Below are 47,608 nucleotides of genomic sequence, written 5' to 3'. Positions count from 1 at the left end.
AGCCTACAGTTCGTTCGACAAGCTCTGTGAAGCGGTCAAAAACGTATGTGATAATTACGGAAAAAGTAACTCGATAACTTTTGCATAACCACTTAGAACCCCAGTACCGAGAAGAAACAAAGCACTTGTTGAAAGTATAAACTCACGGCGATTTAGATCAATAGATATCAAAGCCTGTAACGCCGGAAAACCATAAAAAGAAGTTAGTCCACCAATAAAACCACTAGTTATTCCAGCTACAACAAGTACAGGTGATTGCCAGCGCTCTGCAATTTTAGGTGGTCTTGGAAAAAATTGACTCGAAACAAAAAAAAGAATTAAAAAGCCAACTAACATAGTTATAACATTAGAATGAAAGCTCTTTAGAAGTTGCACAGATAAAATCAAAGACACACTCAAACAAGCGAGCAAAGGCCAAACTCTCTTAAAAACAACACTGCCACCTCGACACTCGTAAGCCTGTAACAAATTTGAAAATATAATTGGAAGAAGAGACCATCCGACTGCAGTAGGAATATCGTGAATCATACCAATAAACGGAACTGTAATTAAAGGAGTTCCAAATCCAACCACGCCCTTAACTAACCCTGCTATAACAAATATTAGTACATATGATACCACAGCGATTATTTCAAAAATGCTAAAGCAATAAGTCATTCGGACAACCTCAAAAATGGGAAATTAAAAAAACCATGCTCGGCAATCTCAATGACCAAGTGCTACACCCAACCTATCAGCTAGGGTATTGCCACGTCTCATTGTTATGGTCACATTATCTACTGAAGATCGAGCCGCCATCATGCTGGTGCGGGCTCACCTCTCGATTCGTGCTATCACGCCTCAGTTGGGCCGTGCGCTAGTTTTATTTCACGAGAACTGGCACGCCAAACAATAAGCCCTGATATAGCGTATGAAGCAAGTCTCGCTTGATACCGTGTCCGACTGTCCCCCTCTGTCGGCCTAGCAGTTGCACGAAGCTGCATCTCGATGGTTAACTTTTAGAACTGGCTGTTACCTGCTGCGCTAATAACCGCTCTGTCGTCGGTACATTGCTGGAGAGCACTACGCGTTTAGAGATCCTGACAAAAGTAGATAGCACCACAGCCACGGCCGTCGGTTTCAGTGACAAACTCAATGAGTTACCGCGCTCCCTACGCCTGTCCATGACCTATGACGAGGGAAAGATATGGTGAAACATACCGAGATTACTCAGAAGACCGGTAAAGCGATTTACTTTGCTGACCCGTATAACCCATGACAGCGGGGCTGCAAGCGTATGACCGCCCCCACAACACCAACGGGCTGTTGAGGCAGTAACTGCAAAAGTGCACGAACATGTAGGGCTACAGTCAAGAAGAGCTCGACGATACCCCCGACTCACTCAATACACTGCCACGCAAGACACTGGACTGGTGGACACCGCTAGATATCAACGCAAAGATACTTAAAAAATCCGTCGTCAGTCCGAGCACTCTTCGATAGCGTTGCACTTGGAACTTGAGGCCGCCCACTTTATTAGCCTGCTTAAAAAGCACACTACAAAGACTTCAACTTATTCAATATAACAAAGCATACTTTACTGATACATAAAGCAAACAAAAAACATATAAACTAAGTGACTTCGCATAAATTATCGCGTATAAATAACAAAGATCCATCAGAGTAAAATACGGAACCATGTCTCGGCGCTTACGTTTTGTTTCTTTAACACCTGACCAGCAACGACTCTTAAATGAAGCCTACCAGTACGGCGAAAAGAGAGCGCTACGTCGTCGGGCTCACGCCATTCTGCTCAACCACAAGGGCCATACGATTAACCAGATTCGCGATATTATCGGGGTCAAGCGCGATACGGTATCGACGTGGTTATCCCAATGGGAAGCAGGCGGTATTGAAGGGCTTCAAGACAAGCCTCGCGAAGGACGCCCCCACCTTCTCAGCGAGAGTGATCTTGCTGTGTTAGAGCAACTGGTTGAAGAATATCCCCATCAATTGCCTGTCCTCCATGCCAAGTTTCAGGAGCAGACAGGCAACGTCGTCAGCCAGGACACGTTGCGGCGCGCGTTAAAAAAAAGGCTATAGCTGTAAGCGGATACGCCGCTCATTGAGGGCACAGCGTGACGAAACAGATTTCCGCCATACGCAAGAGATGATCAATGTATTGAAGGAGTGGGAAGGTGAGGGTGAGTGCGATCTCTATTTCTTTGATGAAGCCGGTTTCTCGCAATCATCGTCACTTCCTTATGCATGGAGCCCGATAGGCAAGCCCTGGGAAGTCACGGCCTACCCACACAGCAAACGATTGAATGTACTGGGCTTTCTCACCAGAAAAGACGAGTTTTTTCACCACATGACCACCGAGTCAGTGACCACTGAGACCGTTATAGAAGCCTTTGATCAGTTTGCGGCACATAAAGACCCTAACGCCTTCGCCGTCGTGATACTGGATAATGCCAAAATGCACCGTTCCAAGGCATTCCAGCGCAAACGTATTGATTGGATGGCACATCGCATTCATCTGGTCTATTTGTCGCCGTATTCGCCGGAGCTGAACCTGATCGAAATCCTTTGGCGCGAAATCAAATACCGGTGGCTACCGTTAACAGCCTACAGTTCGTTCGATAAGCTTTGTGAAGCGGTCAAAAACGTATGCAATGGTTACGGCACTAATTACTCTATAACTTATGCATAACCACTTATAACAAATGAACGTATGTATAAAATTTAAAGAAAAAAAATATAAGATTAATATTAATTCCTCATGGGTAACAAACTACGAATATTGTCTACTTCACTTAATGTCTCAGCATCTAAGCAAATCTCTTCCTTTAGCAAAGCCTTAGCAATCATGAACGTAGATGGCTCATTTATTGCGTCCACTGCTAACAAACGTTTGTCATCAAAGTACCAAACAGACGCAGCATCATTTCGTTTAGTCGACGGTCGAAAAACACTTTTTGTATACCCGGTATTAAGTCCTGCAGTCTGTAACTTAGTATCATACTGATCCGACCAAAACCATGGCAGTGGTCGGTATTTAAAACCTGGATTGACAATAGACTGTGCTACCGAATCTGCCTGATCTACAGCGTTCTGAATAGACTCTAGCCTTATCGATAGCCCGCGAAACTCAAAGCTAGCACAGTCGCCAGCGGAATAGATTGCTGGGTCTGAAGTGCGCCCCGCTTCATCTACCTCAATTCCAAGTCCTGTTTCCAATCCTGCTCGCAGAGCAAGTGAAGTATTCACAGTTACACCAATACCTGCGACAATAAAATCAACATCAATGTGAACACCATTACTCAATTCAGCGGAAACCACCTTACCCTCCTGCCGAGTAACTGATACTATTGAGGTATTCTCATGAATAACAACACCCTCTCGACAATGTAATGACTTGAAAAAATGTGCTGTCTTGGCGCTAGCAACACGATTCAGAATACGGTCTGATAATTCTATTAAAGTCACGTTGAGCCCAAGACTGCGTGCTACCGCAGCCATTTCCAAACCGATATACCCACCGCCAACTACCAGCAATGAACTTGCTTTTTTAAGAAAAGGACGTAGCCGATCGGCATCATCGAGTGTTCGCAGAGTTAAGACATTAGATGCCCCACCACCTTGAGCCTCAGGTAGCTCGCGCGCCTTCGCTCCTGTAGCTAAAACCAATGTTTGATATGTAAATCTTCTCCCACCATTCACAACAACTTGACGTTTGTCCCTATCAATCTCTGTTACAGTTGTTCCTAAGAGCACATCAATACGTTGGCTCTGATATAAAAACTCAGACTTAATTTCCAAATCGTTGCGTTCTACACTTCCTAGAAGATACTTTTTAGAAAGTGGAGGACGATGATAAGGCTTCGAAAGCTCAGATGATATTATCAAAACTTGGCCATCGTAGCCCAGTTCACGCAATTTGAAAGCGCATGAACAGGCTGCCTGCCCTCCGCCAACGATAATTACAGTTTTTTTCATTTTCATCTCACTTACTTAGTTATTGTAAAGCAGAATCAGTAAAGAAAGCATCATCGAACTCACCAACAGTAACCTTAATGGGGGTCTCATCAAGTATTCCATTTTCCAGAATCACTGACCCTGAAAGCTCATTACGTGAAACAAAACCTATTAGATCAGAGGCATGATTCGCTGCCATCTCTTTAGTCAAATACCAATGTAAAGCATCATCCACTTCGGCGAATAAGCCTTCACACTCAACTACCTGTATCACTAACGCAGCTGTCTTTACTTCATTTGACCCAACCAAAGCTTCGGTAGACTTACCATCGGCTAGGCTGTCTAAAATTTTAGCAAGCTCAGTCACTCCTACAAGATCGGCGTGTATTAACACTAATGGGTGAAAGTCTGACGGCATATGTGCAACGCTTAACATATAGTCTCCTTCATCAGAAGCTCTCCAGGTTCTTAACCTTGGCTATATCTTGGCTGTGTACTAGGTCAATGTCCTTATCGATCTTTACCTCAATCCATTGACCATCCTCCATATTCTGTGTACAAATGCCACTACGACCATCTTTTAGTGTTACTAAATCACCTTTAGCAACTGAATAAAGATCAATCATTACGTATCTCCAATTAGAAAAATGTAGTGAGATTTTTTGCCAACAGTACATTCTGATCTAAAATTATTTCGCGAGAAATAACACTCCACTTACCTCCATCGCGAACTAAACGGTCATATCTCTTACCTACAAATGTATACGTTTCATATTCTACACGGTTAAGATAGACCATAAATCTACAGCTAGTGCTCACTTCAGTTGGCGACCTTAGATTTGGCTTAACTTCGGTCAGTTGTATATTAGTAACTAAGTGAGAAACTCGAGATAAAGGTTCTTCTGCATAATGAACACCAGTTAGAATTTGCTCTACACGCTTTCCTAAAGTCCACTTATCTTCATCAAACCAGCTTATCTCCTCTCCACGCCGTGTATTCTCTAAGGCAGCATGCTGTCCAAATTTTACATTCTTTCTCATTGGCATAAAGTAACTAATGTCTTCATGCATAAGCTCTAGCCACTCTTTAAACTGGCGAGTGTCAATTAGCTCAGCCTCATGGTAAAAAAATTGCTCAACCTCCTTTTGTAGATAAAAATAATATATTTTATCCTCAGCAGAATACTGCTCACATAAATTCATTTTGATATACCTTTTTTGAAATTTTAATTAAAGAGGAACTGAAGATCCTTGATGAGCAAAGCATCCTACGTCTAGTACTGTTCCAGAAATCACTTCTGCATCCTCCGATAATAAAAAGGCTACAGCTAGAGCTAAGTCTTTTCCGGTTGTTGCACGCCCAGCGACTGTTCCTACCGCTTTTTCTTTCAATCGGTTAATATCGCCATCAACCCTGCCTAGACTCATGCCAGCCACAATTCCACCACCGCCAGGAATAACGGTATTGACCCTTATTCTTTTATGAAAGAAATCGAGAGCAGTGGCCGCACTGAATGCCAACAGCCCACCTTTCGTGGTCGCGTATGCAGCCATGTTTGGTTTGCCCCATCCTGAGCCCGAGCCTACATTTACGATGCTTCCCCCTCCTTGAGAAATAAAGTGTGGAATTACTGCACGACTTGCAAGATAGGGACCCTTTAAGTTGACGTCGACAATCTGATCCCAAAGTTCTGGAGAAGTATCTAATATTGTTCCTAGGGGGCCTATAGCAGCATTGTTTACTAAAGCATCAATTCGACCGAAGCGTTCAATTGTGGTCGAGATAACACGAGCCACTTCTGATTCTTTACTGACATCTGCCTCTACTGCAAGGATAGACAAGCCATCATTCTCCGCCTCTGCCATCAGATGTGGGATTGCATTCTCCGCTAAGCTAGATGCTTGACGACTCTCCAAGCCAAAAGCCACCACCGACCAACCTCGACGCGCCAAAGTCAGACTAATATCACGACCCAACCCGTAAGTTCCACCGGTAACAATAACTACAGGTTTATCACTCATAATTAATCCTGATTTGGTACGAAGCGGGTATCATTGTGGCCAAGTAATTCTTTCCACGGTTTTCCTGCCATATAATCAGCCCAACGTTTATAAAAGCCACGGGGCATATGCTCAGAAACTTGAGTGCTAACTTCTCCTTTAATAGTCAATCCGTAAACGACGGGGTCTAGTTTGGCCACATTCAAAGACTGTTGGTAATTAAAAGCATATCTGCGAGCAATTGTTCCTTGACTCGCTTGAGTAGCGTAAAGCCAGTTTTCTAAATCGTCTTGCTCGGTCATCCCTGCCGGACCTGAATAGCGCATATAATAATGACGCAGAAATTTCTTCACTTTCTCCGGAGCATCAGCATCAACTAAGAAAAACCGCCATCCCTCTGTTTCAGTCGGGCTATGTGGGTGCCAAGTGCAGAGGCTACGAGGCTGACTGCCGTGAAATGATGTGTTCGGGAAAATGGTTCCAACAAAAGGCCTTAAGCGCGCCTCATCTCCCATAAGCCGAACTCGTTCGTGATAACAGTTTCGGAAATACTCTTCAATCTCAGGGTCGTTTTTAAATTGTTCAACATATTCTTGTCCTTCCGGCTGAACGGCTGAGTGCACCCCATGACCTTGGGCAAAGCTGATCCAGACATGCTGAGCATACTCAAGCTCATTGTCACGACGCCCCTTAACGCCTTCTTCCGCAGAAGGACCAATTCCAATAAGGTCAACGGAGCGATGGCTTGGGTTGTGATAAGTATCCCCTAAAAAGTTTTCAGCCGCATACTTCCAATTTGAAGGGAATACCCATTTGTGAACCCCAACAACTTCAGCCCCCCCCGGTCGACCATCACGGCAGTCAAGCGCCAAATCAAGATGTTGTCTCGCATCACCCAAATACTCAAGAAATTCAGGTGCCTCAGGATCCCAAGTTGCCCATATACTACCTTTATAATTTGTTACTTTTGCCACTTCAATCAATGACCACTCATTCTTATCTAATACTCCTTCATATAATGACTTATAGAGTGGAACACCGCGAAGCTTACCGTCTGTAGCATATGTCCAACTATGGTAAGGACAAGTAAATAGCGATGTATTTCCCGATTCATAGCGACATACTTTCATTCCGCGATGACGACAGGAGTTCAAAAAAACATGTATTTCATGAGCTTTATCTCGCACAAGAATGACTGATTCTTCTCCCATACGAGAGACGAAGAAATCACCTGGATTTTGCACTTGGCTTTCGTGACCTACAAATAGCCATGCACGCGAGAAAACTCTTTCGAGCTCTTGCTGATAAAGCTTATCATTAACAAATATCTCTCGACTTATCTTACCTTCATCGACATCAGCCAACTGTTTTAGATCAATTAGTTCCATAAGGACATTCCTCACAATGTGTTATTTAGCTAACTTAAGTAGCGGATACATCTTTATTATAGTAAACATGTTTACTTTGTCAATGCGCTATTCGACGAATTCATGCTGCTAGTTGATATTCTTTTACCCCATATTAGTATAGGTATAATTATTGGAGATAACATAAGCATCGCATTATCATTCATCCAAAGACTTGCGCTACCGATGCCAAGGGCTAATAGCATCAAGAGAGACGACCAACATAGATCCGGCAACCATCTTACTGGTGAGTGCAATATTGATTCTCGAATTAACACAGCTCCTACGACGCAATGCATAACAACCAAAAACACATCAATAAGAGACCCGTTCATTAATATCGCTGGATTATAAATCCATAAAAAAGGCAACATATACGCCATTATTCCAAGCTTCATCCCATAAAACCCAGTCGACCACATACTAGCCCTACCGATAGACGCAGCAACAATACTACCAATGGCAATAGGTGGCGTGATCATACTCATTAAGCCAAAATAAAAAAGAAACATATGCGCAGCAATAGGTTCGATACCAAGATCAATAACAGTAGGTGCTATCACTGTGATCAAGACTATGTAAACTGCCGCTGTTGGCATTCCCATGCCTAGAACGATAGATACAAGGGCTGTCAATAAGAGCATCGAAAATAACCCATATTGTTCTGCCACGTTTGATAGTAACAATGACAACTGGAAAGCAAAGCCAGTGGAGTTCATAATTCCAACAACTGCGCCAGCCGCTCCGCCTATCAATATTAGCGGAATTGCTTCTGTACCTACACTCCGCAACTCACTTATAAATTTAAATAAATTAAACTCTTTATAATATCGAGCCAAATAACCAATCAAGACCACACCAGCGGCATACAAAGCTGCTATGCCCGGATTAAAGCCTTGCCAGAACATTAAATAGATTAGCACGGCCAAAGGAAAAATAAATATCCAACCCTGACGCAGTGTCTCCCTCATGTTAGGCAACTCAGACTTATCAAGACCTCGGATATTATCCCGAACTGCAATAGCATCAATCTGCATAAATAATACTAAGTAATATAGCAATGCTGGTATTATTGCTGCCGTGACAATAGTGCCATATGAAACATCTAGGAATTCAGCCATTATAAAGGCTGTTGCACCCATTACAGGCGGCATTAATTGTGCGCCATTAGAGGCAACTGCTTCGATTGCTGAGGCATGTGATGGGCTGAATCCCGTTCGCTTCATTAAGGGAATCGTCATAATTCCGGTAGACATTATGTTAGCTACCGTAGATCCTGAAAGAGTACCAAAGGAGCTTGAAGCCACTACTGCTACCTTAGCTGGCCCACCTCGTCGATGCCCCATTAAACTCATCGCAAGATTATTGAAAAAAGTCATTCCTCCAGCAATTTCCATTAATTTACCGAAAATGACAAACGGAACCACTAGCTCAATGATAATACGCACAACTGTACCGGGAACACCGCTACTATCAGCATAAAGGTATAGCACGGTGCGTGTTGGTGCAGAAGTTTCAGCACTCAGCGAACCCGGCAACAAATGACCAACAAATCCATAAGCCACTATAGACGCGATGAAAGTTGCGATCACCAACCCTAATGACTTACGCAGTGCCTCCAAAAGTAGCAATAAGGCAACTATACCAGGCACCCACATATCTGGAGTGCGAAAGGCTAGCATTACCATCCACTGTTCAAAGTTCCAGGCATACCAGAACCAACTAGCAGCCACGAGCAAAGCTAATGTAAAGTCAATAATACCGCCATGGTCACGATAAGGCTTTGTTAAGAAAGCCCCAGCAGCAGCTAGACCAAGCATAATAGCAATGAGTTGCTGGGAAACAAGCGGAATACCTAGTCTCTCAGGAACTGCGAACACCCATAAAATGCTTAACAGCGGCAACAGCAACTTTACCAAGCCTGTTACCCCAGAATAGAGTATAGCCATGACTACTCCACTAGCTTACTGGGCGGTTGACTTCTCGAAACCGGCCCAGTTTCTGTAATTGAAGGGAATGTCGTTTATTGGTTATTCGTTCATTTCTAGCTTGCTGAAGAAACTCTCTGCACCTGAATGATATGGAATGGTAGGCTGATCAACATAGAGCCCTTCTTGAGGTACCGCCCTCAAAGGTGGGTAATCTTTTTGCATCTGTGGCCAGTTTTCATAAACAACTTCAGTTAGACGGTAAGCGTCTTCTTCCGAAAGGTCTTCATTTGCGACAACGTAGATATCATAAGATGTTATTTCGGTTTCACCGACAATATAAGGATGGCGGGAGTTTGGTTCTGCCAAATATTCTGATAAGCCAGGCACTATATTTGAAAAAAACTCTGTTGTTCCCTGTTCTCCATTAGCTATTATACGTAGGCCGCCCGGAGCCGTTCCATGTGACTCCATAAGAACTGGCATAGTTGTAGCGACTGGCGCAGCATCTGCACGACCTTGCAAAACTGCTTCAATCCCATCCATTAATCCCCCAGAACGGGCAAAATCAACGTCTTCTTCTGTCAAGCCACCTGACTGCAAAATGGCTTTGTTAATTCTAGTTAATGCTATATTCGTTGACATATTTCCCATCACTCGTTTACCTCTAAGATCTTCGACAGTATTAATGCCAGAGTCACCAGTTGTAAGGTAAGCGTAGGGTAGGCTCCAAATGCGAGCGAGCACCCTGAGATTATCCATTTTTATGGGAAAGTTAGCTTCACCGTTATAAGCCATACTCGCCTCGATAGAGCTGGATATGCCTAGTGTCATATCTCCAGTACTGATCATCGGCAAATAGACAGAAGAGCCCGCATTAGGTTGAGCGGTACTACGAATACCAAGTTCAGTCTGGTAGAGCCTGGACAGCCCTCCACCAATCAAATAAAAGGTTGAGCCGCTCGGGTTAGTTCCAATTGTCAGTCTATCCAGATCAGCAAAGGCACTCGTTGAAATTACTGCTATCGATGTACAGAAACTGGCTATAACTGCACGGAAGTAAATTTTTTTCATACATAACTCCTTGGAGGGGGTTTACCATTATTCATTATTATTAGCGTTAAAATGATCATTGCTATATTACAGTTTAATTATTAATAGAACTGTATCGCCTTTGATTTAAGTAATGCAATTCTCATCTATACCCAACGTTAGGCTTAGGCTGCGATAAAGTCAACACGTTAACTAATTTCACACCTACACCATTAGTAGTACTTTAAATTTCTTAGCTGGATGGTTGTCGAATCTCACGATCATGTCCATGTGTGCTACGAGCACTGTTTCTTAGAAAGCTTTCAGGCTACAAATATTGACACACCTCTTAACCCCAGAAGACTAGGGCCTGTTGACGTTTCACATGGGCAGCCATAAAAAACCACAAGCTAAGGCCACCATGCTTTCATAGTTTCGCTTGAGCTTGTCGTAACGCGTCGCTATGGCGCGATACGGCTTCAACCGAGCAAAGGCATTCTCTACAAGATGACGATAGCGATATAACCCTCTGTCTAAATTGCTATTCCCCGTCTTTGAGTTGCGCTTGCGTGGGATCACCGAGTCCATCCCCTTGGCGTCGATCTGCTCACGGATACGCCCACTGTCATACCCTTTGCCAGCCACTAATGCCCCGCCTGTTGGCAACGCATCAATCAGCGCCTGTGCCTCGGTGCTGTCATGTACGTCACCTCCGGTGATCCTGAAAGCAATCGGTAGTCCATAAGCGTCAACGGCTAGGTGTATCTTGCTTGTGTTGCCCGCACGGCTTTTGCCAATGGCTTCTACTTCCCCTGAGGCAGCCCCTGTGTAGTCTTGATGCGCCTTGATATAGGAGCCATCAATGAAGAGCCATTCCGTATCTGGATCTTCCACTAACCGATTAAAAACAGCCACCAGTTTGCCCGCCGACGACCAGGCGTTAAAGCGCTTATAGACTGTATTCCAGTGCCCAAAATCGTCGGGGAAATCGCGCCACTGGCAGCCGGTACGGATTCGGTAAAGTCTACCTTCTACCGTCATCCGCAGGTCAGCCTTGTCATAGATACGTTGTTGAAGCAGGATAGGTTTTAGCTTCGACCAGTGTTCATCCGTGAGCATCAGTCGGGGCATGGCAAGCTCGCAGTTTGTTGGTGTCGGAACCTTTATTCTGCGAGTTTGCCCCTATCCTGCCAATGCTATCCCTTAAAACGTCAACAGACCCTAGTACTGCATTTAAAAATAATCATTGAGTGACAAGGAGTTGATGCTTCTTTTTTCCGCTGGCGTCCTACCCAGTGCTAATTCTGTGCGAAACGTTGCTAAAGTCTTCTCCAGCAGAACTAGTGCTGCGTATCTTTTAGCCATCTTTGTCGCTGGGCAAAGGTGGTAAGGTACAGCCATCGCCGCATTTCGGCCAGGGAGAGAACGAGGGGCCTTGCCCCCCCAGGTTCAGCAACAGGCATATTAAGCTGATGTCGGCGCAACGTAACCAAGCGGGTAGGCAGCCATCACTAGCCTGATATGGAGATACCAGCTTAGCCAGACCCGCATCTCATTGATCAAGCCCCTTTGTGTTTTGCTTTCCTGAAAACTGCGCTCAACATTCCACGGGGCCCCAACTAAGTAGCCGAATATAAATTTTCCTCTATACCTATGATCCTGACTATTGAATCAGGAAGATGATCATGAAGTTCCGTTTTGTACTACCTCTGTCCGACACTGACCTTCAGGCACTGATAGCCACCTACAGCATGGAAAAAAGCCAGCCTTGCGTCGCCGTGCCCATGCCATCGTGCTGAGCCATCAAGGACACACCATCAACCAGGTTTGCAAGATCCTGTCTGTCACACGAGAGACGGTCTCGCTCTGGTTTGATGCTTGGGAAGCACAGGGGCTCGAAGGGCTCAGTGATAAGCCTATTGCCGGTCGTCCTTCTATCTACAGTGACGAGGAGCGGGAACGGCTACGGGCACTTGCAGAAGAACAGCCCCACCAGCTAAAAGCTGGTTCAGGCACGACTACAGCAGGAAACTGTAAAATGTTCTAGCACCATGACAATCAAGAGAGCATTAAAAAAACTGGGGTATAGCTTTAAGCGGGCTCGGCGATCTCTGAAAGATCGGCGTGACGAGACGGACTTCCGACATACACAAGGCCTGCTAGCCAAGCTTCAGCGCTGGGAAGATCGAGGCGAAGCTGAACTGTACTACTTCGATGAGTCTGGCTTTTCCCTGTCGTCTGTCTTGCCTTACACCTGGAGTCCCGTCGGTCATCCTCGAATGATGCCAGCTTACTCACACAGCCAGCGTCTGAATTTGCTGGGTTTTCTGAGTCGCCAAGGCAAGCTGATTTACCATTCGACAACTGATACGGTCACCTCCGGGGCCGTTATCGAAGCCTTTGATCACTTTATTACCCAAAAGTCACCCGATACCTTTGCCATCGTGACGATGGACAATGCCATTGTTCATCGCTCGGCCCTGCTTCAGCGCAAGCGACTGGAGTAGCTGAGCCATCGGGTTTATGTGATCTATCTTTCCTCCTATTCGCCAGAATTGAACCTGATCGAGATTCTCTGGCGCAAGGTGAAGTATGAGTGGTTGCCACTAGCGGATTATGAAAGCTTCCAGTCCCTGAAATATCATGTGCAGAAGGAGTTGTCAGGCTATGGCAAGGAATATCGGATTTCTTTTGTATAGGTACTTTATCAGCGCGAGGTCTTCGAGTGACGTAACGCATGGGGCGAAGGTGAAAGACGCCGTCATTTTCTGTTAGCTGTCGAGGAAACGTCCCACACTGCCATCTTTTGAAAGGGCCCGGATTCACCGGCAGATATACCTAGTCATATTGCTGGGCGCCGACTACCCGACCCAGCGCTGAGCTGGATCCTGCCGGTGCTCCTGGGCTGGGCTTCCAGCAGGTCGCCCACTTTATGTTGTTTAGCCCCTGCCAGACATGCACCTTGCGACTGACTACCATCACATTACCTTGAATGCGCTCCTCAAGTGTCCAGCCTAGCTGGAAAGACTCGCTATACACGGCACTTTCCCTCACCCAGCTAGCCTTGACGCCGATATCCAGCGTCCAGATCCGCACCTTCCGGGCTAACACCGACTTGAGCTTCTGACTTACTTCCTCCGGCAGCCAGCCTGGCAACAGCGTTTACGATCTTCTGCCCAATCCTGTGGCAAGAATAGGGCGCGCATCAATCCCTGCCCCCAGCAACTGGCATAGCCGAGGAACACACCTATCCGACAATTCTCGATCCGGCCTGCGGTTCCGCTGTACTGGCTCTTGACACCCACTAAATGGCGGCACTTCTTGCGGAACCCGGTCATCCACCATTAGCACTCCATTGTCGTCGCGCAGTGTCTTGTAGACAGCATCACGTGTTCACCGTCCTCAACCAAGCGGGTTCGGTTGATTAGGTGCTGGAAGCCGTAATTGTGCATCGCCCAATAGGCCCCCGCAGATAGGAACCGAAGCGCTCACGGGTCTCGTTGCGTTTGTCGTAACGCCCAGCTTTGTCAGCTATGAGTACAGCGCCGATACCGAGTCAAGGGTCTGCTTGCGCACGTTCTCAAGGGTCAGGTCATTCAGCATCGGATACCTCGCTCACCCACAGGTCGTGTTCAACGAAGTATGGCGTTTATCTACAGCTGCGGTACTAGTGGCAACACCTCTAATACCGTTTATAAAAAAGATTGGACGCGCATAAAGCCATTCTGGCTACGTTAATTTAGTTTTATTTGATGTTACAATTTTTATTGTTAATATATTAATAAGTGGTAGAGTACCTATTAAGAAACATTGAAACTCTTAATTTTTACAATTACTTAGTATTAATCTATAAGCTTTCAGGAACAATAATATGCCACACCTGCGTATCGAATATTCTCCAAACACTGATGAACATGCCGACATTCTTCGTGTCTGCCAAGCCGCCCATCAAGCTATGAAAGAGAGCAAAGTTTTTCCACTCGCTGGCATTCGTGTACGCGCCTTCGCCGCTACGCATTGTATCGTTGCCGATGACCACCCGGATAACAACTTTATGGCGATGACGCTCTCGGTCGGCACGGGTCGAGAACGGTCCACGCTTAAAGCTGCCGGCGACCTGGTGTTTGCAGGCGTACAGCAAGCTCTGGCCAAGCAGCTCGCCACGCCCCACTTCGCCTTATCGCTGGAAATCCGCGAGATCAGCGCCGATTTGAGTTGGAAAGACACGCCTATTCACTCCCGACTGTCGTCATAACAGGAGCCTTCACCATGAGCACTTTGCAAGACAACATCGCCCGGGCGCAGCAGTATATGCAGCGCTTTAAAGAGCAAGGGGTACTCAACCACATCAACGGTGAGTCGGTACCCGCACAGTCGGGAGCCACCTTCGACACTATTTCTCCCGTTGACCTCAAGCCCTTAGCCAGCGTTGCCCGTGGCGGCAGCGACGATATCGACCGCGCCGTGAAAGCCTCTCAGGAAGCCTTTAAAACCTGGAGTAGAACGCCAGGTAAAGAGCGCCGCGCTATTCTGATCAAGGTGGCCGAAGCCATTGAAGCCCGTGCAGAAGAGATCGCTTTCACGGAGTGCATGGATACCGGCCAAGCGCTGCGTTTTATGTCGAAGGCTGCTATTCGTGGTGCGGCTAATTTTCGCTACTTCGCAGACAAAGCCCCCGAGGCCGAGGATGGCCTGGCCCTGCGTAACGACACCCAAATGAATGTAACCTCCCAGCGCCCGCTTGGCCCGGTGGGAGTGATCACACCGTGGAACACGCCGTTTATGCTATCCACCTGGAAGATAGCGCCCGCCCTGGCGTCCGGCTGCACCGTGGTGCACAAACCCGCCGAATTTTCGCCGATGACAGCAAAGCTGCTGGTTGAGATCGCAGAAGAAGCCGGGCTACCGAAGGGTGTACTCAATCTGGTCAATGGTTTCGGCGAGGACGCTGGTAAAGCGCTAACAGAGCACAAGGGCATCAAGGCAGTGGCCTTTGTGGGTGAAAGTCGCACCGGGCAAATGATCATGGCCCAGGCAGCTCCCACGCTGAAGCGCTTCCATTTCGAGCTCGGCGGTAAAAATCCTGTCATTATTTTTGACGACGCGGATATTGAGCGTGCGATAGAAGCCGCCACCTTCATGATCTACTCGCTAAACGGTGAGCGCTGCACGTCCTCTTCACGCCTGTTGGTGCAAGACACTATCTACGGCGAGGTCACTCGCCGCGTTGCCGACATCGCCAACAACGTCAAGGTCGGCCACCCTCTTGACCCAGACACCGTCGTCGGCCCACTGATTCACCCTGAGCACGAGAAAAAAGTACTGTCCTATTTTGACAAGGCCCGCGCGCAAGGCGCCACCATTGCGGCGGGTGGCGAAAAGGTCGGCGCAGAGGGCTGCTTCGTGCGCCCAACGCTATTTACCCAGGCCAACAATGATATGGCCATCGCCCAGGAAGAGATTTTTGGCCCGGTGCTGACCGCCATTCCGTTCACAGACGAGGATGACGCTCTGCGTATCGCCAACGATACCGAGTACGGCCTGGCTGCCTACCTGTGGACCAATGACCTCAACCGCGCCATGCGTTTAACCGATCAGCTTGAAGCCGGCATGATGTGGGTCAACTCCGAGAACGTGCGCCATTTGCCCGCGCCCTTTGGTGGCGTTAAGTCCTCCGGCATTGGCAGGGACGGCGGGGACTGGTCCTTCGACTTTTATATGGAGACCGTCAACGTTTCCTTCCCGCGCAAGGTGCATCCGGTTCCAAAACTCGGCTAATCAACACCCGAGACGACAACTCTGGCTCACACCGCCTGTTTAGATGGTATATGGAGAAACACAATGCCCACACCAGCCCCTAACTTATATCCTGAATTCAACATTATACGCTTAAGCCATGTTGTATTCGGCGTGACCGATCTGGCCAAGAGCCGCCACTTTTATGTGGATACGCTCGGCCTTCAGGTCACCGACGAAGACGACCAGCGCATCTATCTACGGGCCATGGAAGAGCGCGGCCACCACTGCATGGTGCTCGAAAAAAGCGCTGAAGCTAACGTCCAGGCGCTCTCTTTCAAGGTTTTTGATGAGAGCGAATTAGACAAGGCGTACGCATGGTTTGAGCAGCAGGGTAAGCCCGTCGAGTGGGTAGAACGCCCCTATCAAGGTCGCACGCTGCGCACCGTGGACTGCTTTGACACCCCTATCGAGTTTTATTACATGATGGAACGGCTAGCGCCTATCCATCAACAGTACGCTCTCTACCGGGGTGTCAAACCGCTACGCATCGACCACTTCAATCTGTTTTCTACCAGTGTCGATGACGCCGTGGCGTTCTATAACAGCATGGGATTCCGGGTCACTGAATACACCGAGGATGAAGAGAGCGGCAAGCTATGGGCGGCCTGGATGCATCGTAAGGGCGGTGTCCACGATATCGCCTTCACTAACGGTGAAGGCCCGCGCCTGCACCACACTGCATTCTGGGTGCCCACGCCACTTAATATCATCGATTTGTGCGACCTGATGGCCACCACGGGTTACGTCAGCAATATCGAACGTGGGCCCGGTCGCCACGGCATCTCCAATGCATTTTTCCTGTACATCCTCGACCCGGATGGCCACCGCATCGAAATCTACTGCTCTGATTATCAGACCGTTGACCCGGATCTCGAACCGATCAAGTGGGACTTGAAAGACCCCCAGCGGCAAACGCTATGGGGGGCGCCAGCGCCGCGTTCCTGGTTTGAGCACGGCTCGCTCTTTAAGGGTGTTGAGACCAAAGCATCTCAACTAAAGGCCACGCCGATCATCGCCCCTTAACAGCGCCTGGTTGCATCTTCCAGGTTTCGCACCAAACGGCCCGGCTCAGCCGGGCCCAGGAGAATATGTCATGAGTGCCCCCTTGGCCCCACGGCTGGCCGCTTTTCAAGCTAATGGCGCGGATCGTTACGGCGTTGTTACCGCTGACGGAATCATTGATCTACTGCCAGAGTTTGGTCATCGGTTCAAAGGCCTTAAAGAAGTCATTGAAGCGGGCGCGATCGACGAACTGTTGAATGTCGCAGAAGGTCGCCGCCCAAGCTATCGTGAAGAAGATGTCACTTACCTGATTCCCATCGCCAACCCTGAGAAATTGATCTGTGTCGGCGTTAATTTTCCGTCGCGTAATGAAGAGTATAAAGACGGCCAGGCCGCCCCCAGCAAGCCCTCCTTGTTCATTCGCTTCCCACGCAGTTTTGTCGGCCACCGCCAAAACCTGGTACGCCCCCCCGAAAGCGAGCAGCTCGACTACGAAGGTGAAGTGACCATCGTTATCGGCAAGGGCGGCCGGCGTATTTCAAAAGAGAAGGCTTACGAGCATATTGCCGCGCTTACCCTATGCAACGAAGGCACCATTCGTGATTGGGTACGACATGCCAAATTCAACGTCACCCAGGGGAAGAACTTTGACGCTACCGGCGCTATCGGGCCATGGCTGGTGCCGTTCCATAACGCCTCTCAGTTAGACGATATAGAGCTGACTACCTGGGTCAACGGCGAAGTACGCCAGAACGACCGCACCTCGCGCATGATGTTCGATTTTCGCTATATCGTGAACTACGTCTCCACGTTTACCACCCTAGTGCCCGGCGACGTTATCGTTTGCGGTACGCCTACCGGTGCCGGTGCGCGCTTCGAGCCCCCTATCTGGCTGAAGCCTGGCGATGTCATTGAGGTCGAAGCGGAAGGCATCGGCAAACTGGTCAACGGCGTGGAGGATGAGAAAAATGCCATTAACTGACGCCCAGATATCCGCTGCCGCCGAAGCACTTCTGGCGGCGGAAAAAAACCGCGAGCAGATCGGCCTACTGTCGTGCCAATATCCCGACATGACGCTGGATGATGCCTATGCCATCCAAGCGGCTCAGCTACAAAAAAAGACCGAGCATGACGTCATTGGCTGGAAAATCGGCCTGACTTCCAAGGTAATGCAGGACGCCCTGGGGATTGATACACCTGATAGCGGCGTGCTTTATGACTACATGCGCTTTTCGACAGGGGCCGTGATTGCCAAGGATCACTTTATTCAACCCCGCATCGAAGCTGAAATAGCCTTCGTCATGAAAGCGCCCCTGGAAGGTGAAGTAACCCGGGAGGATGTGCTGGCGGCCACGGATTACGTTGTGCCCTCGCTGGAGATTCTGGATACGCGCATCGTTCGTCAGGATGCTGCTACCGGCCAGACACGCCTGATTGTCGATACGGTATCCGACAATGCGGCCAATGCGGGCATTGTGCTTGGCAACGAACGTCACTCGCCGACGGCTTTTGACCTGCGCTGGGTGGGTGCCATCGTCAAGAAAGATGGCAACGTCGTGGCCACCGGCCTGGGAGCGGGCGTGCTGGATGATCCGGTAACCGGGTTAGTCTGGCTGGCCCGCCGCATGGCCACTTATGGCCAACGTATTGAAGCAGGACAAGTGGTGCTGTCGGGCTCTTTTATCGGCCCGGTGGAATGCCCTTCCGGTAGCGATATTGAAGCCGACTTTGGCCCCCTTGGAACGGTGAAGCTGCGCTTCGATTAAAGCATACCCCGTCAACGCCTGCTCACGACTGGCTAAGCTGATGGTGGCGGTAATTTGAGGGAGTGGTATCGGCATGGCGAGCAAAGAAGCGACAAAAGTAGACGGGATCCTGGAAGCCCAACTGGTAGCCAATCTCGTTGACGGTCATACCGGTAAAGGTCAGCATCCGGCGAGCTTCCTGCATCAGCCGCTCATGCACCAATCGCTTACTGGGCACCCCAACGATACGACGGCACACGCTACTGAGCCGCGCCTAGGTCACGTTAAGGGCCGAAGCGTACGCCGACAGCGTCCAGTGCGCTTTGAAGTGCGCTTCGGTTTCCAGATTGAAGCGGTGAAACAGCATCAGCTCGTCATGCCGCACATGCTGCGCCTTGAGGGAATTGGCCGAAAGCCGAAACTTGCTGATAAACAGCAACAGCGTCAGGGTCGTCAGCGCCACGTCACGCCCTTTACGCTCGGCAGCAAACTCCGCCCCCAGCTCATCGAAAAGCCGCTCAATGCGGGCAACTTCATGGCGGGCCTCCGAGCTGACGTGACCGGTGGCAACGCAAACGGGCGTAATCTGCCCAATACTGCCAAGGTCTGGGCACTCATCAAGCAGCGACCATACCAATTGCTGGCGCACCGTCAGCACATGACCATCGCTGCCCTCTTCGGTGGTATACAAATGGGGAATCCCAGGCGGCGTCAAAAAGAACATCGGCCCTTGCTGATGATACTGCCGATTATCCAGGTAAACCCTGACCATGCCACTGTTGATGTAGTGCACCTGAAAAAATCGGTCATGGTGATGAACCGGCATGTTGCGCCCGAAGAAGTCCGCCATCGGCCTGAGGGCATCGTAATGCACCGCCTCGTCAGCATACCGCTGATCGTACTCCTGACCGATCGTGATATTGGGAATGGGGGTCAACGCCATGTGTCTGCTCCTGGGTGGGCGCGTCTTAACCCTAAACGCTGCTCCTGGTATGGATTGATCCGTCAAGGCTTCAGTTATCTCTTGTTCATCTTTCTGTCTATATCAACAAACTAACGAAGCTACTCTCCATGGCGACAAGCCACCCACCGGAGATAGCCGCTCGTATGTCAAGCGCCACGCCGCACTGAGAGGAATAAAATGGGCGAAATTGTTTTAGCCGCCAAGGTGACCCATGTCCCTTCGATGTACCTATCCGAACAGCCTGGCAAACACCACGGCTGCCGGACTGAGGCCATTGCCGGGCACAAGGAGATCGGCCGTCGCGCCCGCGAATTAGGCGCAGATGTTGCGCTGGTGTTCGATACCCACTGGCTGGTCAACAGTGGGTATCACATTAACTGCAGCAATCACTTTGAAGGTATCTATACCAGCAACGAACTGCCCCACTTTATTCAAGACATGACCTACAACTACGCAGGCTGCCCCGACCTCGGCGAGCTGATCGCCACGGAAGCGAACCGTTCAGACATTCGCACCATGGCGCACAATATCAAAAGCCTGAAGCTTGAGTACGGCACCCTGGTACCTATGCGCTATATGCACATGGGAGTCCCTGAGGAGCAGGCGCTCAAAGTGGTGTCGATTGCGGCCTGGGATGCCTGGCACGACCTGAATGAAAGCATCAAATTTGGCGAAGCCATACGACGCGCTATCAAGACCAGCCATCACAACGTCATGGTGTTGGCCTCAGGGTCTCTTTCCCACCGATTTAGCGATAACAGCGATGCAATGGAAAACATGCACCGCTGGACGCGTGAGTTTGACCGCCAGATGGATATACGCGTGGTTGAGATGTGGCGACAGGGGCACTTCAAAGAATTCCGCACCATGCTGCCGGAATATGCTCAGCACTGCTACGGCGAAGGCGGTATGCATGATACCGCCATGCTGCTTGGCGTATTAGGCGAAGAGTACGACACGCCTGCCGAAATACTCACTGAGCCTTTTGGCAGTTCTGGCACCGGCCAAATCAACGCGATCTTTCCCCTTTAGGCAGTCTTGAGGTAACCGTCTGGCTGGTTCGGCGCCCGGGGCGGTAACGAGCGCCACTCATTACACAAGCAGGAGATATGGCATGGAGATACCTACCAATACGTTCAAGCAGGCGTTAGCCAACAAGGAGCCGCAAATTGGCCTATGGCTAGGGCTAGCCAATGGATACTGCGCGGAGCTCTCTGCCAATGCGGGCTTCGACTGGCTATTAATCGACGGTGAGCATGCTCCCAACGACCTGCGCACAATACTGGCACAGCTGCAGGCCGTCGCGCCTTACCAAGCTCACCCCATCGTGCGTCCACAGGTCGGCGACACCGCGCTGATCAAGCAGTATCTGGATATCGGCGTACAGACGCTATTGATCCCCATGGTCGATAGCGCCGAACAGGCCCGCGAGCTGGTACGTGCCACTCGCTATCCGCCAGAAGGCATTCGTGGCGTCGGCAGTGCACTGGCACGCGCTTCGCGTTGGAACAGCATCCCCGGCTACCTGGATAAAGCGGACAACGAAATCTGCCTGTTAGTCCAGATCGAAACCCAGGAAGGCCTTAAGCACCTTGATGAAATTGCCGCCGTCGAAGGGGTGGATGGTGTGTTCCTCGGCCCCGCCGACCTCAGCGCATCGCTAGGACATCGCGGTAACCCGGGGCACGAAACGGTGCAAAACGCCATTGAAGACGCCATCCAGCGCATTCAGCAGTCAGGCAAAGCGGCCGGCATTTTATCGGCAGACCGCCAGCTCGCAGCACGCTATCTAACCTTAGGTTGCACCTTTGTCGCCGTCGGTGTCGACACCAGCGTCTTGATGAACTCACTGAAAGCGTTGGCCAGCAGCTTTAAAGACGACGGTGATACCGCACCAGCGGCGGCCACGCCCCCGTCGGTTTACTAACGCCACCTATCACCGCTTTTTTAACCCACTGCCTATTTAACGTTAGGAATCATTCATGAAACTGCACGACTCACGCCTGCTGCGCCAACACGCTTTTATCAATGGCCAGTGGGTCAGCGCCGATAACGGCGAAACCTTTAGCGTCACCAGCCCCGCGGACAACACGCCTATCACCGATGTTGCCCGGGTTGGGGGCGTAGAAACACGCCGGGCAATAGAAGCCGCTGAAGCCGCGCTGCCAGCCTGGCGCGATAAAACGGCGAAGGAGCGCGCTGCTATTCTGCGCCAATGGTTCACCTTGATGCATGAACACAAAGAAGACTTGGCCCGCCTGTTGAGCTGGGAGCAGGGCAAGCCGCTTGCCGAGAGCCGAGGCGAGATCGACTACGGCGCCAGCTTTATCGAGTGGTTTGCCGAAGAAGGCAAACGCGTTTATGGCGATGTCATCCCCAACGATAAACCGGGTCGTCGCCTCGTCGTCATCAAACAGCCGGTGGGGGTAGTTGCCGCCATTACGCCGTGGAATTTCCCGGTGGCAATGATTACCCGCAAAGCAGGCCCAGCCCTGGCAGCCGGCTGTACCATGGTGCTCAAACCCGCCTCCGAAACACCACTTTCGGCGCTGGCCTTGGCCGAACTTGGCGAACGGGCGGGTATCCCCGCGGGTGTGTTTAATGTGGTTACCGGGCGCGCCAGTGCCATCGGCAGCGAACTCACTCAACATGCAAGCGTGCGTAAACTGTCGTTTACCGGCTCCACGGAAATCGGCCGTCAGCTAATGGAAGAGTGCGCCGGTACGATTAAAAAAGTCAGTATGGAGCTGGGCGGCAACGCACCCTTTATCGTCTTTGACGACGCCAACCTGGATGATGCAGTTGAAGGTGCTCTGGCGTCCAAATTCCGCAACAGCGGGCAAACCTGCGTCTGCACAAACCGCTTTCTGGTTCATGATGCTGTCTATGATGCCTTCAGTGAGAAACTGGTCGCCGCCGTTCGTAAACTGAAGGTTGCACCCGCAGCGGAAGAAGGTGCCCAGCAAGGCCCGCTTATTAATCTAAAAGCGGTCGATAAAGTGAAAAGCCATATTGAAAATGCGCTAAGCCAGGGTGCTAAAGTGTTATGCGGGGGACAATCCCACTCTCTGGGAGGTAACTTCTTTGAACCCACCGTATTGGGCGACGCCACGCCTACTATGGACGTCGCCAACGAAGAGACCTTTGGCCCGCTAGCACCGCTGTTTCGCTTTGGTACAGAAGCAGAAGCGATAGCCATGGCCAACGACACCCCCTTTGGTCTCGCCGCCTACGTTTATACGCAAAACATCGGTCGTTGCTGGCGTGTAGGGGAGGCACTTGAGTATGGTATGGTAGGTATTAACGAAGGTATTATATCGACGGAAGTGGCACCTTTTGGCGGCATCAAGGCCTCTGGTGTTGGTCGGGAAGGATCTCATTACGGTATTGAAGATTATCTCGAAATTAAATATATGTGCATGGGCATTAAATAATACTTCCAGTGCCACCAGGCAGCTTATCCTGGTGGCTATTTATAAAAGGCAAAAAATGTCACGCCCTACCCCCTCCTTAACTTTGGCATTGATGCAAGCCCGTGAGTCTGCGATGGACTTCTTCAGGCCTCATCTCAACCGCCACAACATAACCGAACAGCAGTGGCGGGTGATCCGCATCCTGTGGCAATCTGAAGATCAAACCCTGGAAAGCCACCGGCTGGCGAAACTCGCCTGTATACTGCCGCCCAGTTTGACTGGCGTGCTGGTTCGACTTGAACAGAATGGCCTAGTTGAACGCTGGAAACCAGAAACTGACCAGCGCCGCCTTTGTGTTACGCTAACAGACGAAGGCAATGCACTGTTCGGTAAAATGCAGGAGGAAATGGTTAGCCAGTACAAGAAAATACAGCAAGCATTAGGTCCAGAGAAATATCAGACCCTAATGAGTCTGCTCGAAGAGCTTCAACAGCTTAACCCTGACGATCTCCCTTCTGTTTCTGACGCTTAACGGTCAAAATTAAGCAATCATTTTAGTGGTTAACTAATCTCTGAAAGTATGTAAAGTATACAATAAGCCGCAATAGATGAAAATATCACAACTGAATGTGTGAAGCCGCTGCCGTTTGCAATGATCCATAAGATACGCAAATTCAGCCTGTTGGGTTTGGAACAGGCTCCGGCACACTACGCTATTATACTCTTGGACACTAGTTCTACTATGTCACAAACATAGCCATCGGCTATACAAGATCATCATGAGATATTGATGCAAATGCCAACATAGTGTTTTAAAGGGATTATTCGCATGCCTTGGAGCTCGCTGTATGGCCCCGGGCCCGGCACCTTTCGGGTAGGACAGGTGCCGGTAACAGTGGGTTATTTTTGACCCCAACAACGCGGCCGCTCCGTAAACCAGGCTGGCGTGATGGTAAAAACCTGCCCATTGCGCCCTTCATAGTTCTCCAGCCCGAACTCCTGCTTGAGTTCCTAACCTATTAGTAGTCACTTCGATCCGCCAACGCACCTTGGTGATCAGCGACATCTCCGCGGTTTGATTGCTCACCCCTTACTTCGCGGGCTTGTTAGCTCCTTGGGGCCATTCAGCAGCCATCCATTTCGGCACGCGGTACTGTTGGCCGCACCAGAACGGCTACAAAGCGAGTTGTCAACGGCTAGTTAGTGTTTTCCCACTGCGTCACTTTCTGAAAGTCGGCAGCAACCAGCGAGGGGGCAGAGCGCCAACCGAAACTAAAATGACGTATCCGCTATAATTGATTAAGATTTTGTTGACAAATAATCAGCAATAAATATCAACTATCCAATCTCTTATACAGAATATCCCAGCTCCCGGTAAAGCAGATAGCCCAAGTAGTGCGATGCTCTACATGGCTTAAATCCACGCGAGTCAAGCGCCTGTAGACTAAATGCTTCAAAGTGCCTCACTAAGATGGTAATGCCTTGTGTAAGCTAGGATGATGCAGTTGATCCCAAGACATTATGGTCAAAAATTTGGCCGAGACAAGTGACTCTATAGGCCGGCTTCGTCTTCTAAACCTGAAATGGCGAGCTTTTCTGGATTTTTTCCACTCATGTACGGGCATGCGCTTAGGTTACTATCTTAAACTCCATTTTATTTTTTAATCGCATGAATCAATAGCGATGAAATATTTATAAATCAGATAATTGGTAACCACAATCGTATGACCGCTAGCATTTGTGTTGACAAATGGCTTCTCATAAGCTGTAATAACCTAAAATGTTAACATGTTTACTAAATGAGGTTCTAATGCCATCACTTACTTTTATTCAGCCTAATGGTGAAAGGGTCCAAGTCGAAGCTCCGCAAGGGCAGTCTGTTATGGAAGCAGCGGTGAAAAATGGTGTCACAGGAATTGTTGCTGAGTGTGGGGGGGCTTGCTCTTGCGCTACTTGTCACGGTTATATTGATCCAAGCTGGCTGCAGGAAGTTGGTGCACCAAGTGAAGATGAATTAGATATGCTCGAATTCGCAAATGAAGCCAAAGAGAACTCAAGGCTATGCTGTCAGGTTGTGATGACTGAAGCATTAGATGGAATGGTTATTCAGATACCTTCATCGCAAGGGTAAGTGTCATCAATAGCTGTATGCATACCTAAAGTGTAGTAATTCCAGTTTGACCAGTTCTTTCTTGGATAGCTGGGCGAGGTCGTCTGCATGAGCACTATGCGGCGTCAAGTGCTGAACAAACTCAGACTCAGTATACGAAGGGTTATGTCTTTCCGGCGAACGCCGCCATGACGATACACGCCATCACCAGCACATAGCGCACGGGGTAGCCACTTCGAGAGCGCTTATTCTCATTGACTACATAGAAAGTAACGTTGCCCGTGCCCAGCGGTTTTGAAAAACGGTTGCCTGGAGGTTTAGATCGCCATTCCACCTTATGTTGATGCGATGGTAGTCGCTTCTTCCATTCACTCAGCTGCTGTGTCTCAGACAGGGATGATCGCGTACTTGGTGTCACCTCAACGACTGCTCTAACGTGAACATCTAGACCCAGCACCCAACTCACAAAGGCCAAGCCATCATCGGCATCGCGAATCCATACATGACCGTCGGTGGCACGGTGGTAGCGGTAGAAAAAACGAAGATGCCTACGCAATTCATCCGGATGATGGCTAAACCACCGTGACCAGATGGCTTGGTACATCGCATTCGCCACTGAGCGTTCCACCAGCGAGCGCGGCATTGCCAGGCGTGGGTGGGCGAAATCATTCGGTGCTGGCTGCTTACCTTTCGTCATCCGGTAGTGACGAAACGCGCTCATCCCCTGCCGCGTGCGCGCTGTTAGAACCCGCCGCGCGCAAAAAGTTAGCCGCTCTGCCTCGCCTTTACACAAATTAAAGATATGCTCAACGTCGTCAAAATCGCGTTGATACAAAGCATCCAGCGCGGCGGCAACCTGCTCAAGCGATAGCTGACTCAAACCTTGGCGCTCAAGCAGTATCTTGGCTGGCAATTCAGGATAGGGGGCAAACGCCTGCTGAGCTACGTCTATCACAGAACATTTGGGAAAGGCCTTATTAAGCCAACGTGGCGGATTTTCGCCGAAGCGCTCTTTCCACTTACGCAGGATCGCCGGCTTGATTTGGAGCACGTTGGCCAAGGGTTCCAACTGAGCAATTGCGTGGCTCGGAATACAGCTCTCCATCGAGGAGGACTGCTTGTGGCAATAATGGTCAAGGAGCAGGCAGGTAAAGTGCAAGTAGCTTCGTAATGTCACATCGGGGGACGCATGCCCCATCAGCTGCGCGATAAAGTACAGCCCTGATCGCGTGGGACCCTCAGCGACCTTGTCCCAAAGAAAAGCATGATGGGAAGGCGCTGTCCAGGGTATCTCCACCCCATGAAAAGAGAGCAACAGATAATTAGCCAGTGAATGACGCAGGTGATGAAAGCGCAGACTGTAATCCCCGGTGATACGTCGCATGGCTTCGTGGATCTCTGCCTGCACCTCATCATCGTGTAGCGGTGCCACCGAACCACTCCCCTCACCGAACAGCATGACACGACCGTGAAGGGTCACCTCTTGTCGATTGGCGATGAAGGCCTTGAATGCTTCCAGCTCGCTGTCTGTCAGCAGATAATGAAGCGGAAGCTGCCGCCGTGAATCATGGCTCTTAACCCCCACATACTCGTTGTTACGAACCAGAAGAGTAACGTCAGTATCCTGCACCTCTTGATGGAGCAAGACATCATCTAGCTGAATGGAAAGTGCTTCTCCTATCCTGAGACCAGCGCGAAATCCAAGCACAAATATCCAATAGCGAATTTGCCCCATGATGTTTGCCGAGCGGGAGGTAAGAAAGCTAGCTATCAGACGATACTCATCCTCTGACAGACAATTGGCATCGGCGTGATGCGCGACAGTTATCCCACCGTCAGCAAACACCATAGAGACATTGGCCAGTCCTTGATCAATCACGAGAAAAGAATGGAATGAGCGCAACACCGCCCAACGGTAGTGGCGGTTTTTCTCTGTTTTGGCTTGCTCAACTAAAAGCTCATAAGACTTAACAAGTGCCCCAAGCCTATCCTGATCAACAGGCGTGTTTCCCATAGTCTGGAGTAGCGGCATGCTGACGCCTAGATATTTATAGAGTGTCGACTGCTTTCGCTTCTGCTTTTGATGCAGAAACAGTAGCCAGCGGCACAGGCATTCAATAATAGGCGCCATACGTTGAGAAACAACGACGGCACTTTCCAGTTCGCGAGAAAGATCAGCAAATTTGAGGCGTTTTTGGTTTCGACGCTTGTAGAGCATATCGTGTAACGATTTCAGCAGAGCCCGCCCTTCATACAGCGGTTGGTCACGCTCATGGCGCACGCCCCCCCTTGCCGTTAGCCCAGGCCTGGCTGCTGTACATTTATCCCCTTGCTCGGCTTTTGGCTTGGTATGTTCTACGTATCCACCGGTAAGCAGTTGCTGCCAACGCTCTTCTGCAATCGACGTGCCTGGATGTTTACCATTTGCACTATTCACTAAATAAGCCGGTAAACTGAGGCGAAGAGCAGTCGTGGCAGCCTCACGAAACGCCGAAAGTGACATCTTTTCTGCCTTTAAAGCACCACAGAAATGCAGCCAAGCTGTCTGGGTATAAGCCCGCGCCTGCTGATAACCGTCACAATGTTTAGGGTGACCGAATTGATGGATATGGCGCATCAACACCGCCAATGCGGGGACTCCTAACTGCCAGCGGCTACGTGGCAGTACTCTTTTTTTCCCTGGCATGCCGTCCGGCACCGTCTCATGCAATAACAGCCAAGCAGAAGATTCGTAGATTGCTAATGTGCGGGTAGCCAATGGTAGCGCGCTCACATGCTGGCTGCCCAACAAGCTATCATTCGTCATAACATAATAGAGAAACAGCCCCCAACTGATCATGTCGGGTTCAAGTCGGCGGTGACCTGTTTTTCCATTGCCATGTAAAAGAAGCGCTTGAAAAGCTGGTTGTTCAATCGCAAGGTCAGCATGTCGGCACCAGTCGCGATAAACACTTAACTTTTTGAAAGATGACGGTGTGAAGGGACTTGCTGCTGGCCTGATCAAGTGCAACGGCGACGGAACTCGCACGTCCCACCCCAACTCCTGCTGCCCACGTGACAACCCTAGCGACAGAAAATTCATCTTATTGCGAATTTCAACGACAGAACGGTTGTCACCGGTTTGTAAGGCCTCTTCCCACTGCTGAGAGATGTCAGGCGGCACATTGATATTTCGCTCACCGTGAACCAAACCGGGATGTGTTTCCTTTAGCAGTTCCAGCACTGCCATTTGGTGGCGACGCCTATTAACCAGATGTTGACGATGACGCGCCTCAGCACCCCCTGCCCCATCGGGAACTTGTATTAATTTCCATCCGCGCCACACTTCCTCGATATTGTCAGACATCCGCTAGCCCTCGCTGCACCGTCCACCCCGCTTCCCGGCGCATTTTACTGAGGACAGGCGCTAGCTCTCGAAACATCTCGACAGGGGTCAAAGTAGAGAAGGCACCAAATGGCTCCTGCCCTTGTTGAGCGTGCCCCATGAAGGCATTAACCAGTTCGCCACAAACTCCTTCAGCACGTAAAGCGCTGCGAAGGTAATGCCGGCTGGCGTTGACCGGCAGCGTAAAGACGGGAACGTGACGCCGCAGATTCTCTGGAGATAGCTGAACCATCTGCCAGCTGTCACTGATAAAGAACATCAGCGGCACGTCTGGCTGAGGCTCACTCAACACTGCTTCAAGGTGCTCGTAAAGAGATGCACGTTGATAAAGCCGAGCCTGTAGAACTTCCAAGTGGCTTGCATACTGGCGTAATTGATCACGCAATTCCGGCAACAGCCAAGCCACCCGTGCCTGACTCATCGCTTCGTCATCTTTATCGGAGATAGCTAGAAAACCAGATGCAAAATCGATTTCCCGCCAGCGAAAAATCAAGTCATTGACAGCACGGTAGCCCGTTGCGAACAGTAACCAGAAAGCGATATAAGCCACGTAATGATTATGCGTTTGCCGCCAAGTCTCCTCCCCAGGCTGAAGGCGCCTAGCTGCCCGCAGTTCGCCTTTCAGGTGTTTGACCAAGCGTGTCAGCAATATCGGTTTGAGGTTCAGCTTACTGCCATGGTCGCCCCTGTTTTGAACGACTTGTTTGAAGGCGTAGTAATGCTTTTCTTCTACGCTAAGGTACTGATAAATGCTGTTGCGCAGCGAAACAGCAGCAGCATGATAGAGTGTCTCAAGATAGCCAGCCGGCACGCTGTAATAATGTGCGGCCACGTCAGCGACGGTGAAACGGTGCCCGGTCAACAGGTAAGCATCGACCCAATCGCTGGAGTGGCCGACGATCTCATCGAACAGCGCTTGACTGATGCGACGGGGTGTCAGCCGCATACGGTGGGCGCGGTTGATCTTTGAAACCGCCGCCCGCATTGCCTCCTCAATGCCGCCATGACGACATTCGGGAAACAGTTCGCGATATTTTGTCCGACTTTTCCGCACCAAGCTGAGACGCGAGATAAACTTCCCATCCGCACGGGACTGGCGACCACCACCACCTCATCCACCAATGCAGGCGTGCTCCCACCGGCTGTAAAGAGCAGTTTCTTTGCGTCGTCCTGGAGACTGTTACGCCACTCCGGCGACGGAATGGGCAGCACAAAGGCGTGCTCTTCAATCAAAAAAGCGAGTACGTCCTTGCGGTGTTTCGGTAGCTCATGTCGATGGTTATAGACCCGCATCCCCAGAATCTGCTCAACGGGACGTCCAAGCCAGATCATCAACAGCAGCAGTAGACCGGCATAGACATCTTCTTCATCACGCTGTTCAAAGCGGCCCCGGCCCGTAAATAGCTCGAAAGCTGCTTTCGCCGCCAGCGATAGCTCGACCCGACTTAAGCTGGCGTAGCGAAAAGGAAGCCTCTGGTTGGACTGGCTGATATGTTGGATACGGCTGCTCTGGCGCCGGATCAAGTCCCTTAGATCAAACCCTAATGTGGGGGATGCTTTACTTTCCGTGAAGGAAACAGCACGCAGTGTCTGGGATTCTTTGGGGTGCAGACCGGCGGCACGCTGACGGCCCTGCGCCTGCTCGTCACCGACCGACTCCAACAGCTGCATCGATTGCTCTGGGCCTTCATCTTCCCCATCATCCGAATCCGACACCTGAATGTGTCGATCAATCGTTCGGGCCGGATGACCACCGCCACCCCCACCGTCTCTCGTCTTTCCCTTATGGTCGAGTACTTTTCGAACGAGCAGCTCGATACCCGACAGCGGCTCGAGGATCTCGTCGCTCTTCAGCAGATATTGTTGATGGTAGCTTTTAAGCGTGGTGTCCATCTCAATCTCTACCAACAGCCCGAGCGACTTCTTGCCATTGCCAATCGTCCGGATATCACGACAAGCAGCGGTGATTTCGGAGCCGATATGTGCTTGGTGCCGCTTTCGCTGAACGGCTGAGCACGCCATAACTACACCGGCATGCTGCCAATACGCATCATTGCCATAGCACTCAGCATCGGGGGTAAGAATCAGCATCGCCCACTCAGGGTGGTCATTGATAATGCCGCGCTGCTTCCCCGACTGATCTAACCACGTCTCTGGACAGCTTTCGCGATCACATCCCTTTAGCACGGCGATAATCTGGGTAATGACAGGAAGGTAATGAAAGAGGTCTTTCTCCTCCTTTTTCTCGGTCGCATCATCAAGATCCTCCCGAATTCTTTGGGTTCCCTGAACTGCCTGTAAAGCACGGTTCACGTTTTCCAACACCAGGCGAAGGTGGGTTAGATCATCCGGCGCTTTAAGCAGCGCAAACAACTCTTCCAGGCAGGAAAGCTCCACGCCACTCAATGTTACCAGTTGCTCTAGATCCGCCTGGATCACCATGTCATTGGGACTCCATGATCCGCTGGAGTTCTGACTTCCGCTTCCTTGAATGCGTGATGCGGCGCTCTTCTAGTCCCATTAATGCCTTTAGATTGCGTGTGGACAGACTCTTAGGCACCTTGATGCCGTGCGTCTTACGCAGCGTAATGGAGAGCTCTTTCAACTGTCGATAGACGCGCTCTTTCGCATCCACAGCCTCAGGACAGTGCATCAGGCTATGGCTAATAAGCTCAAACAACGCTCCTCTGACCAGATCAGATTCGTGAGCATCTGTGATGCCTACCGAGATGGAGGCCTCTGGATCCAGCAAGGCACTAACGGCATGAAACGCGCGAAATCCACTGACAGCTTCGTAATGCCTCGAGACCTTTTGCACAGAAACGGGATGGTAGGCAAGTAAGGTATCGGCTAATTCAGCATTCAGCCATGACGACACGGGCAATTGATTGGCAATGTTAATGTTGACTCGCTCGATCTCAGCGAGCGCTCCGGAAGGGGATTTGATCTTCGATATTACCAACTTTGTCACACCATGCCTCAGTGTTGTCAGTCCAATGCATTACTATTATATCAAAATAGATCGCCGTAAATTTTTATGGTGACGAGTGTGGTCTGTCAGCCGAGTGCTGACGATAAGCTAGACTACAAATAAGCGTCTCTAACCTGTTAAACCGTAGACCCCTATAGCTTTACTGGGCACGAGGTAGGTATCCGCACAGATCAAGAACTCGTCACTATTGAGCTGAGACTATCAGAGCTTGAGCAAGAAAAGGCTGCTCTCCTTTCTCGAAAGCAAGAGCTGTATCGCTCTGCAAACCGACATGATTTACCGCTACTCACCCCTGGCCAGAAAATCGAAGTATACCGAAAACTCTTTCGAGGCAGGCAGGATGTTTATGCGGTTCGCTGGCAGAGCTCCGGCGGCCGTTCCGGCTATGCTGTCGCTTGTGCGAATGAGTGGATGCCGGGCATCTGTCAGAAACCACGGATCAAGTGCGGAGAATGTCGACACAAAAATTTCAAGCCCCTCGATTTTGATGCAGTTTATGACCACCTGTCTGGCAAACATGTGACTGGCCTTTACCCTTTACTACCGGATAGCTCTTGTTACTTGCTGGCGGCGGATTTTGATAAGGGGGACTGGAAAGCGGATGTTCGTGCACTAGCCCAGGTCTGTCGTGGTGAAGGCGTACCCTATCTTGTGGAGATTTCTCGGTCCGGTGCGGGTGCCCATCTATGGTTTTTCTTTTCAGAAGCTGTTCAAGCTTCGTCAGCGAGGAGGTTGGGATTCAAATTGTTGGATAAGGCCATGGAGCTTCATCCAGGCTTATCCTTCGACTCCTATGACCGGCTATTTCCTAACCAAGACACCATGCCTGATGGTGGGTTTGGCAATCTGATTGCCCTGCCGCTTCAACACGAGGCGCGAAGTCGCGGATGCACCGTCTTCGTCGACGACAACTTTACGCCATACCCGGATCAATGGGCACTGCTCAGTCAGCAACAGACACTTTCATCAGCTCAGCTTGAAGAGCTGATCGGCAAGGAGGCTAATTCCGGTGTGACTGCAGATACTGTGTTGCCGTGGGAGTCAACGTTACCGGTTGATACAGGGAAGCTTTCTGGATGTCCTGAAAGCATCACGCTCATCCTGACCAGTCACATTTATATAAAGTTATTAGGCATTCCTGGAGCATTGGCGGCACGAATAAAGCGAATGGCCAGCTTTGCTAATCCTGTATTTTTCAAAACACAGTCGCTTCGTTTCTCGACGCATGGCATCCCTCGCTACATATCATGCGCCCATATTGAGCAAGGTTATCTTTCTATTCCCAGAGGCTGCTTGGATGAGCTTCAGGATCTGCTGCTGGAACAAGGAATCACGGTGGACATTGATGACCATAGAATATCAGGCCAGTTTTTACCTGGAGTCAGCCTAAAAGCAACGCTGCGTGGCGACCAGGATAAGGCGGTGCAGGCACTTGTCCAACACGATACCGGAATACTTCATGCACCGACCGCTTTCGGTAAAACCGTAACGGCTATTGGCGTGATAACCAGGCGGCAAGTCAACACACTGATCCTCACGCACAGTCGTCAGCTACTTGATCAATGGAAGGAGCGACTCGACACCTTCCTTGAGGGGGCGCCCATCGGTGTAATTGGCGGCGGTAAAAAGAAACCTACTGGGCAGGTCGACGTTGCCACTTACCAAAGCTTGATCAATAAGAAAGACAATACGGTCTCGAAGCTGGTCAAGGAGTACGGGCAAGTCATCATCGATGAATGCCATCATATCTCAGCGCCACGTTACGAGATGTTGCTTAATGAGGTCAGCGCTCGATACGTCATTGGTTTGACAGCAACGCCTGATCGTCAGGATGGCCACCAAAAAATCATGTTGATGGTTGCAGGGCCCATTCGTCACAAAGCCCAGGCGCAACACAGTAACCGATTTATCCAACGCGTCATTGTTCGAGAGCATCACGAAACGCCACCCACCCACATCTGCCAGCCTAGTGTGCGGCCCCATATCGCATCGGTTTACCATTGGCTTGCCCAGAGCAGCGCCCGAAATGAGGCCATTGTTCAGGATGTTGCAAGCTGTGCGCACAACCAAGCAAATTGCCTTGTGCTGACGGAACGACGAGAACATGCCGAGACCTTGGCGACACTGCTGGATGCTGAATCCATATCGTCAGTTATCTTACGTGGTGGGATGCGCGTCAAAGAGCGCCAGTTGGCAGAAAAAGAGTTGCATAGGGTTCAAGTCATCGTTGCAACCGGGAAATACATTGGAGAAGGCTTTGACTTGCCTCGACTGGACACCCTGTTTTTAGCTCTGCCCATCGCATGGAAAGGAACGCTGTCACAGTATGCAGGCAGACTCCATCGAGACACCGAAGGCAAACTAGAAGTCACTGTCTATGATTACTTGGATACTGGCCTGCCTATGCTTGAGCGAATGTTCCGAAAGCGTGAGAAAGGCTATAAGGCTATGGGGTATAAGTTTATCGCTTCCGGGCAAACCAGATTGCTCTAGCCTTTGAGAGGCAGTCAGTCGTTAAAAGCTCATCAAGTGAACTGAGGCCAAGAATTTCTTCACTTGTCTAGCTGAACCCAGTTTATCTGGTCACTCTCAGGCGGCTACTTCCTTCTCGTCTTCAATCTCCAGTTCGAGATGGAAGTTAGCTGGCCCCGTCAGGTTGACCAAAGCATCGAGACTGAACTTATTAATCTGGCCGTTCAGCAAGTCGTTGAGGCGGGGTTGGGTGATTCCCAGACGATGTGCAGCCTCTTTCTGAGTAATATCCCACTCCCTTACACGGCCAGCAATCCTCGCCATGAGCTCGGAGCGCAGCCGCATGTTCAGCGCCTCTTCAGGAGTGTCCTCGATGGCGTCCCACACACTGTCGTAATACTCGATGGCCATTTTCTAACCTCGCTTGGTGGTTGGGCTCAGGGCAGCTCCTTGTATCGCTGCTTGCCCAAGTCGATGTCTTTTTTGGCGGTCTGCTGGGTTTTCTTCTGGAAGCAGTGGAGCACAAATACCGCGTCGCCCCGGTTGGCCACGTAGAAGACCCGAAAGGCGCCGTTGTGTTCCCGAATGCGGATTTCCATGACACCAGGGCCAACGCTTGGCATTGGGCGGAAATCGTCCGGCTGGCCTCCAGCCTGAATCTTGTCTATCTGAAACCCCGCTTCTCGCTTGGCGTCCAGAGAGAAGTCGCGCAGCCGATCCTTCGAGTCTCCAACGAATGCAACAGGTTTCTTGCGCGCCACGCTGGCTCCTTAACTGCCATAAATTTATATCAGTTCAGATATAATAAACTCATCAATCGAATGCTTCAAGCTGCTTCCACTGTAGCCGTATCACCAATAAGGTGCCGTTGACTATTCGCACCTGGGTTGGCGGTCTCAATGACCAAATGCAATATCTGACCCTCCGGTATGGTTTTGCCACGACTCACTGCTATTGCGACCTCTCTACTGAAGACCGAGCCGCCATCATGCAGATGCGGGTTCACTACTAAATCCGAACCATCGCCCGACAATTGGAACATCCACCCAGCGCCATCTCACGGGAACTGGCATACCAAACAATCCGTTCTGACAAAACCTCTGATGCCATTCTCGCCGGTTTCAGAGTCCGGCTAACCCGCTGCCGACCTCAGCAACAGCCTAACGGTCATTTATGCTGTAAATTTTACATTTTATTCTGTGACACTCTTTAGCGTGCGAAATTGACCTTAAATTACCTAAACAGCATTTCAAAAACCGACGAAAACCCTTATATAGCAGCTACTTTGGACAAATAACAACAAATAAAGCAATGCTAAGGAAATCAAATCAATCCGGCTCATAACCCGAAGGTCATCGGTTCAAATCCGGTCTTTCCCGCTACCAAATATAGAAAAGGCCAATACCTTGACGGGTGTTGGTTTTTTTGTGTCTGAGCGTTATGAAGAGTCTTTGAAAAAGGTGTCAGGTTCAGATTATCATCACTCTGGAAGTCTGGAAGGTCATCGGTTCGCTTTTTATTTCAAACCCAGCGGTCCCCGCTACCAAATATAGAAAAAGCCGTTACCGAAAGGTAGCGGCTTTTTTGCGTCTGCTGCTTATGGAGGCGACACGATGAATCACTTACAAAGCGATATTCAGCGCTGCCCACGGGTCAGTGTCTACGGCACGTTGAAACAGGGGCAACGTAATCACCACTGGCTTGAAGGCGCGACACTCATCGGCCATGACCGCTTGGCCGCTATTACCCTGTATGATCTTGGTCCCTACCCGGGAGCTAAATTAGCCCCTTCAAATGGCTCCGTGGTCGAAATTTATGCCATCAACGCCCAGCAATTAAAACGGCTTGATCAGTTGGAAGACTATTTTCACCACGCACCTAATGAAGGTGTATACGACCGAGCGGTGCTGGCTACCCGACACGGGGAAGCCTGGTGTTATCTTTTCAACGCGAATGTTGAAGAGCAGTCGAAGATCAGCAGTGGCGACTGGCAAGACGCTAGTTAACAGCTTTCCGCTCGCGCCAGCAGTCCCAGTGCGGCGTAGGCCCGACCGTCTCAAATAGATGATCCAGAAAAGCGCTCACCTTGCGCGTGTGCAGGCGGCGCTGGGCATAAAGCACGTGAATGTCCCGCCTACCCGGCATGACCTCGCACTCCCACCCTTCGAGTACTGGTAACAGCATGCCTGAGGCTAGCTCGTCTGCAATTAGCCAAGTAGGAAACATCACCAACCCTTGCCCCATTAACGCCGCACGCATCAAGCTCTCGGCATCGTTGCTATACAGGCTACCGTCGACTTTATAAGCGCTGGCTTGCGGCTGATCCATATGCTGGAAGTACCAGCGCTGGCGGCCCATTTCACCTTGATAGAGCAGGCAATCGTGCTGGCACAGGTCTTCAGGGGTGCTGGGGATACCACAACGCTGCAAGTAGTCTGGCGCGGCGGCCACCACATAATTCATCGCAGCCAAGCGTCGCGCCACCAGCGTGGAATCAGCCAAGGCACCAACTCGAAAGGTGATATCGATACCCTCGCGTACAGGATCGGTTAAGCGATCGGTAAGCATCAGTTCCGCTTTGATTGCCGGATAGCGGCGCTGAAAGTGGTGCAGAATCGGCACAATCTGGCGCTGACCAAAGGCTACCGGGGCATTAAGGCGTAATAACCCACTAGGCTCTTCCGTGGACGCCGTTAGCGCTTCCGTTGCTAGGTCGAGCCGCTCAAGTATCTCACGAACCTCCTGATAATAGCGCCAGCCCGCCTCAGTCAACGTGACGGCGCGCGTGTGGCGATAGAACAACTGTTGGCCCAATGACTCTTCCAGAGAGGCAATTTGGCGGGAAATTGATGACACCGCGCGATGAAAGTGGCGCGCGGTAGCGGTAAAACTGCTGGTCGCGGCGACGCGTTCAAAAATACGTAGTGCATTGAGATCCATTGGGTTGCTCCTAGCGCAATAAAGATTTGCTATCTTTCTGATTGTAGCAATGATCAGTGCGGATCAAACTCACTTTCACCGGACACCAATACTGTTTTCCTGTCCGTTCCGAATAGTTTGTCTGCATGAAGGAGTTAACGATGCGAAAAGGCACAGCGCTTGTCGTAGGCGCCACCGGCATTACCGGTGGCAATCTAGCAAGCTACCTCACCGCTAGCGGTTGGACCGTGTACGGCTTATCTCGCCGCCCCTCTGATCAGGCGGGGGTTATTCCAGTCGCCGCCGATCTATTGGATCGTGAGGCCACGGCTGAAGCATTGGCTGGGTTACCCATCACCCACGTTTTCTATTGCACCTGGGTACGCCGCGACAATGAGAAGGCTAATGTCGAAGCCAACGGCGCGATGATGCACAACTTGCTTGACGCTTTGCAGGGCGCGGGTTTGACGCATGTATCATTGGTGACGGGCACCAAGCAGTACTTGGGCGCTTTCGAGAACTACGGCAGCGGAAAGACCGAGACACCGTTTCGTGAATCAGCGCCCCGCGTACCCGGCGAGAATTTCTACTACACGCTGGAAGACATCATGTTCGCGGCGGCCGAGCGAGATGGCTTTAGCTGGAACGTACACCGTCCCCACACAGTGATCGGCTATGCCCGCGGTAATGCGATGAATATGGGTGTGACCCTGGCGGTCTATGCGTCTATCTGCAAAGCGACAGGCAAGCCGTTCATCTTCCCTGGCTCCCAAGTGCAGTGGAATGCGTTGACCGATCTAACCGATGCACTGGTACTGGCACGGCAGTTGGAGTGGGCAGCCACGACGCCTGGCGCTCACAATGAAGCCTTCAACACGGTCAATGGTGATGTTTTCCGCTGGCGTCGACTGTGGCGTGAAATTGGTGAGTTCTTTGAGCTTGAAGTGGCAGGCTGTCCGGAAACACCGCAGCCTTTAGCAGAACAGATGGTCGACATTGCGCCTACCTGGGCGGAAATTGCCGAGCAAAACAATCTCATTGAAGCCGACGTAACCAAGCTGGCCTCGTGGTGGCACACCGATGCAGATCTTGGGCGCGAGCTTGAGTGCGTCAACGACGTTACCAAATCTCGTGACTTCGGCTTTGACCATTTCCGCGAAACACGTGCAGCGTTTTTCGACCTCTTCGCTCGCCTGCGAGCGGAACGCATTATTCCTTAAGCAATATCAGAAACCATGCTAGAAACCATGTCAAAAACAATAGCGTTGCCAGGGCGCATAATCGCGCCCTGAGTTTTATTTCCCACCTTTTCCTTGAATCCTCCTCTGCACGCCTGCATATCATGGATAACTATTTTCCATTTTTGACACTGAGTCTACCCATGCAGATTATTGATCCCCGCTCTGGTAAACCGCTAACTGCGGATACTGGCAACGCTGATGCCGCCGCAACAAACGCTGAGCAAGTGCCAGTGCACCCTGAAGATGTGATTATTGAACTCCATGCAGGCAATATTCAGCAGGTGCTGGAAGCTTCTATGCAAGTACCGGTGCTAATGGGCTGCTACTCGCCTTCTGAAGGTAGCAGTAGCACGCTATTAGCGGTCCTGGATAAGCTGGTGGTTGAGTACGCAGGCGCTTTCCTGCTTGCCAAGCTTGATATCGAAGCGAATGCTGAAATAGCTGGCCAGCTCGGCGTGCGCTCCGTGCCCGATGTGAAACTGATTAGCCAGGGCGGGTTAGTCGATGGCTTCCAGGGCGCCCTGCCGGAAAAAGAGGTCCGCGTGTGGCTGAACCGCTACTTCCCCGCCCCCGGCGAAGCGCCGCCCACTCCCGAAGAGGAAGCGGAAACAGCGCTTAAAGCTGGCAATACGGCTGCCGCCCGTGAGATTTACCAAACGTTGATGGGCCAGTATCCGGAGCACTACGCCTATCAGATAGCGTTCGCCCGCGTATTGTTGGCGGAAGGGCAAGGCAATGAAGCGCGGGAAGTGCTGGACAACCTGCCGCCGGAAGAGCGCGACGCAGCACCGGCGCGGGGCGTTCGCGCGAGCATTGAATTTAGTGAGCAGGCGCTCTCAAGCGACGAGATCGCCGCCCTGGGCGAGCGCACCGATAGCGAAGCGCAGTATCAACGCGCTCTGCGCCAAGTGGCCGATGGGCATTACGATGAAGGGTTGGAAGCCTTACTTACGCTAATGAAGCAAGATCGCGCCTACAACGATGACGCGGCGCGTAAAACGCTGCTGCAGGTGTTTGATGCCCTAGGCGCCGACCACCCGTTGACCGTTGCTTACCGCCGTAAGCTCTTTGCCATGCTCTACTAAGCGGCTCTTCTAACGTTTCTTCACTTCCGCTTCAGCAGTACATCCATACGTGACAGCGCCGCTTCCAGCTGGGAGGCGGTGGTGCCAAAGTTAAGCCGCACAAAGCCGGGGCAGCCAAAGGCCGCCCCATCGGAAAGCGCTACCCCCGCCTCTTTCAGCAGCGTTTTATACGGCGCGTCGCCCAATCCCGCCTCACGCATATCCAGCCAGGCTAGGTAAGTCGACTCTGGCGCATGCCAACGAACACCCGGCCAGCTAGCCACCCGCGCCTCTAACATCGCTCGGTGCTGGCGGAGCACGCTTAACAACGCCTGACGCCATGGCTCACCATCACGATACGCCGCTTGTGCTGCGACTAATCCAAGGATATTACCATCAGGCAGTAGCCCTTTTGATGCGGCGGCAAAACGCTGGCGCAACTCAGGGTTAGGAATCACCGCACAGGCGCTGGTTAAGCCCGCCAGATTGAACGTTTTCGACGGCGCCCACAGGGTAATGGTGCGCTTGGCAAGTTCAGGAAATGCCGCCACTAATGGCCGGTGACGCGCGCCTTCGTCTAATAGCAGGTCACAGTGCAACTCATCCGACACCACCCAGAGATCATGACGCTCCACCAGCTCAGCGAGTGCCGCAAGCTCCTCATGCCGCCAGTGACGGCCCGTGGGGTTGTGGGGCTGGCACCACAGCAGCAAGCGGGTACGCGGCGTTATTGCGGCTTCCAGGGCGGCAATATCTAGCTGCCAAGGCTCACCAGGTGCTGCGGGCGCTGCCAACATCGCTTGCTGGGGCACTCGTCCGGTGCGCTCGGCGACGGCCAGAAAGGGCGGATAGATCGGCGTCACCGTCAATACGCCATCGCCCGGCTCAGTCAGTGCCAGCGCGGCCAGATGCAAGGCAGGCACGACGCCGGGTAGCCACTGCTGCCACTCGGGCTTTATGGGCCAGTCATAGTGGAGAGCGCTCCACTGGCAGAGGGTTTCTGTTAACGTAGCGGGCACTTCACCATAACCATACACGCCGTGAGCTACCCTCGCCTTTAAGGCATCAATCACCGCGGGCGGGGAGCGAAAATCCATATCAGCAACCCACAGCGGAAATATGTCGTCGCCGTAGCGGTGCCATTTTTGCGATGCCCAACCACCTTCAGGGTGGCGCCGTTCCACAGGCGTGGCAAAATCATAGACCATTACTCATCTCACTCATTCAATAGGGGTTATGCCGAGCATGCCGCAAGATGACTTTTATACCAAGATGCGGGCGGGACTATCTGCGCTGCTGCGGCAATGGCGCTCGCTTGGGCAAGCGAATAGTGACCAGCTAGCGCTAATTTTGGCCGAAACGGCGCGGGTTGCGAAATTAGGCACCCCCGACGCCACGCCCAGCGGCACGACGCTTGAACAGTGGAGCCAGGATGAGTTTGGCGAGATGCCGCTATGGGCACCGCGCACGGCGGTCTTCCTGCTTAATCAAATGCCCGCCCGTCCTACTCCGGAAAGCGAGTCTGAAGCCTGTGCCTGGGCATACTGCTGGCTACGCAATCGCTCATTTGATTCACTGCAAGCGGCTCATGATGCCCTTCCCGCGCATTTAAAAGCCCCTCTGCAAGAGGCATTAGAGGCCGCCTGGCTCGACCAGCGAGGTCTGCGTTTGGTGTAAGCAAGCACTTGACCAAGCGCTTGCTTGGGATAATTCTGAATAACCCAGCTATACCAATATTCACTTCTCGCCCCTTCATAACAAGGACACGCCATGTTTACACGCACCATTGAGCCAGCGTTTTATGACACCGATGCCTTAGGACATATTAATAATACTCGCCTGCCAGCGTGGTTTGAGCTGGCCCGCAATGACCTGTTCAAACTGTTCACCCCTGATTTAAATCCCCAAAAATGGCGCTTGATTATGGCGCGCATGGAGGTCGACTACCGGGCTGAACTGTTTTACGGTCACGATATCGAAATACGTACGTATCTAACGCGCTTGGGCAATAGTTCATTTACCGTGACGCAAGAGGCCCGTCAGCACGGCAAACTTACTAATCTTGGTCACACCGTGATGGTGCAGTATGACCACGACGCCAAATGCGCCATGCCCATTGAAGGCAATTTACGCGAGGCGTTGACGGCGCATCTGCAAGACGCGCCTGAGTCCGACTGATCGACTCTGCCCCGGCCCACTGGGGCTACAGGAGCCTGTATAATGGCCATCCGCTACAACCTCTGGATAGATCCTGACAATATCGCCCAGCACCGTGCTGTAGAGGCGGACCTTGAGCGCTATTTTATCGAGCGCTTTGCCGACTACCCGCATATCCGCTTGTTTGGTGCTGACCCCTACGATTATGATGCCCCCTTTAATCGCCTTTATGACGTGCTAATGGCCCGGGCCGCTGAATACTGTGAGCGGACATGGCGCTATGTCGCGTCGCCTGAACAGCTCAATCGCTGCTTTTTCCGTGCCGTTGGCCGCTCAAACAAATTTGTGAGAGACCAACCCAATGGTGATACGCACCAATCAAGCACCTGATGAACGTCAGCTTGCCATTATTGCCCAGCAGCTTGGCCGGGCACCGCGTGGTATCGAAGCAGTCGCCGCAACCGACGGTGAAGGTACGCCGCTAGTACTGCGCATGGCACCGATTGTTGATGGCAAGCCCTTCCCTACGCTTTACTGGCTCTGCTCAGATATATTGAAAGTAGAGATTTCGCGTATTGAAGCCGTGGGCGTAATCAAAGCCCTTGAGCAGCGCCTTCAGGAAGAACCAGAGTTCCTCAAGGCCTATCAACAGAGCCATCGTGATTACGTGACCGCTCGTTGGGAATATATGAGTGAGGCACAGCGTGAAGAAGTCGCCAAGTTGGGTTATACCGACATCATGACCGATCGCGGCATTGGCGGTATTAGCAACTGGCACCAGATACGCTGTCTGCATACCCAGTATGCCCACCACCTTTGCGGCGACAATGTGATTGGAAAATGGATGGATCAGCATCACCAGGTAGATCGCTGCCTGCCCTAATCGCCTTCTATATATAGTGATAAGGAATTAATCAAATGGCTCGAATTTGCGTTTATCTTGGCTCCCGTGAAGGTAATAGCCCTTCCTTCCGTCAGGCGACCAATAAACTTGGCCGGACGCTCGCTGAACGCGGCCACACACTGGTGTATGGGGGCGCACGCATCGGTCTTATGGGTGAGCTGGCTAACGCCACCCTGGATGCTGGCGGCGAAGCGATCGGCGTGATGCCTGACCATTTAGTTGAGCGCGAACAGGCGCACTTTGGCTTAAGCGAGCTGATTCGCGTACGTAATATGCACGAACGCAAAGCCACGATGGCAGCTAACGCCGACGCTTTTATCGCCTTACCCGGCGGGATTGGTACGTTTGAAGAGCTGTTTGAAATATGGACATGGGGCTATCTAGGCTTGCATGAGAAGCCGATGGGATTGCTCAATATCGATGAGTTCTACACCCCACTGCTGACCTTTTTAGACAATACGGTCAGTCACGGTTTTTTAGCGACCGCTACGCGTAACATGCTGCTCGATGCGCCTACGTCCCACGAATTGTTGGATGCCTTAGAAGCCCAGTTATAACGTGGGGTGAAGGAGTAGTAAGGGTTAAAAACCCAGCGTCAGCGACGCGTGTGCTCGGTCAGTTTGCGGGTGTGTTGATAGGTTAGCTGGAGCAGGCGTGCATCTTCTCCCGCACGGTGGCGGTGAATGCCACGCTCGGTGATCATCGCCTCTTTAGTGTCACTCCATAGTGCCAGTTGCTCTTCACTGAGCAAAATTCGTAGCGCTTCAAGGCGAAAACGCGGCAACGTGCCCGCATGATGGAATAGCAGAGAGAGCCAGGTATTGTCGTAGCCCCAGCTATCGCTATACGCCTTGCCTAGCTCGCTCAGCTCATCGTTCAGCCAGTGTGCGACTTGTTGTACCGGATAACCTTCCTGCATCAGGCGCTCACGGGAGATACCGTGCAAAAGCTCAGCTTTAGGATCCCAGTGCGTCCACTCGTCTAGCGGTTGAATAAGGAAGGCGCAGCAGCTCCCATCGGCACGTGCGATGCCTACTTCGATGGGGTAACTGCCACGTCCAAATCCTGACGCTTCTATATCTAGCACTGTGGGTAGCGTCTCAAACACAAACTTCCTCACTCAATCAAAACGTGCTGACACTTCATGCCGCCGCCACGTCGCCTACCGGCTGCTGGTCCGCCTGTCGCTGCCAGCATGCCGCTTGTTCGCTATCTACTGCTAAGCCCAATTCACCCATGCGGTAAGCGCGAGCCAGCCGCTCAGCGGCTAAATAGTGCCCCGATTGGGCCGCACGTGCATACCACGTTACCGCATAGTCTTCGCGGCGCGGGTACTGAACGCAGCCATGCTCATATATCTGCGCCACCTGATACTGGCACTTTACATCTCCGGCATGGGCGGCTTCCAAGACATACCGCGCACCACGCGCCTTGTCTTGAGGCGTCTGGCTGCGATGGAATAGCATATGGCCGTAAACGGAAAGCGCATCAGGGTGACCCGCGTCCGCACAGCGCTTAAATAAGCGCATCGTTAAACGCTGGGTGCGCGGTGAACGCGGCAGTAACCAGCGAGTATGAAATAGCCGTTCAGCTAGTCGAAATTCTAGCCGAGTAAACAACGTTGATGCCTGCAGCATGGCAAACCACCCTGCCTTTCTGTTGGAACCTTGGGCCAGTAGCTACTCACATAATGGCTACCAACCACACGAGAAACCGGCCTTTAGCCGGTCGATGGGCTGGCAAGCATACGCCTGCCTTTGCGACGACTCAACCCCATTAATTTGCTGCATTGAATGAGCCTCGCTAACATGCCCTTCATACGCCGTGAACCATTCTGGTAATGGCGGCTTATCTTGTGGCAATTTCGCCTTAGCAAGGAGATGAAAATGCAAACGCGCCCACTTGGCAGAACCGGCATGGAGGTGAGTCGACTCTGCTTAGGCACAATGACGTTTGGTGAGCAAAATAGCGAAGCCGAAGCCCACGAACAACTTGATCGTGCCGTGGCATTTGGGATCAACTTCATTGATACCGCAGAAATGTATCCCGTCCCCCCTATGGCCCAGACACAAGGTCTCACCGAACGCTATATCGGCAGTTGGCTGACCCAGCGAGGCGCCCGGGACGATGTGATTATTGCCACTAAAGCGGCTGGCCCTGGGCTGGATCATATCCGCGGTGGACCACGTCTAACGCGCGAGCATATTCATCAAGCTATTAACACTAGCCTAGAGCGGTTAAATACCGATTATGTTGACCTCTACCAATTGCATTGGCCGGATCGCCAGACGAATTTCTTTGGCAAGTTAGGCTATGTACACAATGACGAGGAGGATGCGACGCCACTAGAAGAGACGCTCTCTGCGCTGAAAGAGTTGGTTGATGCGGGTAAGGTGCGCGCCATCGGGCTCTCTAATGACACCCCTTGGGGCGTCATGCGCTCGCTGCAGATTGCCGATAAGCTCGATTTACCCCGCGTGGCTTCTATCCAAAATCCTTACAACTTGCTCAATCGCTCCTTTGAAGTCGGCTTGGCCGAAATTGCCCATCGTGAAGACGTCGGCCTGCTGGCTTATTCGCCTTTAGGGTTTGGCGTGCTCTCGGGCAAATACCTTAACGGCGCCCAACCACCTAAAGGACGCTTAACGCTTTATGAGCGCTTTAAGCGGTACACCTCACCCGAAGCAGAAGTGGCAACTCAAGCGTATGTAGCACTTGCCCAGCAGCATGAATTGGATCCTGCCCAAATGGCGCTAGCGTTTGTTAACTCACGCAGCTTCTTAACCAGCAACATTATTGGCGCGACAACAATGGATCAGCTGGAAAGCAACCTCGCCAGCGAGAGCCTGAAGCTGAATGACGAGGTATTGGAAGCCATTGACGATATCCATCGTCGTATGCCGAACCCTTGCCCTTAATAAGCCGTTATTTAGCAGCATCTTTCCGACAATGAACGACTTTACCTGAACTATCGATGCTATAGCCTCGGCCTTGGCCGAGGCTTGGTATACTGCGTTTACTTATAATGGTTCCAGGAGCATGCGATGCTAAGCGTTATTTCTCCAGCTAAAACGCTGGATTTTGAAACCCCGCCGACGACAGAATACGTTACACAGCCGAATTTTTTAGATCACAGCCAAGCGCTTATCGATATTTTGCGCGATTATTCACCGCAGCAAATCAGCGAATTAATGGGTATCAGTGATAAATTGGCAGGCTTGAATGCTGCGCGCTTTGAGGAGTGGAAACCTCCCTTCACGCTTAGTAATGCCAAGCCAGCTGCCCAGGCTTTTCAGGGTGATGTATATACAGGTTTACAGGCTGAAACGTTTAGTGAGTCAGACAATCGCTTCGCACAATCGCACCTGCGCATTCTTTCCGGCTTGTATGGATTATTGCGCCCTCTGGACCTGATTCAAGCGTATCGGTTGGAAATGGGCACAAAACTCTCCAATAGTGCTGGCAAAGATCTTTATGCCTATTGGAAGCCAATTCTGACGCCTGCACTAAATGAAGCCATTGCCAAAAGCGGCTCTAAGGTATTGGTTAATCTAGCCTCTAATGAATACTTTAAAGCAGTGGACACCAAGCAGCTTGATGCTCGGATTATCACTCCGGTGTTTAAAGATGAGAAAAACGGCACCTTTAAGATCATCAGCTTCTACGCCAAAAAGGCACGCGGGCTAATGAGCGCTTGGCTGATTCAGCAACAGATCAACGACCCAGACCGCCTCAAAGCGTTCGATGTCGCGGGCTATCGCTTTGATCCCTCGTCGTCCCAGGGTGATACGTTCGTCTTCACTCGCAAAGAAGCCGATCGTTAATGCGCGCTAGAAAAAACGTACGGGCCGTGACGAACGCGGCTTTAAATACCGCTTATGCGCCTCTTTAAACAACGCTGTATCGCAGCGATGCAGCCATTCATAAGCCACCATGTCCGCCGACACTGCTACTGCGCCCTTTGCACAGGCACGTTCACGGGCAAGCGCTGCCTCTTGAGGCCGACGGCTTGCAGCCGCCTCACTCAGCCAATACAGCTCATAACCTGCCTTGAGTAGCCCTAAGCCTGTCTGCAGCACACAGATATGCGCCTCCGTTCCACACAGCACAATCTGTGTTTTCCCAGACGCCTTTAGCGCTGCACTAAACTCACCCTCCTCCATTATGCCGAAATGTTTTTTTTGCCACAGGCGATAATCGTTTAAAGAGCCGAGTAGCGATGGCGCCGTTCCTCCCAATCTTTCGGGATTCTGTTCCGTTAACCATACCGGCACATCCATCAGGCAAGCGATACCGCCTAACCAGCCCGCTTCTTCGATCGCAAGCTCTCCACCGTTAATAACAGGTAATAAACCGGCTTGAAAATCCACCATTAGCAGCAGGCTCTTATCACACTGTAAGTGCATGGCTCTTCCTCGTTGTTATCATTATGAGTAAGCATTCATTTAAAAATAGCGCTCTACGTAATATACACCGCCTGATGTTTGCTCAAAACTTTGCCAAAAAAACAGCCGCTGGTGAGCGACTGCTTTGTTGTGCACTATTAAATTTTCGAAGCCTTCGGCCTAGCTCTCAGCAGCCTCTTCAATGTCTTCGTGGAGCTCTTCTATGCTTTCACCAACGCTTTGGGTGCTCTCTCACCGGCTTCTTCAGCAGGCCCCTGATTGTTATCACAAGCAAGCAGCTCGCCAGCCATCAGTGCCATTAATAATTAATAGCGCCATCGCTAATTTGTTGGCTAATCGTGTATTTATAACGTTTCTCCTCTTAAGATGTTGTTTCAAAGCGCATACAGCATAATTGGTAACCGCTTTTTACTTACTTCATCAAAACAAATGCTTCAAAAAAGCAAAAACCCCCGAGCACATTGTGCTCGGGGGGTTTTTACGGTATCAGTGCCTGACGATGGCTGCCGGAACTTTACTCGTCTCATCCCGAGACTCGCCCTTCGGGCCCGCTAAAGCGGTTCCCGTTTATTCCCGACAAACGGGTCAATGGGGAGACCGCTTGTTTTTGCCGCACTATCGAGTAGGGTGAGGCGTTACCGCCTCATCCCTCTCACAGAACCGTACATACGGGCCTCGTATACGGCTCATGCCATTAACTTACCCCGAACT

At 51.1% G+C, this 47,608-nt stretch carries 48 protein-coding genes and 1 pseudogene; 23 read left to right on the top strand and 26 right to left on the bottom strand.

Annotated features, from left to right (window positions below):
* Positions 1 to 54 precede the first annotated feature (54 nt).
* Positions 55 to 657 carry a sulfite exporter TauE/SafE family protein gene (locus tag ACQKE4_RS16305; RefSeq protein WP_427389380.1) on the bottom strand — a complete coding sequence of 201 codons (603 nt, stop codon included), beginning with the start codon at positions 655 to 657 and terminating at the stop codon, positions 55 to 57.
* Between the two features lie 1,020 nt (positions 658 to 1,677).
* Here ACQKE4_RS16305 and ACQKE4_RS16300 point away from each other — a divergent pair.
* Positions 1,678 to 2,692 (top strand): IS630 family transposase gene (locus tag ACQKE4_RS16300; RefSeq protein ID WP_427389379.1). Its coding sequence is split into 2 segments (ribosomal slippage): positions 1,678 to 2,078 and positions 2,077 to 2,692, totalling 1,017 coding nucleotides; the frame shifts between segments, so codons are not numbered across the junction.
* A 59-nt stretch (positions 2,693 to 2,751) separates the two neighbouring features.
* Here ACQKE4_RS16300 and ACQKE4_RS16295 read toward each other — a convergent pair.
* From ACQKE4_RS16295 to ACQKE4_RS16255, 9 genes are all read right to left on the bottom strand, one after another.
* On the bottom strand, positions 2,752 to 3,978 hold the full coding sequence (locus ACQKE4_RS16295) for an NAD(P)/FAD-dependent oxidoreductase (RefSeq protein ID WP_427389378.1): 1,227 nt from the start codon (positions 3,976 to 3,978) through the stop codon (positions 2,752 to 2,754).
* Between the two features lie 19 nt (positions 3,979 to 3,997).
* Positions 3,998 to 4,393, bottom strand: a complete 396-nt coding sequence (locus ACQKE4_RS16290) for a hypothetical protein (protein WP_427389377.1) — start codon at positions 4,391 to 4,393, stop codon at positions 3,998 to 4,000.
* 13 nt (positions 4,394 to 4,406) lie between these two features.
* Entirely contained in the window at positions 4,407 to 4,583 is a 177-nt protein-coding gene (locus tag ACQKE4_RS16285; RefSeq protein ID WP_427389376.1) for a hypothetical protein, read from the bottom strand.
* Positions 4,584 to 4,596: 13 nt separating this feature from the next.
* Positions 4,597 to 5,160 carry a 3-phenylpropionate/cinnamic acid dioxygenase subunit beta gene (locus ACQKE4_RS16280; RefSeq protein WP_427389375.1) on the bottom strand — a complete coding sequence of 188 codons (564 nt, stop codon included), beginning with the start codon at positions 5,158 to 5,160 and terminating at the stop codon, positions 4,597 to 4,599.
* A gap of 27 nt (positions 5,161 to 5,187) precedes the next feature.
* Positions 5,188 to 5,979, bottom strand: coding sequence for an SDR family NAD(P)-dependent oxidoreductase (locus ACQKE4_RS16275; RefSeq protein WP_427389374.1), 792 nt, complete (start codon positions 5,977 to 5,979; stop codon positions 5,188 to 5,190).
* A 2-nt stretch (positions 5,980 to 5,981) separates the two neighbouring features.
* On the bottom strand, positions 5,982 to 7,346 hold the full coding sequence (locus ACQKE4_RS16270) for an aromatic ring-hydroxylating oxygenase subunit alpha (protein WP_427389373.1): 1,365 nt from the start codon (positions 7,344 to 7,346) through the stop codon (positions 5,982 to 5,984).
* 71 nt (positions 7,347 to 7,417) lie between these two features.
* Complete coding sequence (locus ACQKE4_RS16265) at positions 7,418 to 9,313, bottom strand: TRAP transporter permease (protein WP_427389372.1); 1,896 nt, start codon at positions 9,311 to 9,313, stop codon at positions 7,418 to 7,420.
* 81 nt (positions 9,314 to 9,394) lie between these two features.
* Positions 9,395 to 10,366, bottom strand: a complete 972-nt coding sequence (locus tag ACQKE4_RS16260) for a TAXI family TRAP transporter solute-binding subunit (protein ID WP_427389371.1) — start codon at positions 10,364 to 10,366, stop codon at positions 9,395 to 9,397.
* Between the two features lie 339 nt (positions 10,367 to 10,705).
* The gene (locus ACQKE4_RS16255; protein ID WP_427389370.1) at positions 10,706 to 11,455 is read right to left on the bottom strand and encodes an IS5 family transposase; all 750 of its coding nucleotides are present in this window, start codon (positions 11,453 to 11,455) and stop codon (positions 10,706 to 10,708) included.
* Between the two features lie 554 nt (positions 11,456 to 12,009).
* On the opposite strand from ACQKE4_RS16255, the pseudogene ACQKE4_RS16250 reads away from it, so the two are divergent.
* Positions 12,010 to 13,023, top strand: a pseudogene (locus ACQKE4_RS16250) (IS630 family transposase).
* A gap of 139 nt (positions 13,024 to 13,162) precedes the next feature.
* Here ACQKE4_RS16250 and ACQKE4_RS16245 read toward each other — a convergent pair.
* Together ACQKE4_RS16245 and ACQKE4_RS16240 are read right to left on the bottom strand one after the other, a co-directional pair.
* Positions 13,163 to 13,480, bottom strand: a complete 318-nt coding sequence (locus ACQKE4_RS16245; RefSeq protein ID WP_427389382.1) for a hypothetical protein — start codon at positions 13,478 to 13,480, stop codon at positions 13,163 to 13,165.
* Positions 13,453 to 13,662, bottom strand: coding sequence for a transposase (locus ACQKE4_RS16240; RefSeq protein WP_427389369.1), 210 nt, complete (start codon positions 13,660 to 13,662; stop codon positions 13,453 to 13,455). The genes ACQKE4_RS16245 and ACQKE4_RS16240 overlap by 28 nt, the downstream gene beginning before the upstream one ends.
* A gap of 533 nt (positions 13,663 to 14,195) precedes the next feature.
* Between ACQKE4_RS16240 and ACQKE4_RS16235 the strand changes: the two genes are divergently transcribed.
* From ACQKE4_RS16235 to ACQKE4_RS16215, 5 genes are all read left to right on the top strand, one after another.
* Positions 14,196 to 14,579 carry a 5-carboxymethyl-2-hydroxymuconate Delta-isomerase gene (locus ACQKE4_RS16235; protein ID WP_427389368.1) on the top strand — a complete coding sequence of 128 codons (384 nt, stop codon included), beginning with the start codon at positions 14,196 to 14,198 and terminating at the stop codon, positions 14,577 to 14,579.
* A 14-nt stretch (positions 14,580 to 14,593) separates the two neighbouring features.
* Entirely contained in the window at positions 14,594 to 16,102 is a 1,509-nt protein-coding gene (gene hpaE, locus ACQKE4_RS16230; protein WP_427389367.1) for a 5-carboxymethyl-2-hydroxymuconate semialdehyde dehydrogenase, read from the top strand.
* Positions 16,103 to 16,165: 63 nt separating this feature from the next.
* Complete coding sequence (hpaD, locus tag ACQKE4_RS16225; protein ID WP_427389366.1) at positions 16,166 to 17,146, top strand: 3,4-dihydroxyphenylacetate 2,3-dioxygenase; 981 nt, start codon at positions 16,166 to 16,168, stop codon at positions 17,144 to 17,146.
* Positions 17,147 to 17,216: 70 nt separating this feature from the next.
* Complete coding sequence (locus ACQKE4_RS16220) at positions 17,217 to 18,107, top strand: fumarylacetoacetate hydrolase family protein (protein ID WP_427389365.1); 891 nt, start codon at positions 17,217 to 17,219, stop codon at positions 18,105 to 18,107.
* On the top strand, positions 18,094 to 18,891 hold the full coding sequence (locus tag ACQKE4_RS16215; protein ID WP_427389364.1) for a 2-oxo-hept-4-ene-1,7-dioate hydratase: 798 nt from the start codon (positions 18,094 to 18,096) through the stop codon (positions 18,889 to 18,891). Before ACQKE4_RS16220 ends, ACQKE4_RS16215 begins: the two co-directional genes overlap by 14 nt.
* A gap of 22 nt (positions 18,892 to 18,913) precedes the next feature.
* Here ACQKE4_RS16215 and ACQKE4_RS16210 read toward each other — a convergent pair whose 3' ends face one another.
* Both ACQKE4_RS16210 and ACQKE4_RS16205 read right to left on the bottom strand, forming a co-directional pair.
* Positions 18,914 to 19,129: a helix-turn-helix transcriptional regulator gene (locus ACQKE4_RS16210; protein ID WP_427389363.1), complete on the bottom strand. Its 216-nt coding sequence runs from the start codon at positions 19,127 to 19,129 to the stop codon at positions 18,914 to 18,916.
* A gap of 15 nt (positions 19,130 to 19,144) precedes the next feature.
* Positions 19,145 to 19,813: an AraC family ligand binding domain-containing protein gene (locus ACQKE4_RS16205; protein WP_427389362.1), complete on the bottom strand. Its 669-nt coding sequence runs from the start codon at positions 19,811 to 19,813 to the stop codon at positions 19,145 to 19,147.
* A gap of 198 nt (positions 19,814 to 20,011) precedes the next feature.
* Here ACQKE4_RS16205 and hpaD (ACQKE4_RS16200) point away from each other — a divergent pair, with 198 nt between their 5' ends.
* The 5 genes from hpaD (ACQKE4_RS16200) to ACQKE4_RS16180 all read left to right on the top strand — a co-directional run bounded on the left by hpaD (ACQKE4_RS16200) (position 20,012) and on the right by ACQKE4_RS16180 (position 25,378).
* Positions 20,012 to 20,866, top strand: coding sequence for a 3,4-dihydroxyphenylacetate 2,3-dioxygenase (gene hpaD / locus ACQKE4_RS16200; RefSeq protein WP_427389361.1), 855 nt, complete (start codon positions 20,012 to 20,014; stop codon positions 20,864 to 20,866).
* Between the two features lie 82 nt (positions 20,867 to 20,948).
* Positions 20,949 to 21,761 (top strand): 4-hydroxy-2-oxoheptanedioate aldolase, encoded by an 813-nt coding sequence (gene hpaI / locus ACQKE4_RS16195; RefSeq protein WP_427389360.1) that lies wholly within the window; start codon positions 20,949 to 20,951, stop codon positions 21,759 to 21,761.
* A gap of 55 nt (positions 21,762 to 21,816) precedes the next feature.
* Positions 21,817 to 23,268 carry an NADP-dependent succinate-semialdehyde dehydrogenase gene (gene gabD / locus ACQKE4_RS16190; protein ID WP_427389359.1) on the top strand — a complete coding sequence of 484 codons (1,452 nt, stop codon included), beginning with the start codon at positions 21,817 to 21,819 and terminating at the stop codon, positions 23,266 to 23,268.
* Between the two features lie 55 nt (positions 23,269 to 23,323).
* The gene (gene hpaR, locus ACQKE4_RS16185) at positions 23,324 to 23,779 is read left to right on the top strand and encodes a homoprotocatechuate degradation operon regulator HpaR (protein ID WP_427389358.1); all 456 of its coding nucleotides are present in this window, start codon (positions 23,324 to 23,326) and stop codon (positions 23,777 to 23,779) included.
* A gap of 1,278 nt (positions 23,780 to 25,057) precedes the next feature.
* Positions 25,058 to 25,378 (top strand): 2Fe-2S iron-sulfur cluster-binding protein, encoded by a 321-nt coding sequence (locus tag ACQKE4_RS16180; RefSeq protein ID WP_427389357.1) that lies wholly within the window; start codon positions 25,058 to 25,060, stop codon positions 25,376 to 25,378.
* Between the two features lie 142 nt (positions 25,379 to 25,520).
* Here the strand turns inward: ACQKE4_RS16180 and ACQKE4_RS16175 are convergent, their stop codons facing one another.
* Genes ACQKE4_RS16175 through ACQKE4_RS16160 form a run of 4 tightly spaced genes read right to left on the bottom strand, consistent with a single transcriptional unit; the run spans position 25,521 to position 31,713 of the window.
* Positions 25,521 to 28,703, bottom strand: coding sequence for a tyrosine-type recombinase/integrase (locus ACQKE4_RS16175; protein ID WP_427389356.1), 3,183 nt, complete (start codon positions 28,701 to 28,703; stop codon positions 25,521 to 25,523).
* A complete protein-coding gene (locus ACQKE4_RS16170; protein WP_427389355.1) occupies positions 28,696 to 29,688 on the bottom strand; it encodes a hypothetical protein in 993 nt (330 codons plus the stop codon). The genes ACQKE4_RS16175 and ACQKE4_RS16170 overlap by 8 nt, the downstream gene beginning before the upstream one ends.
* Positions 29,679 to 31,184, bottom strand: a complete 1,506-nt coding sequence (locus tag ACQKE4_RS16165; RefSeq protein WP_427389354.1) for a hypothetical protein — start codon at positions 31,182 to 31,184, stop codon at positions 29,679 to 29,681. Before ACQKE4_RS16165 ends, ACQKE4_RS16170 begins: the two co-directional genes overlap by 10 nt.
* Before the next feature lies 1 nt (position 31,185).
* Positions 31,186 to 31,713: a hypothetical protein gene (locus ACQKE4_RS16160; RefSeq protein ID WP_427389353.1), complete on the bottom strand. Its 528-nt coding sequence runs from the start codon at positions 31,711 to 31,713 to the stop codon at positions 31,186 to 31,188.
* Positions 31,714 to 31,893: 180 nt separating this feature from the next.
* Here ACQKE4_RS16160 and ACQKE4_RS16155 point away from each other — a divergent pair, with 180 nt between their 5' ends.
* Positions 31,894 to 34,227 (top strand): TOTE conflict system archaeo-eukaryotic primase domain-containing protein, encoded by a 2,334-nt coding sequence (locus ACQKE4_RS16155; protein ID WP_427389381.1) that lies wholly within the window; start codon positions 31,894 to 31,896, stop codon positions 34,225 to 34,227.
* A gap of 96 nt (positions 34,228 to 34,323) precedes the next feature.
* Here ACQKE4_RS16155 and ACQKE4_RS16150 read toward each other — a convergent pair whose 3' ends face one another.
* From ACQKE4_RS16150 to ACQKE4_RS16140, 3 genes are all read right to left on the bottom strand, one after another.
* On the bottom strand, positions 34,324 to 34,617 hold the full coding sequence (locus ACQKE4_RS16150; RefSeq protein WP_039860777.1) for a helix-turn-helix domain-containing protein: 294 nt from the start codon (positions 34,615 to 34,617) through the stop codon (positions 34,324 to 34,326).
* Positions 34,618 to 34,643: 26 nt separating this feature from the next.
* Positions 34,644 to 34,967, bottom strand: coding sequence for a type II toxin-antitoxin system RelE/ParE family toxin (locus tag ACQKE4_RS16145; protein WP_035565904.1), 324 nt, complete (start codon positions 34,965 to 34,967; stop codon positions 34,644 to 34,646).
* 65 nt (positions 34,968 to 35,032) lie between these two features.
* Positions 35,033 to 35,248 carry a hypothetical protein gene (locus tag ACQKE4_RS16140; RefSeq protein ID WP_035565902.1) on the bottom strand — a complete coding sequence of 72 codons (216 nt, stop codon included), beginning with the start codon at positions 35,246 to 35,248 and terminating at the stop codon, positions 35,033 to 35,035.
* Positions 35,249 to 35,819: 571 nt separating this feature from the next.
* Between ACQKE4_RS16140 and ACQKE4_RS16135 the strand changes: the two genes are divergently transcribed.
* Complete coding sequence (locus ACQKE4_RS16135) at positions 35,820 to 36,212, top strand: gamma-glutamylcyclotransferase family protein (RefSeq protein WP_427389352.1); 393 nt, start codon at positions 35,820 to 35,822, stop codon at positions 36,210 to 36,212.
* Here ACQKE4_RS16135 and ACQKE4_RS16130 read toward each other — a convergent pair.
* Entirely contained in the window at positions 36,205 to 37,146 is a 942-nt protein-coding gene (locus ACQKE4_RS16130) for a LysR substrate-binding domain-containing protein (protein WP_427389351.1), read from the bottom strand. The two genes, ACQKE4_RS16135 and ACQKE4_RS16130, sit on opposite strands and share 8 nt — an antisense overlap.
* A gap of 140 nt (positions 37,147 to 37,286) precedes the next feature.
* On the opposite strand from ACQKE4_RS16130, the gene ACQKE4_RS16125 reads away from it, so the two are divergent.
* Positions 37,287 to 38,345, top strand: coding sequence for an SDR family oxidoreductase (locus ACQKE4_RS16125; RefSeq protein ID WP_427389350.1), 1,059 nt, complete (start codon positions 37,287 to 37,289; stop codon positions 38,343 to 38,345).
* Between the two features lie 161 nt (positions 38,346 to 38,506).
* On the top strand, positions 38,507 to 39,451 hold the full coding sequence (locus tag ACQKE4_RS16120) for a co-chaperone YbbN (protein ID WP_427389349.1): 945 nt from the start codon (positions 38,507 to 38,509) through the stop codon (positions 39,449 to 39,451).
* Positions 39,452 to 39,471: 20 nt separating this feature from the next.
* Here the strand turns inward: ACQKE4_RS16120 and ACQKE4_RS16115 are convergent, their stop codons facing one another.
* Positions 39,472 to 40,638 carry a MalY/PatB family protein gene (locus ACQKE4_RS16115; protein ID WP_427389348.1) on the bottom strand — a complete coding sequence of 389 codons (1,167 nt, stop codon included), beginning with the start codon at positions 40,636 to 40,638 and terminating at the stop codon, positions 39,472 to 39,474.
* Positions 40,639 to 40,675: 37 nt separating this feature from the next.
* On the opposite strand from ACQKE4_RS16115, the gene ACQKE4_RS16110 reads away from it, so the two are divergent.
* From ACQKE4_RS16110 to ACQKE4_RS16090, 5 genes are all read left to right on the top strand, one after another.
* A complete protein-coding gene (locus ACQKE4_RS16110) occupies positions 40,676 to 41,107 on the top strand; it encodes a hypothetical protein (RefSeq protein WP_427389347.1) in 432 nt (143 codons plus the stop codon).
* Positions 41,108 to 41,200: 93 nt separating this feature from the next.
* Positions 41,201 to 41,608, top strand: coding sequence for an acyl-CoA thioesterase (locus ACQKE4_RS16105; protein WP_427389346.1), 408 nt, complete (start codon positions 41,201 to 41,203; stop codon positions 41,606 to 41,608).
* Between the two features lie 42 nt (positions 41,609 to 41,650).
* Positions 41,651 to 41,977, top strand: coding sequence for a hypothetical protein (locus ACQKE4_RS16100; protein ID WP_290834906.1), 327 nt, complete (start codon positions 41,651 to 41,653; stop codon positions 41,975 to 41,977).
* Positions 41,949 to 42,470, top strand: a complete 522-nt coding sequence (locus ACQKE4_RS16095) for a DUF501 domain-containing protein (protein WP_290834908.1) — start codon at positions 41,949 to 41,951, stop codon at positions 42,468 to 42,470. The genes ACQKE4_RS16100 and ACQKE4_RS16095 overlap by 29 nt, the downstream gene beginning before the upstream one ends.
* A gap of 35 nt (positions 42,471 to 42,505) precedes the next feature.
* Positions 42,506 to 43,048, top strand: a complete 543-nt coding sequence (locus tag ACQKE4_RS16090; RefSeq protein WP_427389345.1) for a TIGR00730 family Rossman fold protein — start codon at positions 42,506 to 42,508, stop codon at positions 43,046 to 43,048.
* 38 nt (positions 43,049 to 43,086) lie between these two features.
* Here the strand turns inward: ACQKE4_RS16090 and ACQKE4_RS16085 are convergent, their stop codons facing one another.
* Both ACQKE4_RS16085 and ACQKE4_RS16080 read right to left on the bottom strand, forming a co-directional pair.
* Positions 43,087 to 43,599, bottom strand: a complete 513-nt coding sequence (locus ACQKE4_RS16085; protein ID WP_427389344.1) for a hypothetical protein — start codon at positions 43,597 to 43,599, stop codon at positions 43,087 to 43,089.
* A gap of 34 nt (positions 43,600 to 43,633) precedes the next feature.
* Positions 43,634 to 44,128: a tetratricopeptide repeat protein gene (locus ACQKE4_RS16080; protein WP_427389343.1), complete on the bottom strand. Its 495-nt coding sequence runs from the start codon at positions 44,126 to 44,128 to the stop codon at positions 43,634 to 43,636.
* Between the two features lie 249 nt (positions 44,129 to 44,377).
* Between ACQKE4_RS16080 and ACQKE4_RS16075 the strand changes: the two genes are divergently transcribed.
* The gene (locus ACQKE4_RS16075) at positions 44,378 to 45,409 is read left to right on the top strand and encodes an NADP(H)-dependent aldo-keto reductase (protein ID WP_427389342.1); all 1,032 of its coding nucleotides are present in this window, start codon (positions 44,378 to 44,380) and stop codon (positions 45,407 to 45,409) included.
* Positions 45,410 to 45,535: 126 nt separating this feature from the next.
* Positions 45,536 to 46,315, top strand: a complete 780-nt coding sequence (yaaA, locus tag ACQKE4_RS16070) for a peroxide stress protein YaaA (protein WP_427389341.1) — start codon at positions 45,536 to 45,538, stop codon at positions 46,313 to 46,315.
* A 6-nt stretch (positions 46,316 to 46,321) separates the two neighbouring features.
* On the opposite strand, the gene ACQKE4_RS16065 is transcribed toward yaaA, so the two are convergent.
* Positions 46,322 to 46,897 carry an isochorismatase family protein gene (locus tag ACQKE4_RS16065; protein WP_427389340.1) on the bottom strand — a complete coding sequence of 192 codons (576 nt, stop codon included), beginning with the start codon at positions 46,895 to 46,897 and terminating at the stop codon, positions 46,322 to 46,324.
* Between the last annotated feature and the right edge of the window lie 711 nt (positions 46,898 to 47,608).

This window comes from Halomonas sp. NPDC076908 (genome assembly GCF_050269715.1).
In the GTDB taxonomy this organism is placed as follows: domain Bacteria; phylum Pseudomonadota; class Gammaproteobacteria; order Pseudomonadales; family Halomonadaceae; genus Vreelandella.
This window is presented reverse-complemented; position numbering and strand designations above follow the sequence as displayed.

What these genes read in the sequence shown, in the direction of transcription:
- ACQKE4_RS16305 (WP_427389380.1), bottom strand. Translation starts at nt 657, where the DNA reads ATGACTTATTGCTTTAGCATTTTTGAAATAATCGCTGTGGTATCATAT.
- ACQKE4_RS16295 (WP_427389378.1), bottom strand. Translation starts at nt 3,978, where the DNA reads ATGAAAAAAACTGTAATTATCGTTGGCGGAGGGCAGGCAGCCTGTTCA.
- ACQKE4_RS16290 (WP_427389377.1), bottom strand. Translation starts at nt 4,393, where the DNA reads ATGTTAAGCGTTGCACATATGCCGTCAGACTTTCACCCATTAGTGTTA.
- ACQKE4_RS16285 (WP_427389376.1), bottom strand. Translation starts at nt 4,583, where the DNA reads ATGATTGATCTTTATTCAGTTGCTAAAGGTGATTTAGTAACACTAAAA.
- ACQKE4_RS16280 (WP_427389375.1), bottom strand. Translation starts at nt 5,160, where the DNA reads ATGAATTTATGTGAGCAGTATTCTGCTGAGGATAAAATATATTATTTT.
- ACQKE4_RS16275 (WP_427389374.1), bottom strand. Translation starts at nt 5,979, where the DNA reads ATGAGTGATAAACCTGTAGTTATTGTTACCGGTGGAACTTACGGGTTG.
- ACQKE4_RS16270 (WP_427389373.1), bottom strand. Translation starts at nt 7,346, where the DNA reads ATGGAACTAATTGATCTAAAACAGTTGGCTGATGTCGATGAAGGTAAG.
- ACQKE4_RS16265 (WP_427389372.1), bottom strand. Translation starts at nt 9,313, where the DNA reads ATGGCTATACTCTATTCTGGGGTAACAGGCTTGGTAAAGTTGCTGTTG.
- ACQKE4_RS16260 (WP_427389371.1), bottom strand. Translation starts at nt 10,366, where the DNA reads ATGAAAAAAATTTACTTCCGTGCAGTTATAGCCAGTTTCTGTACATCG.
- ACQKE4_RS16255 (WP_427389370.1), bottom strand. Translation starts at nt 11,455, where the DNA reads ATGCCCCGACTGATGCTCACGGATGAACACTGGTCGAAGCTAAAACCT.
- ACQKE4_RS16240 (WP_427389369.1), bottom strand. Translation starts at nt 13,662, where the DNA reads ATGACCGGGTTCCGCAAGAAGTGCCGCCATTTAGTGGGTGTCAAGAGC.
- ACQKE4_RS16235 (WP_427389368.1), top strand. Translation starts at nt 14,196, where the DNA reads ATGCCACACCTGCGTATCGAATATTCTCCAAACACTGATGAACATGCC.
- hpaE (WP_427389367.1), top strand. Translation starts at nt 14,594, where the DNA reads ATGAGCACTTTGCAAGACAACATCGCCCGGGCGCAGCAGTATATGCAG.
- hpaD (WP_427389366.1), top strand. Translation starts at nt 16,166, where the DNA reads ATGCCCACACCAGCCCCTAACTTATATCCTGAATTCAACATTATACGC.
- ACQKE4_RS16220 (WP_427389365.1), top strand. Translation starts at nt 17,217, where the DNA reads ATGAGTGCCCCCTTGGCCCCACGGCTGGCCGCTTTTCAAGCTAATGGC.
- ACQKE4_RS16215 (WP_427389364.1), top strand. Translation starts at nt 18,094, where the DNA reads ATGCCATTAACTGACGCCCAGATATCCGCTGCCGCCGAAGCACTTCTG.
- ACQKE4_RS16205 (WP_427389362.1), bottom strand. Translation starts at nt 19,813, where the DNA reads ATGGCGTTGACCCCCATTCCCAATATCACGATCGGTCAGGAGTACGAT.
- hpaD (WP_427389361.1), top strand. Translation starts at nt 20,012, where the DNA reads ATGGGCGAAATTGTTTTAGCCGCCAAGGTGACCCATGTCCCTTCGATG.
- hpaI (WP_427389360.1), top strand. Translation starts at nt 20,949, where the DNA reads ATGGAGATACCTACCAATACGTTCAAGCAGGCGTTAGCCAACAAGGAG.
- gabD (WP_427389359.1), top strand. Translation starts at nt 21,817, where the DNA reads ATGAAACTGCACGACTCACGCCTGCTGCGCCAACACGCTTTTATCAAT.
- hpaR (WP_427389358.1), top strand. Translation starts at nt 23,324, where the DNA reads ATGTCACGCCCTACCCCCTCCTTAACTTTGGCATTGATGCAAGCCCGT.
- ACQKE4_RS16180 (WP_427389357.1), top strand. Translation starts at nt 25,058, where the DNA reads ATGCCATCACTTACTTTTATTCAGCCTAATGGTGAAAGGGTCCAAGTC.
- ACQKE4_RS16175 (WP_427389356.1), bottom strand. Translation starts at nt 28,703, where the DNA reads ATGTCTGACAATATCGAGGAAGTGTGGCGCGGATGGAAATTAATACAA.
- ACQKE4_RS16170 (WP_427389355.1), bottom strand. Translation starts at nt 29,688, where the DNA reads ATGCGGCTGACACCCCGTCGCATCAGTCAAGCGCTGTTCGATGAGATC.
- ACQKE4_RS16165 (WP_427389354.1), bottom strand. Translation starts at nt 31,184, where the DNA reads ATGGTGATCCAGGCGGATCTAGAGCAACTGGTAACATTGAGTGGCGTG.
- ACQKE4_RS16150 (WP_039860777.1), bottom strand. Translation starts at nt 34,617, where the DNA reads ATGGCCATCGAGTATTACGACAGTGTGTGGGACGCCATCGAGGACACT.
- ACQKE4_RS16140 (WP_035565902.1), bottom strand. Translation starts at nt 35,248, where the DNA reads ATGTTCCAATTGTCGGGCGATGGTTCGGATTTAGTAGTGAACCCGCAT.
- ACQKE4_RS16135 (WP_427389352.1), top strand. Translation starts at nt 35,820, where the DNA reads ATGAATCACTTACAAAGCGATATTCAGCGCTGCCCACGGGTCAGTGTC.
- ACQKE4_RS16130 (WP_427389351.1), bottom strand. Translation starts at nt 37,146, where the DNA reads ATGGATCTCAATGCACTACGTATTTTTGAACGCGTCGCCGCGACCAGC.
- ACQKE4_RS16125 (WP_427389350.1), top strand. Translation starts at nt 37,287, where the DNA reads ATGCGAAAAGGCACAGCGCTTGTCGTAGGCGCCACCGGCATTACCGGT.
- ACQKE4_RS16120 (WP_427389349.1), top strand. Translation starts at nt 38,507, where the DNA reads ATGCAGATTATTGATCCCCGCTCTGGTAAACCGCTAACTGCGGATACT.
- ACQKE4_RS16115 (WP_427389348.1), bottom strand. Translation starts at nt 40,638, where the DNA reads ATGGTCTATGATTTTGCCACGCCTGTGGAACGGCGCCACCCTGAAGGT.
- ACQKE4_RS16110 (WP_427389347.1), top strand. Translation starts at nt 40,676, where the DNA reads ATGCCGCAAGATGACTTTTATACCAAGATGCGGGCGGGACTATCTGCG.
- ACQKE4_RS16105 (WP_427389346.1), top strand. Translation starts at nt 41,201, where the DNA reads ATGTTTACACGCACCATTGAGCCAGCGTTTTATGACACCGATGCCTTA.
- ACQKE4_RS16100 (WP_290834906.1), top strand. Translation starts at nt 41,651, where the DNA reads ATGGCCATCCGCTACAACCTCTGGATAGATCCTGACAATATCGCCCAG.
- ACQKE4_RS16095 (WP_290834908.1), top strand. Translation starts at nt 41,949, where the DNA reads ATGGTGATACGCACCAATCAAGCACCTGATGAACGTCAGCTTGCCATT.
- ACQKE4_RS16090 (WP_427389345.1), top strand. Translation starts at nt 42,506, where the DNA reads ATGGCTCGAATTTGCGTTTATCTTGGCTCCCGTGAAGGTAATAGCCCT.
- ACQKE4_RS16080 (WP_427389343.1), bottom strand. Translation starts at nt 44,128, where the DNA reads ATGCTGCAGGCATCAACGTTGTTTACTCGGCTAGAATTTCGACTAGCT.
- ACQKE4_RS16075 (WP_427389342.1), top strand. Translation starts at nt 44,378, where the DNA reads ATGCAAACGCGCCCACTTGGCAGAACCGGCATGGAGGTGAGTCGACTC.
- yaaA (WP_427389341.1), top strand. Translation starts at nt 45,536, where the DNA reads ATGCTAAGCGTTATTTCTCCAGCTAAAACGCTGGATTTTGAAACCCCG.
- ACQKE4_RS16065 (WP_427389340.1), bottom strand. Translation starts at nt 46,897, where the DNA reads ATGCACTTACAGTGTGATAAGAGCCTGCTGCTAATGGTGGATTTTCAA.